General features: G+C 48.5%; 47 protein-coding genes, 3 tRNA genes, 1 rRNA gene and 1 pseudogene (1 of these 52 running past the window's edge). 34 read left to right on the top strand and 18 right to left on the bottom strand.

The annotated features are described in order from the left end of the window. Positions 1-196, bottom strand: partial view of an AraC family transcriptional regulator gene (locus RQP52_RS34865; RefSeq protein WP_315956050.1) — the 5' end (the start) only. The gene continues 674 nt to the left of window position 1, outside the view; 196 of the gene's 870 nt are visible here — the first part of the coding sequence; it begins with the start codon at positions 194-196; its stop codon lies beyond the left edge, outside the window. 137 nt (positions 197-333) lie between these two features. Between RQP52_RS34865 and RQP52_RS34860 the strand changes: the two genes are divergently transcribed. The 3 genes from RQP52_RS34860 (at position 334) to RQP52_RS34850 (ending at position 594) form a co-directional block, all read left to right on the top strand. Continuing rightward, positions 334-408 (top strand) — tRNA-Gly (locus tag RQP52_RS34860). A gap of 8 nt (positions 409-416) precedes the next feature. Continuing rightward, positions 417-493, top strand: a tRNA-Arg gene (locus tag RQP52_RS34855). Positions 494-520: 27 nt separating this feature from the next. After that, positions 521-594, top strand: a tRNA-Pro gene (locus RQP52_RS34850). A 69-nt stretch (positions 595-663) separates the two neighbouring features. On the opposite strand, the gene RQP52_RS34845 is transcribed toward RQP52_RS34850, so the two are convergent. After that, positions 664-1,236, bottom strand: a complete 573-nt coding sequence (locus RQP52_RS34845) for a DUF1697 domain-containing protein (protein ID WP_315956049.1) — start codon at positions 1,234-1,236, stop codon at positions 664-666. A gap of 393 nt (positions 1,237-1,629) precedes the next feature. Here RQP52_RS34845 and RQP52_RS34840 point away from each other — a divergent pair, with 393 nt between their 5' ends. The 6 genes from RQP52_RS34840 to RQP52_RS34815 all read left to right on the top strand — a co-directional run bounded on the left by RQP52_RS34840 (position 1,630) and on the right by RQP52_RS34815 (position 10,232). Beyond that, a complete protein-coding gene (locus RQP52_RS34840) occupies positions 1,630-2,640 on the top strand; it encodes an HD-GYP domain-containing protein (protein WP_315956048.1) in 1,011 nt (336 codons plus the stop codon). A 42-nt stretch (positions 2,641-2,682) separates the two neighbouring features. Then, positions 2,683-3,573: a GGDEF domain-containing response regulator gene (locus RQP52_RS34835; RefSeq protein WP_315956047.1), complete on the top strand. Its 891-nt coding sequence runs from the start codon at positions 2,683-2,685 to the stop codon at positions 3,571-3,573. A gap of 60 nt (positions 3,574-3,633) precedes the next feature. Then, positions 3,634-5,394, top strand: a complete 1,761-nt coding sequence (locus RQP52_RS34830; RefSeq protein WP_315956046.1) for a sensor histidine kinase — start codon at positions 3,634-3,636, stop codon at positions 5,392-5,394. A gap of 5 nt (positions 5,395-5,399) precedes the next feature. After that, positions 5,400-7,061 carry a thiamine pyrophosphate-binding protein gene (locus tag RQP52_RS34825; protein ID WP_315956045.1) on the top strand — a complete coding sequence of 554 codons (1,662 nt, stop codon included), beginning with the start codon at positions 5,400-5,402 and terminating at the stop codon, positions 7,059-7,061. Positions 7,062-7,199: 138 nt separating this feature from the next. After that, a complete protein-coding gene (locus RQP52_RS34820) occupies positions 7,200-8,078 on the top strand; it encodes an aldo/keto reductase (protein ID WP_315956044.1) in 879 nt (292 codons plus the stop codon). 138 nt (positions 8,079-8,216) lie between these two features. Next, positions 8,217-10,232, top strand: coding sequence for a transglycosylase domain-containing protein (locus tag RQP52_RS34815; protein WP_315956043.1), 2,016 nt, complete (start codon positions 8,217-8,219; stop codon positions 10,230-10,232). Positions 10,233-10,554: 322 nt separating this feature from the next. Here the strand turns inward: RQP52_RS34815 and RQP52_RS34810 are convergent, their stop codons facing one another. Then, complete coding sequence (locus RQP52_RS34810; protein WP_315956042.1) at positions 10,555-11,478, bottom strand: YusW family protein; 924 nt, start codon at positions 11,476-11,478, stop codon at positions 10,555-10,557. 63 nt (positions 11,479-11,541) lie between these two features. Continuing rightward, positions 11,542-12,450: an HPr(Ser) kinase/phosphatase gene (gene hprK / locus RQP52_RS34805; protein WP_181646654.1), complete on the bottom strand. Its 909-nt coding sequence runs from the start codon at positions 12,448-12,450 to the stop codon at positions 11,542-11,544. A gap of 180 nt (positions 12,451-12,630) precedes the next feature. Between hprK and RQP52_RS34800 the strand changes: the two genes are divergently transcribed. After that, positions 12,631-12,897, top strand: coding sequence for a zinc ribbon domain-containing protein (locus RQP52_RS34800; protein WP_315956041.1), 267 nt, complete (start codon positions 12,631-12,633; stop codon positions 12,895-12,897). Positions 12,898-12,975: 78 nt separating this feature from the next. Here the strand turns inward: RQP52_RS34800 and RQP52_RS34795 are convergent, their stop codons facing one another. The 4 genes from RQP52_RS34795 to RQP52_RS34780 all read right to left on the bottom strand — a co-directional run bounded on the left by RQP52_RS34795 (position 12,976) and on the right by RQP52_RS34780 (position 16,751). Further along, entirely contained in the window at positions 12,976-13,146 is a 171-nt protein-coding gene (locus RQP52_RS34795; protein ID WP_315956040.1) for a hypothetical protein, read from the bottom strand. A 148-nt stretch (positions 13,147-13,294) separates the two neighbouring features. Then, positions 13,295-14,677 (bottom strand): DUF4129 domain-containing protein, encoded by a 1,383-nt coding sequence (locus RQP52_RS34790; RefSeq protein WP_315956039.1) that lies wholly within the window; start codon positions 14,675-14,677, stop codon positions 13,295-13,297. After that, complete coding sequence (locus RQP52_RS34785; RefSeq protein WP_315956038.1) at positions 14,640-15,791, bottom strand: DUF58 domain-containing protein; 1,152 nt, start codon at positions 15,789-15,791, stop codon at positions 14,640-14,642. The genes RQP52_RS34790 and RQP52_RS34785 overlap by 38 nt, the downstream gene beginning before the upstream one ends. Before the next feature lie 3 nt (positions 15,792-15,794). Then, on the bottom strand, positions 15,795-16,751 hold the full coding sequence (locus tag RQP52_RS34780; protein WP_315956037.1) for an AAA family ATPase: 957 nt from the start codon (positions 16,749-16,751) through the stop codon (positions 15,795-15,797). Between the two features lie 226 nt (positions 16,752-16,977). Between RQP52_RS34780 and RQP52_RS34775 the strand changes: the two genes are divergently transcribed. The 7 genes from RQP52_RS34775 (at position 16,978) to RQP52_RS34745 (ending at position 27,150) form a co-directional block, all read left to right on the top strand. Further along, a complete protein-coding gene (locus tag RQP52_RS34775) occupies positions 16,978-18,636 on the top strand; it encodes a response regulator (RefSeq protein ID WP_315956036.1) in 1,659 nt (552 codons plus the stop codon). A gap of 114 nt (positions 18,637-18,750) precedes the next feature. Continuing rightward, a complete protein-coding gene (locus tag RQP52_RS34770; RefSeq protein ID WP_315956054.1) occupies positions 18,751-20,445 on the top strand; it encodes a cache domain-containing sensor histidine kinase in 1,695 nt (564 codons plus the stop codon). Between the two features lie 12 nt (positions 20,446-20,457). After that, positions 20,458-21,444: a substrate-binding domain-containing protein gene (locus tag RQP52_RS34765; RefSeq protein ID WP_315956035.1), complete on the top strand. Its 987-nt coding sequence runs from the start codon at positions 20,458-20,460 to the stop codon at positions 21,442-21,444. Positions 21,445-21,556: 112 nt separating this feature from the next. Beyond that, a complete protein-coding gene (locus RQP52_RS34760; RefSeq protein ID WP_315956034.1) occupies positions 21,557-22,639 on the top strand; it encodes a galactose ABC transporter substrate-binding protein in 1,083 nt (360 codons plus the stop codon). 137 nt (positions 22,640-22,776) lie between these two features. Beyond that, on the top strand, positions 22,777-24,294 hold the full coding sequence (locus RQP52_RS34755; protein ID WP_157325961.1) for a sugar ABC transporter ATP-binding protein: 1,518 nt from the start codon (positions 22,777-22,779) through the stop codon (positions 24,292-24,294). A gap of 18 nt (positions 24,295-24,312) precedes the next feature. Beyond that, a complete protein-coding gene (gene mglC, locus RQP52_RS34750) occupies positions 24,313-25,344 on the top strand; it encodes a galactose/methyl galactoside ABC transporter permease MglC (RefSeq protein ID WP_315956033.1) in 1,032 nt (343 codons plus the stop codon). Between the two features lie 96 nt (positions 25,345-25,440). Continuing rightward, positions 25,441-27,150, top strand: a complete 1,710-nt coding sequence (locus tag RQP52_RS34745) for a methyl-accepting chemotaxis protein (protein WP_315956032.1) — start codon at positions 25,441-25,443, stop codon at positions 27,148-27,150. Between the two features lie 322 nt (positions 27,151-27,472). Here RQP52_RS34745 and RQP52_RS34740 read toward each other — a convergent pair whose 3' ends face one another. Then, positions 27,473-27,937 carry a RidA family protein gene (locus tag RQP52_RS34740; RefSeq protein WP_127458208.1) on the bottom strand — a complete coding sequence of 155 codons (465 nt, stop codon included), beginning with the start codon at positions 27,935-27,937 and terminating at the stop codon, positions 27,473-27,475. Positions 27,938-28,007: 70 nt separating this feature from the next. Further along, positions 28,008-29,138, bottom strand: coding sequence for an alanine racemase (locus RQP52_RS34735; protein WP_315956031.1), 1,131 nt, complete (start codon positions 29,136-29,138; stop codon positions 28,008-28,010). Between the two features lie 297 nt (positions 29,139-29,435). Between RQP52_RS34735 and RQP52_RS34730 the strand changes: the two genes are divergently transcribed. The 6 genes from RQP52_RS34730 (at position 29,436) to RQP52_RS34705 (ending at position 37,228) form a co-directional block, all read left to right on the top strand. Continuing rightward, positions 29,436-31,232: a cache domain-containing sensor histidine kinase gene (locus tag RQP52_RS34730; RefSeq protein WP_315956030.1), complete on the top strand. Its 1,797-nt coding sequence runs from the start codon at positions 29,436-29,438 to the stop codon at positions 31,230-31,232. Beyond that, a complete protein-coding gene (locus RQP52_RS34725) occupies positions 31,229-32,788 on the top strand; it encodes a response regulator (protein ID WP_315956029.1) in 1,560 nt (519 codons plus the stop codon). The genes RQP52_RS34730 and RQP52_RS34725 overlap by 4 nt, the downstream gene beginning before the upstream one ends. A gap of 129 nt (positions 32,789-32,917) precedes the next feature. After that, positions 32,918-34,267, top strand: a complete 1,350-nt coding sequence (locus tag RQP52_RS34720) for an extracellular solute-binding protein (protein WP_315956028.1) — start codon at positions 32,918-32,920, stop codon at positions 34,265-34,267. 77 nt (positions 34,268-34,344) lie between these two features. Further along, on the top strand, positions 34,345-35,220 hold the full coding sequence (locus tag RQP52_RS34715; RefSeq protein WP_315956027.1) for a carbohydrate ABC transporter permease: 876 nt from the start codon (positions 34,345-34,347) through the stop codon (positions 35,218-35,220). A 42-nt stretch (positions 35,221-35,262) separates the two neighbouring features. Further along, a complete protein-coding gene (locus tag RQP52_RS34710; RefSeq protein WP_315956026.1) occupies positions 35,263-36,135 on the top strand; it encodes a carbohydrate ABC transporter permease in 873 nt (290 codons plus the stop codon). Positions 36,136-36,163: 28 nt separating this feature from the next. Further along, complete coding sequence (locus RQP52_RS34705) at positions 36,164-37,228, top strand: Gfo/Idh/MocA family protein (RefSeq protein WP_315956025.1); 1,065 nt, start codon at positions 36,164-36,166, stop codon at positions 37,226-37,228. Between the two features lie 284 nt (positions 37,229-37,512). Here the strand turns inward: RQP52_RS34705 and RQP52_RS34700 are convergent, their stop codons facing one another. The 3 genes from RQP52_RS34700 to RQP52_RS34690 form a co-directional block, all read right to left on the bottom strand. Continuing rightward, entirely contained in the window at positions 37,513-38,355 is an 843-nt protein-coding gene (locus tag RQP52_RS34700) for an SDR family oxidoreductase (protein WP_315956053.1), read from the bottom strand. Between the two features lie 96 nt (positions 38,356-38,451). After that, positions 38,452-40,071, bottom strand: coding sequence for a long-chain fatty acid--CoA ligase (locus RQP52_RS34695; RefSeq protein WP_379174466.1), 1,620 nt, complete (start codon positions 40,069-40,071; stop codon positions 38,452-38,454). Positions 40,072-40,208: 137 nt separating this feature from the next. Next, positions 40,209-41,006 carry a Cof-type HAD-IIB family hydrolase gene (locus RQP52_RS34690; protein WP_315956023.1) on the bottom strand — a complete coding sequence of 266 codons (798 nt, stop codon included), beginning with the start codon at positions 41,004-41,006 and terminating at the stop codon, positions 40,209-40,211. Between the two features lie 121 nt (positions 41,007-41,127). Here RQP52_RS34690 and RQP52_RS34685 point away from each other — a divergent pair, with 121 nt between their 5' ends. Beyond that, positions 41,128-41,829 (top strand): DNA alkylation repair protein, encoded by a 702-nt coding sequence (locus RQP52_RS34685; protein ID WP_315956022.1) that lies wholly within the window; start codon positions 41,128-41,130, stop codon positions 41,827-41,829. 30 nt (positions 41,830-41,859) lie between these two features. Here the strand turns inward: RQP52_RS34685 and RQP52_RS34680 are convergent. Beyond that, positions 41,860-42,455 (bottom strand): annotated as a pseudogene (locus RQP52_RS34680) (rhamnogalacturonan endolyase family protein); the annotation flags it as partial. Positions 42,456-42,818: 363 nt separating this feature from the next. Between RQP52_RS34680 and add the strand changes: the two are divergent. The 6 genes from add (at position 42,819) to RQP52_RS34645 (ending at position 48,845) form a co-directional block, all read left to right on the top strand. Further along, complete coding sequence (gene add / locus RQP52_RS34670) at positions 42,819-43,871, top strand: adenosine deaminase (RefSeq protein WP_315956021.1); 1,053 nt, start codon at positions 42,819-42,821, stop codon at positions 43,869-43,871. A gap of 468 nt (positions 43,872-44,339) precedes the next feature. Next, a complete protein-coding gene (locus RQP52_RS34665; protein WP_315956020.1) occupies positions 44,340-46,580 on the top strand; it encodes a heavy metal translocating P-type ATPase in 2,241 nt (746 codons plus the stop codon). A gap of 86 nt (positions 46,581-46,666) precedes the next feature. Then, positions 46,667-46,996, top strand: a complete 330-nt coding sequence (locus RQP52_RS34660; RefSeq protein WP_315956019.1) for a metal-sensitive transcriptional regulator — start codon at positions 46,667-46,669, stop codon at positions 46,994-46,996. 35 nt (positions 46,997-47,031) lie between these two features. After that, positions 47,032-47,235: a copper ion binding protein gene (locus tag RQP52_RS34655; RefSeq protein WP_315956018.1), complete on the top strand. Its 204-nt coding sequence runs from the start codon at positions 47,032-47,034 to the stop codon at positions 47,233-47,235. 5 nt (positions 47,236-47,240) lie between these two features. After that, positions 47,241-48,044, top strand: coding sequence for a hypothetical protein (locus RQP52_RS34650; protein WP_315956017.1), 804 nt, complete (start codon positions 47,241-47,243; stop codon positions 48,042-48,044). A gap of 39 nt (positions 48,045-48,083) precedes the next feature. Continuing rightward, positions 48,084-48,845: a (S)-benzoin forming benzil reductase gene (locus RQP52_RS34645; protein WP_315956016.1), complete on the top strand. Its 762-nt coding sequence runs from the start codon at positions 48,084-48,086 to the stop codon at positions 48,843-48,845. Positions 48,846-48,890: 45 nt separating this feature from the next. On the opposite strand, the gene mscL is transcribed toward RQP52_RS34645, so the two are convergent. Together mscL and hisC are read right to left on the bottom strand one after the other, a co-directional pair. Further along, positions 48,891-49,358 carry a large-conductance mechanosensitive channel protein MscL gene (mscL, locus tag RQP52_RS34640; RefSeq protein ID WP_315956015.1) on the bottom strand — a complete coding sequence of 156 codons (468 nt, stop codon included), beginning with the start codon at positions 49,356-49,358 and terminating at the stop codon, positions 48,891-48,893. Positions 49,359-49,442: 84 nt separating this feature from the next. Further along, a complete protein-coding gene (hisC, locus tag RQP52_RS34635) occupies positions 49,443-50,540 on the bottom strand; it encodes a histidinol-phosphate transaminase (RefSeq protein WP_315956052.1) in 1,098 nt (365 codons plus the stop codon). Positions 50,541-50,746: 206 nt separating this feature from the next. On the opposite strand from hisC, the gene RQP52_RS34630 reads away from it, so the two are divergent. Further along, complete coding sequence (locus RQP52_RS34630; RefSeq protein WP_315956014.1) at positions 50,747-53,452, top strand: response regulator; 2,706 nt, start codon at positions 50,747-50,749, stop codon at positions 53,450-53,452. 84 nt (positions 53,453-53,536) lie between these two features. Here RQP52_RS34630 and RQP52_RS34625 read toward each other — a convergent pair whose 3' ends face one another. Together RQP52_RS34625 and RQP52_RS34620 are read right to left on the bottom strand one after the other, a co-directional pair. After that, positions 53,537-55,684, bottom strand: coding sequence for a 5'-nucleotidase C-terminal domain-containing protein (locus RQP52_RS34625; protein ID WP_315956013.1), 2,148 nt, complete (start codon positions 55,682-55,684; stop codon positions 53,537-53,539). A 141-nt stretch (positions 55,685-55,825) separates the two neighbouring features. Then, positions 55,826-56,104 carry a hypothetical protein gene (locus tag RQP52_RS34620; protein WP_315956012.1) on the bottom strand — a complete coding sequence of 93 codons (279 nt, stop codon included), beginning with the start codon at positions 56,102-56,104 and terminating at the stop codon, positions 55,826-55,828. A 155-nt stretch (positions 56,105-56,259) separates the two neighbouring features. Between RQP52_RS34620 and RQP52_RS34615 the strand changes: the two genes are divergently transcribed. The 3 genes from RQP52_RS34615 to RQP52_RS34605 form a co-directional block, all read left to right on the top strand. Continuing rightward, positions 56,260-56,481: a hypothetical protein gene (locus RQP52_RS34615; protein ID WP_315956011.1), complete on the top strand. Its 222-nt coding sequence runs from the start codon at positions 56,260-56,262 to the stop codon at positions 56,479-56,481. A gap of 164 nt (positions 56,482-56,645) precedes the next feature. Further along, the gene (locus RQP52_RS34610; protein WP_315956010.1) at positions 56,646-57,035 is read left to right on the top strand and encodes a VOC family protein; all 390 of its coding nucleotides are present in this window, start codon (positions 56,646-56,648) and stop codon (positions 57,033-57,035) included. Between the two features lie 512 nt (positions 57,036-57,547). Next, positions 57,548-57,671, top strand: a 16S ribosomal RNA gene (locus tag RQP52_RS34605); the annotation flags it as partial.

Below are 57,671 nucleotides of genomic sequence, written 5' to 3'. Positions count from 1 at the left end.
GCAGCAAAAGGATATCGCCAGGATCGGCATAATACCACTCGTCGCCAATCGGATATTTCATTGTACTATCAAGTGCTATACTGACTTCCAGCGCGGTATGCATATGAAATTCATGCTCCGTGTATACAGCCAGCTTTTCTTCAAAGACGATACCTTGTGCGACTTTGACGTTCTGATCAAAAAACGATGCAGCCATATCTTCCCTCCTTTCGGCATTAAAAGAGACAGGTAAAAACTGGCGATAAATAATTAAACAAATTATTTGCTTTTTGTAAAGAATCCTGTTATATTACTACTTGTCGCTTTCAAAGAAGCGGCATGAAACACCTACTTGCGGAAGTGGCTCAGCGGTAGAGCATCGCCTTGCCAAGGCGAGGGTCGCGGGTTCGATCCCCGTCTTCCGCTCCATATTTTAAGCGCCCTTAGCTCAGCTGGATAGAGTATTTGACTACGAATCAAAAGGTCGGGAGTTCGAATCTCTCAGGGCGCGCCATTTTTCATCTAACATACATAGCAGTATCGGGACGTAGCTCAGCTTGGTAGAGCACCTGCTTTGGGAGCAGGGGGTCGCATGTTCAAATCGTGTCGTCCCGATCAAACAAAAGAAGTATAATCGATCAGTAGATAGACTGGGAGATTATGCTTCTTTTTATGTTTTCTAAGTTATCGTTGCGAGGAAGCAGCCATCTCATTGGCTAAGGCAACAAGCTTACTTAGCGTTTTCCAATTGCGCACGGTAGCAGGAACATCGAGCTTCGGCAGGTTATTGGCCAGCTTGGATTTTAGAACGCTGTGTCGGTACAGCAGATAGAGTTCTCTTCCTTTTGCTCGCAGCTGATCATTCTCTGTTTGGAACACTTCAAGACGAGCTAAGCTTTCTTTGGACGGTTCCTTAGGCAGGAAGGCTACGTAAAGGCTTTCGGCATCGGACATAGACTCCGCTTCGGAGATTTCGTCCGCAGTGTACGGGCAATTTGCGGCTGTGAGATTCAGTTCCTCCGCAGTTCTCAAAATCACGGCTAAAGAGATATGAAAGACGCTGTCAATCTCACTCTCGATCCGCTTGCGCAGCGATTCTTCATCCGCATCCGCTTCGAACAAAACATTTCCGCTCTGAATATAGGTCTGAACACGAAGCAGCCCTATTTGCTCCAAGGTTTTTCGAAGTTCAGCCATTTTGATAATATTTTTTCCACCTACGTTAATGCCACGCAATAACGCGATATAGATCGCCATCCCATTCACTTCTCTCTTTTAATATACATGAAATATACATCATATTAGACGTTAGCGCCATTTCCTTTATATCCATACTTTACCATAAAAAAGTGCTGTTACACACTAGATCATGGAGGGGAGTGTCATCATGTGTCGAAAGCCCCGTCCGGTTTGCGAAAAGGCCCCCTATTTACTTTGACACAAATCGACGAATGTCTCTCGTACAAACACTCATCATGTGTGAAATTATAACTATTTAAGTAAAAAAATATTAAAATTATGGAAAAAATTATTTATAATAGAGGAGATTCTCCTTAACAAGAAGAACTAGTACTAATTAAAATGTCGGGGCAGTCTACTTGAGAAGAATAAGAGGTAACATCTATGCAGAATTCATTGTTTTTCAAGAATGTGATAAATTCTGATTCCATCTTCGAATCGATCGGCCAATTGAATGATATCGCCAAAAAATCAATAGGCTGTGAACATATCTCTCTTTTTCTAATGGATGAGAAACATCAGATTACCCCAGCTTCTTATTCCGTAAATATTAGTACAGCAGTCATGGAGCAGCTAAAGTACATAGTCCTTCAAACACAATTTTTTTCCCAAATGCCAGAAGGTTCACGTTTGTCGGTTTATGAGGCAGATGGGATGCTTCGAGATCACCTTCTAAAATCCAGATACGAATGTATTTATGGATTCCACATAAAGCACGGCCCTTCGTACGGTGCCCTACTATTCTCATTTCCTTCGGATACTCAGCTGAAAGACGATCAATTGCAGTTATGCAATCTCATTAAATTACATATGGAGCAGTTGATTAAAAAGATTCAATTCCGCAAGCAAGTGCTAAAGCAGCAGGCTTACGAAAGCCTCTTTAATACATTAAGAGTGAAAGACAGTTTTACAGTTGATCATTGCTATAATGTTGCTTTCTATTCTACGCTGCTTGGTGCGAAGGCCGGCGTCAGCGAAACCGAGTTGGAAACTTTGAAGCTGGGCGCTTTGCTTCACGATGTAGGGAAATTAGCTATTCCCGATCATATTCTCATGAAGCCCGGCCGTTTAACGGACGAAGAGTTTAATGTCATACGCCAACATCCTGTGATTGGGTTTGAATTGCTGAAGGAACTGCAGGATGTAGAACATCTATTACCGATGGTAAGGTGGCATCACGAGCGGATGGATGGACGGGGCTACCCAGATCAATTGAGCGGATCGGACATCCCTTATCTGGTACGGATTGTAAGTATCGCCGATGCGTTCGATGCGATGACATCCACGAGAGTTTACCGGAACTCGCTCCACGTTCATGAGGTAAGAGAACAGCTGCTTACTCATGCGGGCAAACAATTTGACGAGAAATTAGTACGGATTTTCTTAAGCATCATCGATGAGCAAATGCAAATGAATGGTTAGTGGACTCAAAACTATTATCGTAATGAAAGATGGGATAAATGAATGAGCGGTCGTATTCTTATCATCGATGATGAACCTCATAACTTAAATATACTGCGTATATTTTTGAATTCGTTACATTATGAAATTTTTACTGTTGAAGATGGTACAGAAGCGCAGGCGATGGTCAAAGAAGTGATGCCTGATCTAATTTTGCTCGATGTGATGATGCCGGAAATTACAGGGTTTGAAATATGTAAAAGTTTGATTTCGGAACCTGAATTTGATACACCCATTATTTTCTTATCGGCCAATGCGCAGAAAGAAGACATTTTACAAGGATTGCGCCTAGGAGCGGTTGATTATTTAACAAAGCCTTTTGATCTGGATGTGCTGGAACGGAAAGTTGAGATCGCCCTCCATCAAAAAGCCAAGATTAAGAACTTGAAGAAAGACAATAAACAACTGGCCAAGTTGGTCTACGTAGACGCATTAACCGGCCTATATAATCGAGCTTATTTAGATATTACGATCCGGATGATCAGTGAGGGAACTAAGAAATTCCAGGCTGCTATGATGGTGGATATGGACTATTTTAAAGATATAAACGATAATTTCGGCCATTTGGTTGGCGATCAAGTATTGAGGGAAGTTGCTGCAATCATACAGTCTAAGGTTTCAAGCGATCACGATTTAGCGTTTCGTTATGGCGGAGATGAATATTTAGTTCTGCTCCATAATGAAGCGAATTGTGTTGAAATAGCCAATAGCATTATTAAGGATGTAGATAGTTTAAAAGTTAGCTTGGCACCTAATAAGATGAAAGAGTTTTCCGTAAGTATTGGATTAACCAATAATTTCGATCCGACCTGTTTTGAGCAAATTATTACACAAGCGGATGCCGCACTACTCGGAGCCAAAAACAGTGGAAGACATCAAATAAAGATTCGTTAGACAAAGGAGAATGAGGAAAGCATGGTCATGGAGCTTATGAGTTTTCAGAAATTGTTTCAAATGACAAAAGTTATAAATTCACAGTTTGAGCTGTCGGAAATTTTGCAGGTTTTCGTAGATGCGATCGCCGGCGAGATTACGCAAGCAGATTTGGTTGGTTTTTTCCTGAAGCAGCCCGATGGTACGTTCAAAGGATATAAAGGCAATAAATTACCTGTTGATATCACGGAATTGTTAATTGATCCGAAAGAGGATGAATTTGTAAGAGATATTTTACGAAATCAATCCAGTGACTACATTTCTGATACCAGTATAGATCTGCGTTTGGATCAGTCCAAAAGACAATTGCTGAAAATTAAATCCATCCTCGGTATTCCGGTCATCGTCGATAATGAGGTATTTGGTTTAGTCTTCGTTCATGATTTCGGTAAACCAATGAATATTACTCCAGAGCAGATGGAAGTCACAGAAGCCTTTGTTAACATGGCCAGTGTCGCCATTCGCAATATCCGGATGTTTGAGCAGCGTCAACTGCTTATGGAGAAGCAGCAGCTTCTTCTTGATGCGACGAAAGCATTGTCCGAATCGTTATCCGTCAAAGATGTACTGAACACGTTTTTCTACTATATGCGCAAAGCAAGCGGATCGAAAGATATCGGAATTCATTTATACAATGAAAAAGAACATACGATTGAGCCTTATCAGTTGTCCTCAGAGAACGTGACGATGGATGAATGGAAGGTGAAACATCGCGAGGTCAAATTAACGATCGAAAACGACCGGCTGTTGTATGAAGTCATCACGGAGAAAAAAGCGGCAGCCATCGAGGATGTTTATGCAGATCCACGGCCTAATCATAAAGCGTTCGTTTCTTTTGACATCAAAAGTATCATGGTATTCCCGCTTGTTGCCAAAGGCTCTGTGTACGGTGTCGTGGCGATACCGTCTATCGGAAAGCAGCGCAAGTATGAAGCTAGCATTCTGGAGTTCTGCCAATCCATTTCGGATGCGACGGCAACGGCGTTATCCAATGCGCAGCATACCGAAACACTGGATCATTCCGTGCACGAGCGCTCCATAGAGCTGCAGCAAGCTAACTTCAAGTTAGAGGGTCTTGTGCGGGAATTGGAGCATTTGAACGAGCTCAAAAGCGATTTCATCGCGACACTCTCTCATGAGCTGCGTACGCCGATTACAGCGGTTAAAGGATCCGTTGATATTCTTGGAAAAGGTATTCTTGGCGATCTCAACGATTCCCAGAAGGATTTGCTGGATATTGCAGCTAAATCCATCGACCGATTGCTTGATCAAGTGAATGAACTGCTCGATTTTGCCAAAATGGAAAATGGAAAGTTTGAGCTCCTCTATACCGAAGCGGATTTCAATGAAATTGTTAAGGAATCGGTCCATATCGTACAATCGCTTATTAATAAAAAGAAATTGATTCTGGTTGTTGAAACCGAAGTGGATAAGGATACCGTCGTCCGAGTTGATAAGCAACGCATTCTGCAAATTCTGCTTAATTTACTTTCCAATGCGATCAAATTTACGCCTCCACTGGGTGTAATTACGATAAAAACGAAATTCGAGGATAGCTTGCTCACGGTTGAGGTGCAGGATAACGGGATCGGGATTCCTTTTGAAAAGCAGAAAAATATCTTTACCAAGTTCTATCAGGCGAATAATCAAATCAATGGGACAGGCCTCGGTCTTGCGATTTCGAAGCAACTGATTGAGCTACACGGCGGCCGCATTTGGTTCGAAAGCAGTGAGGGCCAAGGATCGGCATTTAAATTTACATTACCTATTGGAAAGGAGTAACGAAGATGCGGGCGATTGAAGTAGGGTTGAGATTTCTTGTGCAGCAAGGAGTGAAGTATGTATTCGGTATTCCGGCGGGTTCAATCAATGCTATTTATGACGCCCTTCTGGATATCCCGGAGTTGAAGCCGATTGTAGCCAAGCATGAGAACAGCTCCGGTTATATGGCAGGTTCTTATACGAGAATTACCGGTATTCCGTCACTATGCGTAGCTTCCAGCGGTCCAGGAGCGACGAATCTGGTAACGCCGGCTGCGAATGCTTGGAAACAGAAACTGCCCGTTATTTTCATAACGGGCTCGGTTCCATCGACCAAGCTGAACAAGGGAGGCGCGCAAGAGTTGTATGCGGAGCCGATCTTTGCTTCGATCACGAAGATGAGCCGCACGGTGCTCGATCCACACGAACTGCCGGAGATTCTAGCAGAAGCTTATCATACAGCGATTAGCGGTGTGCCGGGTCCAGTTCATCTTGCGATTCCGATCGATATCCAGATGAAGGATATCGGGGAAAGAGAACTTCCGGTGCTGCCTCCCGTGGAGCAGCCCGTTATAGATTTGGCGGCTGCCCAAGCTGCTGCACAGCGAATAAAGGCTGCAGGCTCCAAGGGAGCTATTTTGCTCGGAAATGGAGCAAAAACAGCATCGGACAGCATCGTGCAATTTGCTGAAACGTTGGGTTGGGGCGTTGCGACCACACCTCGCGGTAAGGGAGCGTTCCCTGAGAATCACCCGCTGTCCCTAGGGGGATATGGCCTTTCGGCTAACTGGAAGGCAAGCGAGTATTTGAATGGCGGCAACCACGAAGTGCTGCTGATCATTGGGTCAAGCCTTGGCGAGCTGGCGACAAGCAACTGGGAGCCGCGTTTGGTTGCAGGCCGTGAGCTGATTCACATCGATTATGACGCTAATGAGCTTGGAAAAGTCTATGAGACTCATTACCCGGTGCATGGCGAAATCAAGTTGGTTATCGCGGAGCTGCTTGAACAGCTGTCCGCAGATGGACAGAAGGATGAAGCAGCTGTCAGCGATGCTTTCGCTGGTTTGGCAGAGGCTGCAGCGGCAGCCGAACCTGGCGAGGAGAAGTGGAATACACGGTCTGCCATCCGCGGACTAAGTGCTGCAGCACCGAAGCATGCCCGGTTCTTTCTGGATATCGGGGAATTCATGACATACTCGATTCAAAATGTGTTGATCGAAAGCGGCCAAGCGTTCGATATCGACATTAATTTCGGAGGCATGGGCTCCGGACTGGGCGGAGTTATCGGTGCTCAGCTAGCCGAGCCGAGCAGGCCAACGATTTGCATAACAGGTGACGGCTGCTTCTTCATGCATGGTTTAGAGGTGCTGACTGCGAAAGAGTATCAGCTTCCGATTCTTTTTGTCGTCATCAATAATGCCCGCTTGGGAATGGTCTATCATGGACACATGCTGCAGTACAAACGGTGCCTTGATGATTTCTCACAAGAGCGCGTAAGTATCGCAGGAATTGCGAGATCCCTTGGACTGCGCCATGCTGAGATTACATCACTAGATCAATTGCAGAGTGAACATATAAATGAGTGGTTATCCAATGGGGAGCCGGTTGTTGTAGAAGTGATCGTGGACGGGAACGAAATTCCTCCTATGGGAGAGAGAGTGAAGTTTCTGCAAGGAGGCACATATTAATTGGCATTGCTGATTGAAGCTCTTGGTTGCTTGCATCCGAGAGCTTTTTTGCCTATGTGAGGAAGGAGATTGTATTCTTGGTTCTGGAAATGATATGGTTATAGGGAGCAAGAACACTAAGGAAGGGGCGCTTCATCCATGTTGAAACGTACCATAGGTCGTTTGAATTACGAAAGCTCAGTCGTTATGTTTGGAGCCGCAAGTCTCGGCAATGTCAAGCAGGAGGAAGCGGATGCGTCAATTGCTTATGCCCTGCAGCATGGGGTGAACCATTTCGATACAGCCGCCAGTTATGGCGATGCTGAGTTACGCATGGGGCCTACCATCAGCCAAGTGCGCGGAGATATTTTTCTAGCTACGAAAACAGGGCAAAGATCGAAAAAGGAAGCGAAGGAAGAGATTTATCGTTCTTTGGAACGAATGAAAGTGGATTCCGTTGACTTGCTTCAGCTGCATGCCGTGGGCTCGATGGAAGAGCTGGACCGCTGCACAGAAAAGGGCGGTGCCTTGGAAGCGGCTTTGGAAGCGAAGGCCGAGGGCATCGTGAAGGAAATTGGCATTACGGGACATGGGCATGATGCGCCTAAAGTTCATTTGGAAGCGTTACATAGATTCCCCTTCGCTACGGTGCTGCTTCCGCTGAATTATTATATGTACAGCTTGCCGGAGTACCGCGAGGCTTTCGATGCATTGATGGAAGAGGCGGGCAAGCAGCAGGTGGCGGTGCGGGTCATTAAAGCCATCGCGAAGGCGCCGTGGGCTGAAGGGCAGGAGCGTCCTTATGCGACGTGGTACGAGCCGTTTGATCAGCAGCAGGTGATTGATGCATGTGTGCATTTTGTGCTATCGTTCCCTGGCATTTGCGGGTTCGCTAGCGCAGGGGACGTTCATTTGTTCCCGAAAATCGTGGACGCCGTCGAACGTTACGGTGCCATGAAGGATGAAGAGGCTGAGCGGATCCTGAGCGGGATTAGCGGGTATACCTCTGTTTTTGGAGCGCCGACCTCGATCGCATGAGTAAATAAACGCGTTTTCTCCGTAAGGGGAGGGCGCGTTTTTTTGTTACTCAAAATTGACATGAATTGGACTCACTTATGCGTCGCTAACTCTGGACAGAGGACGAATATCTATAGCGAACATAAGGGGGAAGGTAAGATGATTAAACGATTGTGGACAAGCAAAAGGTTCTGGCTAATAAGCCTAGCTACGCTGATGGTTGGCGGCGTAGCCGTATTCGCAGCTTGTTATTCATACATTCGCGGGCTCGATGTTTCGAAATTAAATCAGCCGCTGCCCGAGGCTACGCTCGTGCTTGATAAAAACGGCAAACCGGCGGCGCAGCTGTCTGCTTCAAAGATCGACCCGGTACCGATAGCGCAGATGCCCAAGGTACTCACGGATGCCGTTGTGGCTGTGGAGGATCGGAGATTTTATGAGCATACCGGCATTGATCTTCAGTCTATTTTCCGCGCAGTAGCCCGCGATGTGGTGCGAGGCAGCTATTCGGAGGGTGCAAGTACGATTACTCAGCAGCTGGCGCGGAATCTTTTTCTCAATGCCGACAAAACCCTGGGGAGAAAATTACGCGAGGCAGCGTACGCAATCAAAATTGATACGACCTACAGCAAAGACGAAATTCTGGAGATGTATTTGAACAGTATTTATTTTGGGGAAGGCAGTTGGGGCGTTCAAGGGGCGTCTAGGACCTATTTTAATAAAAATGTACAAGACTTAACGCTGCCGGAAGCAGCGGTGCTTGCCGCGCTGCCGAAGGCGCCGAGCCTGTACTCACCTTTTCAGGATGAAGCGCACGCACTTGAACGCAGGAACACGGTGCTGGTATTAATGCGCGATGAAGGCAAGATTACGCCTCAGGCGTACGAAAGTGCAAAGGCGGCACCGATCGGTGTTATGAAGTCGGATAAAAGCAATGATCTGAAAGGCAAATATCCCGCTTATGTCGATGCGGTCATTAGTGAAGCCGTTCGCCTATACGGTTTCACAGAAGAGCAACTGCTAACCGGCGGCTTACGCATTACAACAGAGCTGGATCCTACCGTGCAAAACGCTGTAACAGAAGTTTATAAGGACGACAGTCTCTTTCCCGAAAGCAAGCCGGATCAGCTTATCCAGAGCGGCGCGGTCATAGTAGACCAGCGGACTGGCGGTATCCGCGCTTTGGCAGGGGGACGGGGAGAAAGCGTCTTCCGAGGTTTCAGTCATGCTACGCAGCTGAAGCGGCAGCCGGGATCGACTTTTAAGCCAATTGTCGTTTACGGTCCTGCGCTGGAGCAAGGGTATCAGCCATATTCCACGCTATTTGATGGGCCACTCAACATTGATGGGTATCAGCCTCAAGACTGGGATCATCAATCGCGAGGGCAGGTGACGATGCAGGAGGCGGTCGTGTCTTCCTGGAACGTGCCGGCCGTGTGGCTGTTGCATGAAATCGGCATTGATCACGGACTGCAATTTGCCAAGTCGCTGGGCATCACGCTGCCCGCTCAAGACCGTCAGCTCAGCATCGCGTTGGGCGGACTGTCGGAGGGGGTCTCACCGCTCCAAATGGCACAGGGCTTCAGTGCGTTCGCCGCTAAAGGGAATTATCACGAAGCGCACACCATTACGAAAATAGAGACTAGCTCAGGTCATTTGCTCATACAAGCTGCACCACAGAGTGTACAGGTCATGAAGCCTGAGACAGCTTATGCCATGACATCGATGCTCCAAGTCGCTGTAAGGGAAGGGACAGGGAAAAATGCCGCGATGAACCGCCCTGTTGCCGGGAAATCGGGTACCACGCAGCTGCCGCAGACGAAGGAGTTCGAGGGGATAAGCAGCGGCAGCGCTAAGGACGCCTGGTTCGTGGGGTACACACCAGAGCTGACGGCGGCCATTTGGGTCGGTTATGACCGTACGGACAAAACCCATTATTTAACGACTTCCGGCGGGGCCGTGCCGGCTGTTTTATTTCGTGAGATGATGGGTCGAGCGCTGGCTCAAGCTCCTGTTGTTCTGTTTGATATGCCTGTTGTGGGGGCGGAGGAACCGGCGGATAATCCGGAGAAGGAGTCCGGCAAAGGGCCCGATAAGGGGCCGGGTAAAGGACCGGATAAGAAGCCGGATAAAGGACCGGGTAAAGAGCACGGGCATGGAAAAGGGAAGGATTAGCAGAGATGCTCGCTGCTTCGTATTAGTATCGACGGTAACGCCGGTTCCTCCCGCTATTTTTCGCGATTCATCCATTTTTGGCGGCGAAGTAACTGCAGTTTCTACCGCTAATTCCGCCAGATCTAGCAGAATAGGCCTAGCTGCTGGCGATTAGATGGAGCAACTACCGCTATTTCTTCTCCTGCCACTGAGCAGCGAAGATTAGTGGTAGTTTTTCCATCTACTCGATTCGAGACACAGCGCTCGAACGCTTCAGCTAAGCGCTACGAAGTTTCATAGCAAAAAAGCCGCCAGTTCTCATAGAGACTGGCGGCTTTCTTAATTATTCGTCGTGCTGGCTGTTGCCACGTGGCTTATCCTTATTTTTACGCTCATCTTTGTGATCGTCTTTAGCTTTTGGCCCGCCATTAGGCTCATCTTTGCGCTTGTCGTCATGATCATCGCCAGGTTTCTTCTGAACCTGCTGCGGCTGTTGAGGCTGCTGCCATTTAGTTTTCATATGGACATTCAATTTGTTTGCGTCCAAGTTATAGTGCTGGGCAAGCAGCCCTGCAATTTTCTGCTCAGCATCGGATGATTTGAGATCGATCGAAGCAAGCAGATTCTGAATCCACTGGGCAGCTTCCTCCCCTTTGAGGTGAATCATACCGGAATCTTCAGGCTTAACGCTTAGATCATACGTCGTTCCTTTATCATCCTTGGATTGCCCGATATGCAGCTTAAAATGCTTGCCGTCAACATTCAGATCAAAGCCTTGCAGGTCTGGATAATTAACTTTATCCGCCGTGGCTGGCTTCGTGCTGGACTCCGGTGTTGGAGCAGCCGACGTAGGTGTCGGTGTCTGCGTCGGAACAACCGTTGCAGCAGGACTCTGTGTCGGCACAACCGGAGCAGCAGAAGCAGCCGGGGACGGCGTGGGCTCATTTGTAACGGAAGATGATGCTTTGACATAGGCAGCCTGCTGCTTGCTATTGAGGATTAACTCGATCTGATCCCCTGTGTGTAAGTCGGCAAGCTGAGCTTTTTGATCATTTTTGAAAACCCACACAGATTTCGCTAAGGGTACCGTTTGGTCCCCAGTAGCTGTAGTGACAGTGACGGCCTCCGAACTAGCAGATTTGAATGTGCCGTTGACTGAAGTAGAAATGGCTGAGTTAGGTGAAGTTGATGCATAGGCTGTCCACCCGCAAACCAACAAAGCCACCAGCGTAATAGAAATAACAATAAATGGTAATCTTTTGCGCATAAGAAAACACCTCCACTAACACCTTTCGGCATAGGGTGGTGTTTTGGGACGGTCTTAGGGCTATTAGTCGCTTTGCAGACGCTGCATGAATTCTTCAGCTGCACTGTATCCCTGCTGACGCAAATACCAGCTGTTCGCCGCAGCCTCAACAAGTCCGGCAACGTCGCGTCCAGGCTGCAGCTGGATTTCAATATGCGGAATTCGGATGTCCATATATTCCGTGAAAGCAGGCTCAAGCTCCAAATCGTTATTGAGCGCATGCTCCTGCCACTTGGTCAGCTCGATGTCGAGTACGATCCGTGTTTCATCTTGAAACGCCTTGCGACCGTAGAGACGCGACACGTTAATAAGCCCGATGCTGCGCAGCGCAAGGAATTCCTTCGTTTTACCGTTGTGTGTGCCCAGCAAAGTCTCCGGGCTAATTTTCTTCAGCACAACGATATCATCGGCCACGAGGCGGTGTCCTCGGCGAATCAAGGTGTGGGCAGTTTCGCTTTTGCCAACACCGGATTTGCCACGAAGCAAGATGCCGATCCCCGATACGTTGACGCAGACGCCGTGAATCGCCATCTCCTGCGCCAAGGATTTGCTGAGATATAAATCAACGAGATCCTGGAATTTACTTGTCGCTGCGGCTGTACGGAGAAGGGGAATACGTTCTTCTTCGCAATATTTCGTTAAATATTTCAAGCCTTCCTGATTTCTCGTGACGACAAAACAAGGGGGATGATATTTGACAATATTACCGATATGCAGATTTCTTTCTGTTTCGGTGAGTTTGTGCAGGTAAGTAATTTCTTTCCGGCCTAAGAGCTGTACGTGCTCTTGCGGGAAGTACTCGAAATAGCCGACAAACTCAAGGCCGGGGCGATGCGCCTTCGTTTTGGTAATCGGACGGTGCAGTTCCGAGTGTCCGGCAAGTACTTCGAGCGAGAAGCGCTCGACTAAATCTTTGACTGTGACGGGCTTCACAATCTGTCCCTCCTTTATAAATTCATGCTAATCCCCTATCATTCGCTTACTTCCTGCAATATTCCTGCTATGAAAGCGCTTGAATGTGGCGTTTTCGTACAAAATGTGTCAAATTATGCGTTGCTTTCGGGAACAGCATTGGTAGGATAGAAGCAAAAAGCGAATATGGAGGTAAGTCAAATGGAGGCTTATAAAAACTGCCAAAGCTGCGGGATGCCGCTGGCACGTGATGAACAAGGCTGTGGAACAGAGAAATCGGGAGCGAAGAGTAAGGTTTATTGCAGTCATTGTTATCAAAACGGCAAGTTCACGCAGCCTGATTTAACGGTAGACCAGATGAAGGAGATCGTGAAGCAAAAGATGGTGGAGTTCGGATTTCCCCGTTTCCTAGCCGTACTTTTTACACGGAATTTCCCTAAGCTGCGTAGATGGTCCTCGAACAAATAGCGAAAAAAGACGCCCCATGCAAGAAGCGCACAGAGCGTAGGCCATGTCGGTCGTTTCGTATGTTTATGTAAAAGCAGCTTACCTGTTGTAGCCGCATTTTTTCGCAAGCGTAGGCCATGTCGAGAGAAACATACCTTCCCACCGGTCTTCAGGCAATACCATGATCCATCTTGCGATTTGATCCAAGCCCATGTCACACAAAGTTTGAACGACTTCTTCTCTTTCACAGCTCGTTTTTAATGCTAACATCTCAAAACCACCTCATCAATTGTATTCAAACAATTATGCATATGCGGCGGAGAGACGGAATGTGACGATTTTCCATAAAAAAGTAAAAGAGGCCATGCCGTTGAATGCTGCACAGCCTCTTTTTGGTTTACAAATGAGGTGGATTTGGCTATTTTAAGTGATTGCGAAGGCTAGGCTCGACCGATTGCAGCACTTGACCCAGCTTAGCGTCGGAGATGTCGTTTTCACCGTACCGAACTTGATTATAGGCCGTTGTAATGGCATGTACTGTTTCTGGAGACAGCTGCTTGCCTAAGCTTAAGTCTTTTTCCGTTTCATTAGGAGTCAGAGCTTCCTTATACTTATACCCGCCCTGAGCGGCCTGCTCGATCAAGAGGCGGTAAAGATAGCGGACGCGCTCTCGATTGTTCGGTAAAAGCGACCATTTCCTCGCCTGGCTTCTCTCCTTGTTTCTTCCTTTTCTCACTTGCTTCCACCATAGGCGTGGAAGTCCTTTCCAATCGACAAGCGCTTCTTTTTCGTCAATGAAGCCCTCGGATTCCCCATCTTGCTTGCTGCTGAGAGAACGGTTCATTAAACGCTTTAAGAAGGCGTTCACCACTGGCAGGAGCTTGGTTACAATCAAATAAACGGCAAAAACGATTAGTGCGATAACGATCAGATATCCGAAGACGATCTGGATGTAGTGAAACAAAGCGTCCAGCCAGCTCGGTTCTCTGGCTTCAGCCGGAGGCAGGAGCGGCGGCGGTGCGGACGCGCTGGGCTCCGGCGGCGCTTCCGGCGGAGGATCGGACTGCAGGAGACGTATCAGCCATGCGATCGCAGCGCGTAAACCGGCAACGATGCCTTGCCGAAGCTGCTGGAAATAGGCAACGGCGAAGATAACGGCAATTAAGACCGTTAACCAAATCCGACTCGAGCGCTTCACGGTCTCCGACAAGGAGGAGGAGGCGGCCCGCTCATCGCTGGCGAGTGTCGCTGTTAGCAAGCCTGTTCGCTGCATAGCAAAGAAAAAGATGATGAGCGAGACGAATCCTAGTCCATTCAACCAGCCCATGTAAGGTTGAAAGGAGGCTTGATGTCCCATGATTGGAACACCGATGAAGTACACGGCGCCTGCAACTGCAAACGAGGCTCCCGGGAAGATGGCAGGCCAGCCGTCTTTCGTGCAGCGAATACCTCTATAGGCGAGCAGCATGCCGATAGCGGCACAAATCCAACTGTGCCAGTTGTTCCCTTGGAACAGGAAGGCTGCTGCAAAACCGACTAGTGCACATCCCAGAAGCTCATATAGCGTGCGAGATAACCATGTTATGCGCCCCAATAAGCTGCCTGCAACGAAAACAAGCATGAACTGCACGATCAACGGCCAGAGTGATATCTCTGATACATAAAGGTGCGTAGTCACGACAAGGGGTGAGAATAGGATAAGTTCAGCCCCCGCGAACAAAAGAGAATTTCCGAAGACTCGAAGATAAGTACTCCTAGTCGGATTAACTTGCTGAGCTTGCCCCTGAAGCGGTGTTGACATCGGATGGACTCGCCTCCTTTTCATGAAGGGTTAATAGCCCATGCTGCAAGGGAACGATAAAGACGGTATGCCCCTGCGCTTCAAGTCGCTGAATGCTATCTTCAATGGCATCGGATACGAAAGCAGTCAGCAGAATAATATCCAGGGCGCTCCCTTCCTGCAAAGTGCTCTCATCCAGAAAATCACTGCAGGAGCGGGTGTAGGAAATGGACAGCTTCGCCATCGTTTCGAACAAGTATTCCAAATGCGGGTGACCGCCGGCCGGAGAGATATGCACCGGGACACCAGGCTGCTGGGCGAGAGAACCGTTATAGCCGAAGCCAACAGGAATTCCTTGGCTAATCGCATATTCGGCCAACGTGGCGGCGTACGATAAGCCTTTCTCAACCAGCTCCGGATCGCTAACAGCGTCCCACATGGTTGCGGTTATTTGGGTATTGACGATGATGAGCAGCCTCGGGTCTGCCGTGAACTCCCGATTGTAGACCTGCAGTCTCTGGCTGCGGGCCGTGGCTTTCCAATGAATGCTGTTCATCGTATCCCCGTAACGATACTCGCGCACACCCGAGACGAGGAACGGATCGGGCATAATCCAGCGCTTCACCGTAACTTCTCCTTGCCAGCGGCTGGATAGAAGCGGGATGTCGTCCCTGCTCACCAAGCGCGGATACACAAGGAGTTCCAAATCTGTGCGCTGGCTTTTCGTTGCCGCATGCATGCCGACAAGATCCCCGATGGATGCGGATACGGTTTCAAGCTTATACCAGCCACGCTGTGCGCAGTATACCTGATGGCGTCTGACGATCCGGGTATACGGCATCAGACTGAAAAGACTGCGATGATTCTGGAACATCGCGCCGCTGCTTACGGCCAGATTGCTTTGCTTGGCAAAATGAAGCCCGGCATGAATTGTGGACTCCAAGCGCAGCCAAGGAACCGGAGCGAGCTTGCGGTTCTGAATCGTTTCGATCATTTCGATGCGATCACCTGCATGGCAGTGTGCTGTATTGAATGTTCGTTTAATCGTAAGACCGCGAAAGCCCCAACGGTTGAATATGGCGTGTTGGACAAGATAGACAAGGCCGGCGATGATCAGGATCCAGGAGATACCCATCCGCTACCTCAGCTTGACTTCCGTCGGCACGGGCGTTGCTGCAAGAATGCCCGCCAGCAGCGTCTGCACCTGCTGGTCCTGCTGGCGCGACCGTGTCCGCAGCAGGATGCGGTGCGCCCAGACGGGCCCGGCTAACGCCTTGATGTCGTCCGGCAGCACGTAGTCGCGGCCGCGCAGCGCCGCGTACACCTGCGCCGCCTTCATCAAGGCGCGCACGCCGCGCGGCGAGACGCCAAGCGCGGCATCCGCATGCGTGCGCGTTGCTTCCGCGAGCTGCACGAGGTACTGTAGCAGCTCGTCACTGAAGCGCACTTGCACGAACAAGCGCTGCGCTTCAAGCAGCTCAGCGCGCCCTACAACCGGCAGCAGCTGATCAAGCGGGTCCTGCTGTTGGTAGCGCTTTAAAATCTGTACCTGCTCCGCCGCAGACGGATAACCAAGCGAGAGCTTCATCAGGAAGCGGTCGAGTTGCGCTTCCGGCAGCGGGAACGTCCCCTGATTCTCTACGGGGTTCTGCGTGGCGATTACGAGGAAAGGCGCTTCGAGCGCGCGCGTTTCCCCGTCGATGCTCACTTGGCGCTCCTCCATGCTTTCCAGCAAGGCGGATTGGGTGCGCGGCGTCGCGCGGTTAATTTCATCGGCGAGCACGATGTGAGCGAATAGCGGCCCTGGGCGGAATTCGAATTCGCCGAGTTTTTGATTGTAAAAGTTAATGCCGCTAACATCCGAAGGCAGGAGATCCGGTGTGAACTGAATGCGCTTCATCGTGCCGTCCAAGGAGCGGGCCAGCGCTTTAGCGAGCTGCGTTTTCCCGGTACCTGGCACATCCTCAAGCAGCACATGCCCGGAAGCGATGAGGGCGATAACCATCAGCTCGACCGTCTCGTCTTTTCCTACAATGACTCTACCTACATTTTCCTTGATGAGCGTAGCGATTTGTCCTATTCGTGCGAAGTCCAACGGCTGTTCCTCCCAAATCATTAATGTGGTGAACAATATGTAAATCGGGACATAAGAATTGTCTTCTTAAGTTTAACAGACACTAGGTGATTTTTACCATTACTTCCTGATCGCTTGCTAATTCTGTTGTGTATTCGATAGGCAGTGAGTACAATATGGTTAAATAGCCTAATTACTAATTACTGACAAATAAGCACTTTATATGTAAATGTTTAGGGGGACCCTGATGTACAAGCTAATTTTAGTGGATGATGAAGAGGATGTCCGTGAAGGCGTCGTTCGCGAGGTGGACTGGGAAGCCATTGGCTTCGAGGTCATTGAGAAAGCGGAGAACGGCAGAGAAGCGCTGGAAATGGTAGAGCGATTACAGCCGGATGTCGTGGTAACCGATATTCAAATGCCGTTTATGAATGGGCTGCAGCTGGCCGAAGCGATTCGGGAGCGATTTCCGACCATTAAGCTGATCATTCTCACGGGGCATGATGAGTTTGAGTATGCCCAAAGGGCGATTAAGCTGCATATCGACGAGTATGTGCTGAAGCCTTTTTCCGCGCAAGAGCTTATCAATGCTTTACTGAAGGTGAAAGGACAAATTCAGGAGGAAGTGGCACACCGGGAAAATGTGCAACTGCTCATGGAGCATTACCGGAAGAGCATGCCTGTGCTGAAAGAGAACTTTCTGGCAACGCTCATGAACCGGAAGCTTCCGCGCGAAGAAGTCTATGAGAAAGCGGCAAACTACGGAATTGAACTAAGCGGTCAAAGCTTTGTCGCTGCTGTCATGAGTATAGATGGGGTATTGATTCCTGAGGAGGAGCTGGAGAATCGGGAAGAGCTCTCCAAGTCCGTTTCCTTAAAATATTCGCCAGATCAGGCGCTGAAATATTTCGCCTTATTAAATATCACGGAAGAGATTGTTGATAAACACCGGCTTGGCCTTGTTTTCATGCATGACGATCAGGTGGTTGTGTTATCCGTGAGGGAGAGTGAGAACAGGGAAGTCGCGCTGCAAGAGACTATGAAGGTGCTGGAAGAAGTTCGGCAGAATGTGGAAAAATATTTGAAGTTCACCTTAACGGTCGGTATTGGTACTGTCATGAAGGATGTGACCAAAATCAGCTATTCCTATGAAGACGCTGTATTGGCGCTGGACTATCGACTTATTCTTGGCAATAACCGGATTATTTCCATTGATGATGTGGAGATGCGCTCCGTGGAGAAAGTTCGCTTTGACGATGTGAAAGAGCACGCTTTGACGCGTTGTATCAAGGTTGGGACAAATCAAGAGATCCGGGAGACGATGGACGAGCTTTTTCAGGGAATTGAAGGAGCTGTTTCCGTTAAGGACTATCAGATTTATTTGCTAGAAATTCTGACTTGCATCCTGAAGGCGGCCAAGGATTCGAATTTGAACGTGGACGAAGTTTTCGGCGACAACTTCATTCCTTTTACAGAGATCAATAAGTTTACGTCGTTGGAAGAAGCTAAGCACTGGCTTGCCGAGCTATGCGCCTCGATGATGAACCATATCGCTACGGACCGCCAATATACCTACAAGAACCTGGTTGAGATGGCCAAAGATTATACCAAAAATCATTATCACGAAGGCGACATTACGATTAATAAAGTGTGCAGCCATTTGCATATTAGCGCGGGGTATTTCAGCAGCATTTTCAAAAAAGAAACGAAAATGACCTTCGTCAACTATTTAAACCATATCCGCATGGAGGCGGCGAAGGAGATGCTGCGCTCCACAGATATGAAGGCTCTGGAGATCGCTGAGAAGGTCGGCTATGCTGATGCGAACTATTTCAGCTTTTCGTTCCGTAAAAATGTCGGCGTTTCCCCAAAAGAATATCGCAATAACAGCACCAAAGGGCAGTAGGGGCCAAGGAGCGGGGGGTTAGTTTTGATACGAAAAATACAAGCTTTATTCAAGGCTTTGTATGAGGTGCTGCTCGATACGATTCGGGTGAAAAGCATCCAGTTTGCGATTACGATGTCTTTTATTTTTATCACAGTGACCGTTATGCTGATCATTTCACTGGTGCTATACAATAAGTTCTCCAAGACGGCGGAGGAAAGTGCCTTTTTAAATACACAGCAGATTGTAGAACAGGTCCAGTTTAACTTGGAAAATTATATAAAAGGCATGGCGGATACGTTCGAGGTGGTCGATGCCAAGATTGCCAAAAGCCGCGGCATCCCCTCCGACAAGCTGACGGAACAGTTGGAAACGATCGCAAGCACCCGCGAGGATATTGTCTCTATTAATTTATTTGCTGCGGATGGCGAGCTGATTACGGGGCTCCAGAATGCTGGCATGCGCAAAAATACGAGACTGATTGAACAGTCCTGGTTTAAGTCCGCTTTGGACAATCCGAACCATCTTTCCTTTTCGCTGCCGCATATTCAGAACCTATTCAAAGAACCGTACCGGTGGGTTGTTTCGATGAGTAAAGGAGTCTCCATTGAACATGGCGGGAAGTGGGAGGATGCGGTGCTTCTGGTGGACGTGAATTTTAAAACGCTGGATGACGTGTTCCGTACGGTTTCCTTAGGCAAAAAAGGTTACGTGTACATCATTGACGATTCGGCCGGCAACATTGTGTACCATCCTCAGCAGCAGCTTATTTATATTGGCTTAAAGTATGAGAATGTAGAGCAGGCGCTTAAGTTCTCCTACGGCAAGTATATGGATGTCAGCGAGGGGGAGCCCCGGCTTAATGTCGTTAGGACCGTTAATAATATCGGTTGGAAAATTATCGGGGTCTCGTATATGGATGAAATGATCACGACTCGCAAGGAAATCAGCACGTTTATGATTTGGCTGTTGGTCATTGTTCTTATTTTTATTTTGCTCATCTCCTCCTTCATGTCAGCGCGCATTTCCAAGCCGATCAAACGGCTTAAGAAATCAATGGAAATGGTTGAGAAGGGGCATTTTGACACGTACATACATGTTCGTGGCGCAGATGAAGTGGAGCAGCTTTCACGAAGGTTCAATCTCATGGTTTCCAGGGTGCGCGAGCTGATGGATCAAAATATTCATGAGCAAGAGATCAAGAGAAAGAACGAGCTTGAGGTGCTGCAGTCGCAGATTAATCCGCATTTTTTGTATAATACGCTCAATTCCGTGGTTCGGATGGTCGGGAACGGGAAAAACGAAGAGGTTGTCACGACGATTACCTCCTTGTCCAAGTTTTTTCGGATTTCGCTCAGCAAAGGGAAGAATATCATTACGATTGCAGATGAGATCGAGCATATTCGGAACTATTTAATCATCCAAAAGATGAGGTATAAGGACAAGTTCGATTATGACATTGAAGTGGATGAAGAAGTGCTGCCTTATAAAACGCTAAAGTTAATTTTGCAGCCGTTTGTAGAAAATTCGCTCTATCATGGCATCGAGTATATGGTGGACGAAGGTCATATTCACATATCAGCCAGAAAAATTGGCGATAAAATACAGCTCCAGGTTCAGGACAACGGTGTAGGGATGTCGGAAGAAACACTTAAGAACATTATGATTGGTTCGGTGAAAAGCGATAAAGGCTCAGGTGTTGGTCTGCGTAATGTAAATGAGCGGATTCAGCTGTATTTTGGAGCGGATTATGGCGTTAAGGTGGAAAGCGAGCTTGAAGAAGGAACAGTCGTGAAAATCTGGATTCCAGCCATATTGGAAGATGAATAGGGAGGATCAGCGATGGATAAAACAATGAAACTTGGCCCCCTTATATTCGCCATATTGGCCGCTGCGTTCTCCATGTCCTCCTGTATGCGCAATACGGAGACGGAGACTGCACCCACCGAGAAAAAGAAGCATTTGGAAGTAGTGCTTAGAAGCCAGAACGGGGATTATTGGAAAACGGTTAAAATGGGAGCGGAAGTCGCCGCGAAGGAATTTAATGTGACTTTGGATTTCAGGGCGCCGGACGATGAAGGGGATGTTAAGGGGCAGATCGCCTTAATGGAGCAATCCGTTAATAGCGGTCCTGACGCCATTGTGCTCGCAGCTAACGACTATAAGGAATTGTCGGGAGTTGTAGACGATGCCGAGGGGCGAGGCATTCCTGTTGTCGCGATCGACTCGGAAGTGGAGTCCCGCAAAGCAAGAAGCTTCATAGGCGCCAACAATTACGAAGCCGGGCAAATGGCAGGCCAGCAATTAGTCAAGCTTGCCGGACCCAAAGGAAATATCGCGATTGTCAGCTTTAAACAAGGAGAGCGCAATACGGAGCTTCGGGAGCAAGGGCTCTTGGATGAAATATCGAAATATCCGACCATAAAGGTCATCGCCAAGGTATACAGTATGACCGACCGGGGGACGGCGGATCAGCTTACACAAGGCATCATTGAGAAGTATCCGCATTTGGACGGGATTGTTGCCCTGAATGAAATCTCCTCCATTGGCGTTGCCGACGCGATTCAGCGAATGAATCTGCAAGATAAAGTGAAAATCATCACATTTGACAGCACATCGGAAGAGTTGGAGCTATTGCAGGAAGGCGTCATCCAAGCGACGATCATTCAAAATCCGTTCAGCATCGGCTATTTAGGCGTCAAAAATGCGGTTGAAGCCTCGCGTGGGAAGAAGATTCCGAGCCGTGTAGATACAGGGATTAAGGCCATCGACCTTAACAATATGTTTTGGTCGGATAATCAAAAATTGCTATTTCCGTTTATAAAGTGATGAGAATTTCGATAGAAGATATGAGGATATTGCATTTGTTTCGTAGTCCGCATGCCGTATATTTAGAAATGTAAATAAACAAACAAAACAACCTTTTAGGGAGGGTCTTACCTTGAAAAAATTGATTACCCTTGCAGTAGCGAGTGCTTTGGTTGCAACCGTAACAGGATGTGGCGCTAAAACAGAAAAACCTGCAGCATCTCAAGCTCCGGCAGCAAGCGCTGGCGCAGCGGCAACAGCAGCTCCTGCTAAAACAGACGGCAAAAAACCAACAATCGGTGTAGCTATTTATAAATTTGACGATACATTCATGTCCGGTGTTCGCGCGGCGATCGCTGATGCAGCGAAAGACAAAGCAACTGTGGATATCGTAGACAGCCAAAACTCACAACCAACACAAAATGATAAAGTTGACCTTTTCATCACGAAAAAAGTAAACGCTCTTGCGATCAACGCGGTTGACCGTACAGCAGCAGGCGTTATCATCGATAAAGCAAAAACAGCTAACGTACCGGTTGTCTTCTTGAACCGTGAGCCCCTGGCTGACGATATGAAGAAATGGGATAAAGTTTACTACGTAGGCGCGAAAGCTGAGCAATCCGGAACAATGGAAGGCCAATTGCTTGTTGACTACTTCAAAGCTCACCCGGAAGCGGACAAAAACAAAGACGGCAAAATTCAATACGTTATGCTGAAAGGCGAACCAGGACACCAAGATGCTGAGCTTCGCACGAAGTTCTCCATCCAAGCGATCACAGATGCTGGTCTTGGCGTAGAGAAAGTAGCAGAAGATACAGCGATGTGGGATCGTGTAAAAGGTCAAGAAAAAATGGCAGCTTTCCTAGCTTCCAGTGAAAACAAAATTGAAGCTGTTCTTGCGAACAACGACGATATGGCTCTTGGCGCTATCGAAGCTTTGAAAGCAAAAGGTTACTTCAAAGACAATAAATTCTTGCCGGTTGTAGGCGTTGACGCTACGGCTCCTGCGCTTCAAGCACTTAGCGATGGCACATTGCTCGGAACTGTTCTGAACGATGCGAAAAACCAAGGTGCTGCAACAACGAACGTAGCAACTGCTCTTGCTAACGGTCAAACACCAAGCAAAGAAACGACTGGCTACGATGTAACAGACGGTAAATATGTTTGGATTTCCTACAAAAAGATTACTAAAGCGAACATGAACGAAGCGAAGTAATCCGAATAGAAGCGGGCAAGAGCAGTTATCCGCTCTTGCCTTCTTATTTGGAAACCCGTGCAAAGAGACAGAGAAACAGGATTAGAACAATGGCTTCACTTTGTGGGGATTATCGTGAGCTGGTAGGGGGAGTTACCATGACATTACATGAGTATTTACTGGAAATGAATCAAATCTCCAAAGAGTTCCCCGGCGTCAAGGCGCTGGATAACGTTACCCTGAAAGTTCGCCCAGGAAGCGTGCATGCTTTGATGGGAGAAAACGGGGCTGGTAAATCGACGTTGATGAAATGCTTATTCGGCATCTACAAGCCGGATGGCGGAGAGATCAAACTGAACGGCGAGACCGTGTCCATCCTTAATTCCAAGGATGCGTTAGCAAACGGCATTTCCATGATTCATCAAGAGCTGCACCCGGTTCCTCATCGCAACGTGATGGAGAACATTTGGTTGGGCCGCTTCCCGGAAAAAGGGATCGGGCCATTGAAATTAGTGGATCACAAGAAGATGCGCAGAGATACAGAAAAGTTGTTTGAACAGCTCCAAATGGATATTAAACCGGACACACTCGTTGGCACCTTGTCGGTTTCAAAAGTGCAGTCCATTGAAATTGCCAAAGCCGTTTCTTTCAATTCGAAAGTCATTGTTATGGATGAGCCGACTTCGTCATTAACAGGAAATGAAGTTGAACAGCTATTTCGCATCATTCGCGACCTGAAAAGTCGTGGCGTCTCGATCATCTATATTTCACATAAAATGGAAGAAATTCTTGAAATCTCGGATGAAGTAACGATTATGCGTGACGGAACTAAGATTGGGACGTGGCCATCTTCAGAGCTGACAACCGATATGATCATCTCTAAAATGGTTGGTCGTGATCTCAAAGAGCGTTTCCCTGAACGAAGCAATGTACCGAACGGTGTATTAATGAGTGTTGAGGGACTGACTTCGGTCATTCCAAGATCTTTTAAAAATGTTTCTTTCGACCTTCGAAAGGGAGAAATTCTTGGCGTGGGCGGTTTGGTTGGCGCACAGCGGACGGAACTGATGGAAGCTTTGTTCGGACTACGCGGTGTTGCATCCGGCCAAATTTCGATTCATGGCAAGCAAGTAAAGCTGAAATCGCCGATCGATGCCATTAAGCACAAAATCGCGCTGCTTACGGAAGAGCGCCGCGTGACAGGGATTTTCCCGGTGTTGTCCGTGCTTGAGAATACGGTCATTGCGAATTTAGGCCGATACATGAACCCACTCGGATTCATTCAAGAGGCGAAACGGAAAGTCGAAGTAGAGAAAAGCATTGAGATGCTTCGGGTGAAAACGCCGAACATGCATGCGTTGATCAAAAACCTTTCTGGTGGTAACCAGCAAAAGGTGCTCTTGGCCAGATGGCTGCTTACAGAGCCGGACGTGCTCCTGCTGGATGAGCCGACACGCGGAATTGACGTAGGAGCGAAGTTTGAGATTTATTCCATCATTGCTGACCTTGCGAAGCAGGGGAAAAGTATTATCATGATCTCTTCTGAAATGCCCGAGCTGCTGGGGATGTCAGACCGAATCATGGTCATGTGTGAAGGACGCCTTACGGGGATCGTAGAAGGAAATAAAGCAACAGAAGAAGAGATCATGCGCCTTGCTGCACAGCATATGGCATAAATGGGGGGCCAAGAAACCATGAGTACAAAAACAGAAACATTAAAATCTAGAGACATTAGTGGGTTCGTGACCAAATACGCAATCTACATCGTATTGGTCGTGCTCGTTATTGGGATCGCAATTTATGATCCGCGCTTTTTATCCGTTAGTATTCTACGTGACATTTTGCTGCAGTCATCCACACGTGTCATTATTGCTTTGGGTGCTGCGTTCATCTTGATCACGGGAGGCACCGACTTATCGACTGGACGGATTGTCGGTTTGACGGCCGTTATCTCGGCATCCATGCTGCAAACGCAGGATTATGGCCGCAGATTTTTCCCGGATCTACCGCACTTGCCACTGCTTGTTCCAATTATCATTGCGATTGTAGCTGGTCTTTTGGTTGGTCTTATTAATGGAATTATCGTCGCTAAATTGAAGGTTCCACCTTTCATCGCAACACTAGGAACGATGGTTGCCGTATACGGTGCCAACTCCTTATACTTCGATATGAAACCGAATCAGTCCCAGCCTATCGGTGGCTTGAGACCCGATTTTAGTAAACTAGGAACAGGTTCTATTGGCTCTGATGCCACGTACTCATTACCTTATATTGTTATTATTGCTATCGCTGTAGCGATTATCGTTTGGATCGTGTTCAACAAAACCAAGCTGGGTAAATACATGTACGCAATCGGCGGCAACATTCATGCTGCAGTTGTTTCGGGGATTAACGTTAACCGTTACCTGATTTACATTTACTCCATCGCGGGTGCTTTGTACGGATTGGCTGGGGTGCTGGAAGCGGCAAGAACCGGCGGTGCAACGAACAACTACGGAAACATGTACGAGCTTGATGCGATTGCAGCTTGCGTAGTCGGCGGCGTATCGACATCCGGTGGTATCGGAACGGTTCCCGGCGTACTTGCAGGGGTATTGATTTTCAGCGTAATCAACTACGGTTTGACGTTTATCGGAATCAGCCCTTACTGGCAGCTAATCATTAAAGGTGTTATCATCGTGGCTGCGGTAGCGTTCGATATGCGCAAATACATGAACTCTAAATAAGAAAGCAAAAGGATAGCAGGCTGTCGCGTAAAGGGGCAGCCTGTTATTTTACGAAGACAATTGAAAGCGGTTGCTACATAAAAAGGGGGCCCATGTATGCAGGAAAAAAAGAGGTTTTCAATTTCTTTGAGAGGCAAAATTGTAGGGACCTTCGTTATTGTTTCATTACTTGTTGCCGTGACTAGCAGCTTGTCCTACACCTATTTGAATAAAGTGGATCGTTCTTATTCTAAGCTTTTGAACGATCATGTAACGATTCTTCAGCATGTTGCAGAGATTAAAGAGAAGACGCAACTACAGAACAGCCTGCTGCTAGGTTATGTGCTTAATCCGACGAAAGAGAAAGAGAAGTTTTTAACGGACACGAATGCAGGGCTATCTGATATTATTGGACAAATGAATGAGTTTGCCAAAAATGAGGACGAGCAGGGCGCGATCCAGTCCATGGCGGATTCTAACCAAACGTTTATGCGTCTAGTTAATAAAGTGGCGGAATATGCGGATAAAGGGAATGTCGATTTGGCCAAAGCTGAAGCGATGCAGTGGGCGATTCCCACGACAGAAACGTTAACGCAGTCTGCAGCGAAGATCGAAGAGTTGGAAAAAGCCGTTCAGGAAGTGGACACGGCACGCAATCATGACGTCGTGCAATCGACTGTGCGAACGTTGATTTGGGTTAGTGTAGCTGCATTCTTATTTGCGCTGGCGATTGGCCTCTTATTATCGCGGACGATTGTGAATCCAATACGTTCTATGGTGAGAGCTGCAGAAAGGATTGCGGACTGCGATTTATCGACCGGCAGCATCTACGTGAGCAATAGAGACGAATTAAGGGATTTGGCTATGGCCTTTAATGGGATGAAAGCTAATCTTCACAGTTTAATCAGCCAGGTGGGGAGCAGTGCTCAGCATGTAGCCGCTGCTTCTGATGCGCTGAGCAATAATGCGGAGCAGGTTAGTGAGTCTTCGGAGCGGATTACTTATACGATTCAAGAGATTTCGACGGGGACGGATGCGCAGGTACGAAGTGTGCAGCAAGGCGTTTCCATCATGGAAGAAATGTCGGCAGCGGTTATTCAAATCGTGGGCGTCACACAATCGGCCAACCAGCAGTCTTTACTAGCATTGGAGGCCGCTGGCGCAGGTAACACAGCCGTTGAGACGGCGATTACCCAAATGCAAGCTATCTCTCAGAAGATGAAGGTGCTTGTTGAATCTGTTCAGCGACTTGGGGAGCGTTCTGAGCAAATCGTGCAGGCGAACGCGATTATTGCCGGTATTGCGAGACAAACCAACATGCTCGCACTGAATGCTTCCATTGAAGCTGCGCGAGCAGGGGCAGCTGGCAAAGGCTTTGCGGTCGTCGCCGACGAAGTCCGCAAACTGGCTCTTCAGACGGGAGCGGCGGCTGAAGAAGTTACTCAGCTTGTTTCGAGTATACAAGAAGAAACAAGCGTGGTTATGAACTCCACCCAGGCGGGAAGCCAAGAGGTGGAGACGGGTCTTGAGGTTGTCGGCGTAGCACAGGCAACGTTCCTGCGCATCAGCGATGCGATGGACGATGTCGCTCGCCAGATTGCGGAAGTGGCCGCCAGCTCGGCCGCTATCTCCACGAAAACGAGCGCAGCCGTTGACGTGATTCGCGGTATTGACGAAGTCGCGGGACAGACCGCTTCCGGTGCGCGCAACGTCTCCTCCAATATCGAGGGACAGTATGCGAGTATGGAGGAGATTGTCTCCTCGGCCTCCGTGCTGAGCAGCATGGCCGGGGACTTGCAGGGCTTGATTGCTCGATTCCGTGTATGAGAGCAGCGGAATAGGCCTGAGGGTATTTCCTCAGGCCTGTTTTTGTTTTTGTGTTTGTTACACGGCGTGTAGAGTGGAATAGATGGAATTAATGCCGTTAATCTGTACCGTTTCTGCCGGGTGGGGGAAATAGCTGGGCAAATTCCATCTAAATCACTGGGTGCAGTGTAGAAACTGTTAGATATGGCAAAATTAGCGCCAGAAATTCCACTTGAGTGGAAAAAAGTGGGCCAAACGCGGAAAATAGATGGAGCATTCGGCATTAACCTTAACGGCGGATTTTCTAGTCGCCTATTTGAGCTCACCTGGCTGGTCTATCTGTTTAATCCCGCACTTCAACGATCAGCTCGATCTCCACCGGTGTGTGAAACGGCAGATCGCTTGTGCCGATGGCGGAGCGGGCATGCTTGCCCTTTTCGCCGAACACAGCGACTAATAAATCGGACGCGCCGTTGATGACATAAGGCTGGTCTCCGAAACCCGGTGCGCTGTTGACGAAAGCGAGCATCTTCACGATTTTAACGACACGGTCCAAATCACCGAGATATCCCTTCATTACCGCTAGGCAGTTAATGATGGTTTGGCGTGCTGCCGCTTGTCCTTGCTCAATCGTCACTTCGCGGCCAAGCTTGCCCTCATACATCAATTCTCCGTTAATTCGGCAGTCTTGACCGGACAAATAGATGAGATTCCCAGTTTGATTGCAAGGAATGTATGTAAACCGCGGTTCAGGGGATGGAGGGAGCGTAATCCCTAGTTCTTGCAGGCGTTGTTCAATGTTCGACATGCGATTGACCTCCTGTTTCTATGTGTTTCTGTTTTACGGGTCGGTGGTTTAACTTCACGCGAGGCAGAACTTATTCCAGCATTCCTCGAGCAAGTACAAGTGTACGTGTGTAAGTATTCCCACGCTGCATCACCACATGATTGTGCAAGTTGACGGTGCTGCAAATATGATTTGGAATAATACGCAGCTTATCGCCTATTTGCAGGTTGGCTGCTTGGGCTAGCGGCCCTAGCTCAATCATGCCATGTTCCTCTGTTAAGCGGGCAAGCGTCGCATCCGCAAGCCCCAGGATGTGCCCGAAGCCCTTCAGCTGCAGGGGCTCAGTGCCCGGCTGAATGTCGGTGGCGAAGGTTTTGCTGCCGCCGTCGACGATCGCGAGGTCAGCCGAGGGACGGCTGACGACGGTGACGAGCACGCTGCCCGCGCAGTCTTCCAAGCTGCAGACACCTAGCCGTGCCTGCATCCTGTCGTGGAACACGTAGGTGCCCGGGCGCACCTCGGTCACGCCTTCAACCGCCGCGGCATAGGCCGCGGTTGGCGTTGAGCCCACGCTGACATCCGTGATCGCGATGCCCTGCGTTCTGAGGCGCTCTGCGAGCTGCACCATCAAAGTGCCCTCTTCTTTACCGGCCGCGGCAACGTCAAGCGTCGGCTTGCCGGCAAGCAGGGAGCCGCGGAAGGTGTAGATGCCGGTCAGCCGCAAGTGCGGCATACCGGTAATTTCAGCCGCTAGAGCAGCGGCCTGTTCGTATAAAACGCCAGTGCGGCGCAGGCCTGTGTCGATTTCCAGCCGAACTTGCAAGCAGTGCCCATGGCGGCTGGCGATGCGCTCCAATTGCTGAGCGCCTGCCAAGCTATCGACACCAACAATGAGCTCGATTTGCTCGCTCAGACGAATGGCGCGTTCGATTTTGCTGGCGGTCACAAGCGGGTAGGCGACAAAAATACTGCGAATGCCATGCGCGGCCATGACTTCTGCTTCCGCTATTTTCGCCACCGTGATGCCGACAGCCCCTGCTTCGATCTGTTTCTGCGCGATAGCAGGGATCTTATGCGTCTTCGCATGAGGACGCAGGTTCACTCCATGATTGCGGGCCACATCAGCCATAGCCTCAATGTTGCGATCCATCCGAACAGCATCGATGAGGAGACTTGGGGTCTCTAATGGTTCAAAACCTTCTAATTTTTCCAATGCTTTCATTGTTTCCGATGATTCCATCAAACATCACGCCCTTTCGCTGCACTTTTACTTTCATCCAAGTAGCTGTAGAGGGTATACTTTGAAATATTCAGATAGGCGCAAATCGTTTCGCAACCTTTTTGGTATACGTCGAGCCAGGTTTGTGCCAATTCGTTCGTTTTGCTTTCTCATCTTGAGCAAAATGGTAACATAAATTTTTCTAATATCAAACAAAAAGTTTGGTTACCTAAAGAAAAGTATGATTTCCAAACACTGCACATGCTACTATGTAAAAGTAAAAAGGAAGGGGGATCGCCCATGAGACGCTGGTTTGCCAAGTCCCTGAAACGCAAACTGTCATTAATCATTTTACTTGCAGTCGTATTACCGCTGCTTTCCATGGGGATCGTTTCCTATCGCATTGCGACTTCAGTGACGGAAGATAAAGCGAAGCAGGCCGGCATGAACACCCTGAAACAAATAACGGACAAGCTGGATTTCGTTATTCAAGACGTAGAGAATATGTCGATTTTTCTTATTGGCCAAAAAGATATTCAAACCTACTTAAGCAACACAGAAGGGGATGTAAACAGTTATTCGCTAATCGTCGGAACCTTATGGAACTTATCCTATTCCAAAAAATACATTTCCAACATTACGATCACCCCGAAAAACGGCAATCCGGTACTATATACAACGACGATTACGAATTCGGGACTCAATCCGCTTTTACAACAGTATGAATCCGTTTACAAATCCACTTCCAAATGGTGGTCGCCGCTTTATGTGAACCAAACAACGGACGGCCCCAAGAGGGTGATTACCCTCGTCAGACCGATTCGGGATGTCAGCACGTTCCGGACGATCGGAACGCTCGCTTTTTCGCTCGATCAAGCGGAGATTGAGCATTATTTGACGGATGCCGGTTGGGAAAGCAGCGGTTTTGTCATGCTGACAGACCAATACAATCAAATTATTGCTGGAGGCGAACCAGGCTGGTTGGCTCGGAAGGTCGGAGATGTGTTTCCGAACTTAGACAAGCTGGGGGAAACCAATGGTGTGCTTAACGTGCCGAGAGGGGAATTGCCGCACACGGTTTTGTATAACTCAATGCCTCGTTTAGGCTGGAAACTAGTCGGGTTCATTCCGACAGAAATCTACCAAAAACAAAATGGTTACGTGCTTACCGTTACCGCGGTGACGATTGTTATTGCGCTCATGCTTGCAATGGGATTAGTGCTTTATTTCTTGCAATGGGTGACTAATCCGCTAACCAAGTTGACCAAATCGTTGAAAGATTTGAACCCCGATGAGGCGATCCCGACCTATGAGGTGAAAAGCGCCGACGAAGTCGGGCTGCTGGTCCACAGCTACAATAAGCTGAGCGAGCGGATCGGCAGACTGAAGGATCAAGTGCAGCAAAATGAAGCGAAGAAGAAGGAAGCGGACATTATGGCCCTTCAGGCGCAGATTAATCCCCATTTTTTGTACAATACCCTCTCTTCGATCCACTGGATTGCCCTTATGAACAAGGATCGTCAAATTGCAGAGATGATTGGAGCGCTTAGTGATTTCTTGCGTTTTAGCCTAAATAAAGGCGAAGAGTTCTGCTCGGTTCAGCAGGAAATTTCACATGCCCAGAATTATGCCTATATCCAGGCCATGCGGTTTCCGGATCAGTTCGAGATAGAGTTTTTTATTGTTCCGGAAATGCTGCAAAAGACGATGCTGAAGCTGCTGCTGCAGCCGTTGATTGAGAACAGTCTCATTCATGGTATTCAGAAAAAGAAAGCCAAAGGCCATGTCTACGTCCATGGGGAACTGCGCGATAATCAGATGAAATTTGTCGTGGAAGATACGGGAATCGGCATGGACGAAGCGAAGCTGCGCGACATTCACGGACAGCTGGTTGCGGCTAACCAACAATTGGGAATGCTAACCGAAGTTGCGAAAGAAGCGAAGCTGCCGGTGACCTCTTATGGACTTATTAATGTGCACAGACGATTGCTGCTGCATTATGGCCTTGGGTCAGGCCTTGTTGTGGAAAGTACGTTAGGTATGGGAACTCGGATATCATTTTCAATTCCGCTTGGGACGGGGGAGCTGGCGACATGAGAATTTTGATTGTAGACGATGAAGTGATAATAAGAACCGGTCTTTGTACCGTGATCGATTGGAAAGAGCTCGGGCTTGAGTTGCTGCCCGCAGCATCTTCGGGGGAAGAAGCGTTAGAGCGGATTGCGGAAGAAAAGCCTCACATCGTGCTGACGGATATCCGTATGCCGGGGATCGATGGGATCGAGCTTGCCCGTGAAGTGAAAGCGCTGCTTCCGGACACGGAGATCGTCATCCTGACGGGGTATGATGATTTCTCCTATGCCCAACAAGCGCTCCGTGAAGGGGTGACCGATTATTTGCTGAAGACAAGCCGCCCGGAAGAGATTATTAAAGCTGCGCTGAAAGCAAAGCAGAACGTGATGGATAAATGGGAAACGATGAAGCAGGAGAATCTCCAGCAAGCGGCGCTGCGCAACCAGTTGTTAGACCGAGCGTTAAAGCGGGGCTTGCACGATGATGCGGAAGCAAGAGAACAGCTGCGTGTCTGGTTCCACAGAAACGGCGTAGACGTTCATCCGGAATCCGGGGCGGCCGCGGCGATGCAAGTGATGCTCGTTTCCGTATCGGGATGGGAAGCGGGGCTTACGGAGCTGCTGCAAGGCGCAGCGCAGAATATCCTCTTCGAGCTGCTTCCGTGTGTGACGCTGATGAACAAGGAGCATTTGCTGCTTGTTGTCCGATATGAAGAAGGCGGCACGGATCAAGCAGGGCTGAAGAGTGCGCTGAAGCGGGTAACCGAAACGTTGAAATGCACGGCATTTGCAGCGCTTGGAACCGTTGCTCGGGATTACGAAAGCCTGAGGGATTCCTACCTGGCTGCTAAAGAGGTTTTTGCCTACCAAGGGCTGCTTGGCTCGCAGGGTCTTTATACGCTGGCGGATATTCAGGAGCGAAGCGGGGGCCGTACCGTACTTACCGAGAAGGAGGAAGCTGAGCTTGCGGCCATTCTGATGAGCGGCAATGCGACTGACCTGCGGCATTGGGTGAACCAGCGGGTACGCGCGCTGATGGAAGATGCCTTTGCAACGCCGATGACGGTGCAGGGTTATCTGCAATCGATGATTATCGCAGGCCACCGCTGGCTGGAGCGGGCGAATTCATCGGAAGTTTCGCTTAGCAAACTCCCTTCCTATGAAGGGGAGGGACGTCCGGAGGAGGAGATTTTTAAGATCCTCACGGCGGTTATGAACCTTTTCCACCAAGGATTGGATCAGAATAAGTATGCATATGTGTACAAGTCAATCGCTTATATTCGCGACAATTTGCATCAGCCGATTTCATTGCAGCAGGTTGCGGGTTTTGTTCATATCAATCCGAATCATTTCAGCGAAGTATTTAAACGGGAGACCGGATGCACCTATATTGAATTCGTCACACAGGAGAGGATGAAGCGCGCGGTAGATCTGCTGCAAAGTACACAAACCAAAGTCAGTGATATTGCCAGAAGAGTGGGATACGAGGATATCAAGTACTTTACGCAGCAGTTTAAAAAGCATACCGGGCAAACACCGTCTGAATATCGACAGGGTTCGACTGGAGTCGACAAAATATAAAGACTGAAAAATGTCCCCCCTTGCGCCGAAATCTCTCCCGTACCGTCTCCTACAGATGTCCCCTATACTAAAGTTGTAACAAGAGAGCTATAGATTAAGTTTTTACGAAACTTTTAGGGGGTCCAACGAATGAAGAAGTCATTTATCGTTACATTGGCGGCCACAATGTCATTAGCGCTGTTAGCTGGTTGCGGTGCGAGTGGCACAACGGATGTAGCCAAAGATAGCACAGCACCTAAGTCGACAGAAGCAGCAGCTAAACCTGGTGAGAAAGTTAAACTATCGATTTGGCACAACTATACAGGTGAAGATCTTCGCGCCAAATTGATGCGTGAATATATGGAAAAGTTCAAGAAAGACCACCCGAACGTGGAGCTGGATATTCAGGGGATTCCACCCGATGGCTACCGTCCGCGTCTTAAAACGGTTGCTGCAGCAAATGAAATGCCGGATCTATTCGTTATGTGGCCCGGTGTTATGACGAAAGAATTCGTCGGTGGTGACTTGATTCAGCCGATCAACGAGCTGCTTGATAGCAAAACCGAGTGGAAAAACGGCTTCATGCCAGGATCATTCGATGATTTCACAATCAGCGGCAAAACGTATGCTGCGCCAATGGCCTTGTCCCCAACGTCGATCCTTTACTACAACAAAGAAATCTTTAATAAATATAATGTTCAGCCGCCAAAAACTTGGGATGATCTGATGAAGCTGGTAGATACGTTCAAAAAGAACAACGTAACGCCAATCGCACTCGGTAACAAAGCGGCATGGGTAGCACAATCCAGTATTCTTAGCTCGCTGGCTGACCGCGTGACAGGAACGGAATGGTTCTTGAAAGCTGTAGATCAGAATGGAGCGAAGTTCACGGATCCAGAATTCGTGCAATCGCTAACGTATCTCCAGCAGCTTGGTAAAGCAGGCGCGTTCCAAGATGGTTTCAACTCCATCGATAATACACAAATGGAACAAATGTTTGCACAAGGTAAAGCCGCTATGATGATCGACGGCGGTTGGGCGCTTCCGAACCTGGCAGCGAATACGTCCAAAGAAGCTTTGGCTAACATGGCTGTAACGGTTCTGCCATCTGTTCCTAACGGCAAAGGGGATCCAAACTCACTTTCCGGTGTAGTAGGTACAGGTCTTGGAATGAGCAAAAAAGTTACTGGCGCACAAAAAGCAGCAGCTTATGAGTTGATCTACGCGTTGTCTGGTCCGGAAGCACAGAAAGCTATCTTGGAAAGCAATCAGCTTGTGTCCTACAAAGTAGATCTGGATACAACAAAAGTATCTTCCTTGTTCGCAGAAGTATACAAAATGATGAATACGGTTAAGAAAACTCCTGTATACGATGGCAAGCTTAGCTCCGCTAGCGCTGATGTCGTGAACAATGGTCTTCAAGAGCTCCTCATGGGCGGCAAGCCGGAGGATATCGCCAAGAAAATTCAAGACGCGCAAGCGAAAGCCGTCGGCAAATAACGTATGGCCATAGGACTCCAGCCAGGTTCGGCTGGAGCCCTTTTTTCAAAAAAGTTAGCAAGGGGGGAAGTTAAGTCATGACCGTATCCGCAAGAATCAGAGGATTCATTACTATAGGGCTTCTTCCAGCCTTAGTGCTCTATCTGTTTTTTGTCATCGTACCGATTTTCTGGTCTGCTTACTATGGCTTTTTCGACTGGAAAGGGATCGGAGCGGCCAAATTTATCGGATTAGACAACTATGTAGAAGTGTTCCAAGATCCAATTTTCTGGAAGTCGTTCAAAAACAATATGCTTATCGTTGCAGCGTCCGTGTTCGGTCAAGTGCCGATTGCTTTAATTTTAGCGCTTTTGCTTATGAAGAGTACGTTCTTCCAACGTGTCATTCGTGCTTCCGTTTTTATGCCTATGGTGCTCTCCTCGGTTGTTGTCGGGATCATCTGGGGTTACATTTATCATCCGCAAATCGGTATCTTGAACTTCTTGCTCGATGGCGTCGGCCTGGACGGCTGGAAGAAAGCTTGGCTTTCCGATCCGAAAGTATCGATGTACGCACTCATGGTGCCGATCATCTGGAATTATATTGGACCTTATATGATTATGTTTATTGCCGCTTTACAAAATATTTCGCCAGAAATCGAAGATGCTGCGCAGCTTGATGGCGTGGGACCGATTCGCAAATTGTTTGCCGTCACGCTGCCAATGATCTGGGATACCGTCAAAGTTGCTGTCGTCCTATGTATCTCGGGAAGTTTGAAGGCTTTCGACCTTATCTACGTCATGACAGGCGGGGGGCCGGCGCATTCAACAGAACTACTGGCTTCTTACATGTATAACAGCACATTCAATGTGTATCGTTTCGGCTTCGGAAGCGCAATTTCCACAGCCATTATTATTCTTAGTTTGATTTTGATTGTAGGCAGCCAACGCTTGATGAAGCGGGATTATCGTTAGAATTAGGAAATTAGAAAGAGAGTTCTCTCAGGAGGGACATCTATGGAGCAGGTTGTATCGATGCAGACGGGTTTTCCCGCTGGAGGTAAGCGACGGAAAGTTTGGACGCGAGGCGTCGTTAATATTTTGCTTAGTTTGTACGCGCTAGTCACGTTGTACCCGCTCATTTGGTTGTTTATGAGTGCGTTGAAGTCCAATGAAGAGTTTTATTCGAGGCCCTTTTTACTGCCACTAACTTGGAAATGGGACAACATTGTCCGGGCCTGGAAGGTTTCCGGGATGGGGCTGTCGCTTTGGAATTCCACGGTTGTCACGATTGCTTCTCTCGTGCTGACGTTAGTGTTGGGGGCTCTGGCAGCCTTTGTATTATCGCGGTTTGAGTTCAAATTAAAGCCGTTTTTCATGGGGTTATTCCTGCTCGGGATGCTCATTCCGATTCATAGTACACTAGTTCCACTATTTATTATTATGAAAAAAGTAGGCCTTTTGAATACGTACGGCGCACTTATCCTGCCTTATGCAGCTTTTGAGCTGCCGCTTGCGATTTTCGTTGTTGCGGCTTATTTAGTCACCATTCCCAAAGAAATTGAGGAAGCCGCTTTGATCGACGGCACAGGCTATTGGGGAATTTTCTTCCGCATGATGCTGCCGCTTAGCTTACCGGCGCTCTCGACGGTTGCGATCTTAGGTTTTTTGCGGTTTTGGAATGACTTTGCGTTTGCTCTGGTGTTTATTAGCAAGCCTGCGTTGAAGACGGTTCCGCTGAGCTTGTCCGCTTTTGCTACAGGTTATATGACCGATTACGAGCTGACGATGGCCGCGCTTGCCATTGCTGTACTGCCGACAATTGTCGTGTTCCTGCTGTTCCAAGAGCAAATTATGAAGGGTATGACGGCTGGTGCTGTAAAAGGTTAATGCCATTCATCATCTTAGGGAGGACATCATGACGAAATTAAAAGTAGCGGTGATCGGTGCCGGCTCCATCTCCGATGCACATTTGACCTCATATATGGAACATCCTGAAGTAGAGCTTTACGGCATCGTTGATATGAACGAGGAGCGGGCGCGCGCGGCTGTCCAGAAATATGGTGCGAAGGTTGCTTTTACCGACTACCGCGAAATGTTGGCCGACCCGCAGGTGGAGGCTGTGAGCATCTGCACATGGAACAACACGCATGGCGCTTTGAGCATCGCCGCGTTGGAGGCAGGCAAGCACGTGTTATGCGAGAAACCGCTCTGCACGACTGTCGAAGAAGCTTTGCTCGTCGAGGAAGCGGTTCGCCGCAGCGGCAAGCTGCTGATGGTCGGCTTCGTCCGCCGTTTTGGCACGAATGCGCAGGTGCTGCGCCGATTCATTGATGCAGGCGATCTTGGCGAGGTGTACTACGCCAAGGCTTCCTACTTGCGGCGGTTAGGTAATCCCGGCGGTTGGTTCGCCGACAAGGAACGCGCCGGCGGGGGTCCGCTTTTTGACATCGGCATTCATGTCATCGACTTGTGCTGGTACTTGATGGGACGGCCGAAGGTGAAATCGGTCAGTGGGAACACCTACAAGAAGCTGGGCAATCGCTCGCACATTAAGAACTTGACCTTCTATAAGGCAGCGGATTATGATGCCTCTCAGAATACCGTGGAAGACATGGCGAACGCGCTTATCCGGTTTGAGAACGGTGCGTCGCTCATGGTCGACGTTTCATTCACCTTGCATGCGAAGATGAAGAATGAGTTCGCTGTGAAAATATTTGGCGATCGGGGCGGTGCCGAGATCGAGCCGGACTTCTGCATCGTGAGCGAGAAGCATGACACGATCATCAACGTGACGCCGCAGATCGATCATCCTTCGTTCGAGTTCATGGACGGCTTCCGCAACGAAATTGACCATTTCGTGCAAGCTTGTTTGGGGCGCCAGGAGGTGATTTCACCTGTCGGAGACGGTGTGGAATTGACCAAGATATTGTGCGCAATTTATGAGTCAAGCGAAAAGGGGATTGAAATTCAGTTCGGCTGAGCATGTCAGTTCCCGGATATCAGGTTCATTGTGGATAACTTTCAAGCCCCAGACCTTACAGGTTAGGGGCTTTTCAGTACGCTTGGAGGCAGTACATGCAAAAAGTACAGTAAATCCGCATCTGAACCAGCTATAGTAGCGGAATGATGTAAAAAGTACATCAAACTCAGTGAATCTGCTCCATTTTCGCTGGTATTGATGAAATTAACTGCACAAAATGCATGATTATCTCCGAAAATCTCGATAATCCTGGAATTTGCTGCACTATTTGCAGCAAATGTCCGCTACGATTTCCCCTTGCGCGTAATATCCGCAAGGTTAATCCACTCCTCCTCGGTCACCTCGAGCAGGTCATTGAACTGCCCGGCGCCCTGCAGCCATTCGCCGCCGTCGATCGTGACGACTTCGCCGTTGATGTACCCGGCGTAGTCCGAAATCAGATAAGCTGCGAGGTTCGCAAGCTCATCCTTTTCCCCGACCCGCCGCAGCGGCACGCGGTTCAGCAGCTTTTCCGACAGCTCGGGCGTCGGAGCCAGCCGGCTCCACGCGCCGTCGGTGGGGAACAGCCCCGGCGCGATCGCGACTTGCCGGATGCCGTGGCGCGCCCACTCGACGGCAAGCGATCGCGTCAAAGCGAGCACGCCGGCTTTGGCGGCCGCCGACGGCACAACGAAGGCCGAGCCTGTGGAGGCATAGGAGGTGACGATGTTCAGCATCGTCCCGCCGGTGCCTTGCTCGATCCATCGTTTACCCACTTCCAGCGTCGTGTAAAACGTGCCGTGAAGGACAATATTCAGCACCGCATCCACCGCGCGCGGAGATAAATTTTCAGTCGGGCTGGCAAAATTACCAGCCGCATTGTTGATGAGAACATCGATCCGGCCATAATGCTGTTCCACGGCATAGACCATCTCCGCGATTTGCTGCGGATCGCGCACATCACAGCTTTTATAGAACACATCACCATCCATCTCGGAAGCGGCCTTCGCCAATACTTCCTCACGTCGGCTAGTAATGGCAAGCCGCGCCCCCAGCTCCAGGAAACGCTCCCCCATAGCACGGCCAAGACCGGTACCCCCGCCTGTGATGAGAATGACTTTATCCTTCAATAAAGATGCATCGAACATATCCATCCTGCCCTTCATCTTGAAATTGCCGCATCGCTAATGAGCAGAAGCAGCTTCGAAATGCTCGATCTGGCTCGCCAGTTCCGCCAAAAGAATTCAGTCTCCTGTAAAATAGGTTTGATACTGTTCACGAAGCTCGCGTTTCATGAATTTCCCAACCGAGGAACGGGGGATTTCGTGTAGGAAAACCACATCATCCGGAATCCACCACTTGGCAAACTTGTCTTCGATGAACGTGAGCAGCCCCTTTTTATCCCCCGCTTGCAAAGCAGCATCTTTGAGGACGACGCAAGCGAGCGGCCGCTCACCCCACTTAGGATGTGGCACGCCGATCACACAGGCTTCATACACATTCGGGTGCGCCATCAACGCATTTTCCAAGTCGAGAGAGGAAATCCATTCTCCGCCGCTTTTGACCAAATCCTTGGCCCGATCGACCAACTTCACGAAACCTTCAGGATCAATGACCGCGATATCTCCGCTATGAAACCAGCCATCTTGGAAGCCCTCAGCAGTTCGGGCATCTTTGTAGTATTCGGTCGCTACCCATGGCCCTCGCAGCCAAATTTCACCCATCTCTTTGCCGTCCCAAGCTACCTCGCCTCGCATTCCAACGATTTTCATATCAAGTCCAGGTACCAGCAGTCCTTGCGTGGCCCGCGTGGCGTACTGTTCATCAAGCGAAGCTTCTTCTTGATAGCTCTTTAGGCGGGCGACGGTAACGACCGGACAAGTTTCCGTCATGCCGTAAGCATGATAGAACGGGACTTTCAGCCGCTGTTCGTAGCTCTCAATGAGGCTGCGCGGGGCAGCAGATCCGCCGCAGACTACGGCGCGCAAAGATGATAAATCCAGCTGCAGCGCCTCTTGCGCTTGAAGGGCAGCTGTCCAAACCGTAGGCACGCCCGCTGCGATAGTGACCTTTTCGTCCGCTATCAAGCGGAGCAGAATATCCGGCGTAGGGGTCGGTCCGGGAAGCACCTGCTTGCTGCCGAACCAGACGGAGGCGAAGGGGAGCCCCCAGGCGTTAACGTGAAACATCGGGACGATAGGCAGCACCGCATCGCGTTCCGAAAGAGCTAGCGTATCCGCCAACCCAATGGACAACGAGTGCAGGTAGATCCCGCGATGAGAGTACAAGACACCTTTGGGATTTCCCGTTGTGGCCGACGTATAGCACAACCCTGCGGGAGCGCTTTCATTTATATATTCAGGATATGTATAAAGAGGATCTCCGCTCTCTATCATGTTCTCATACCCATAGACGGGCTGTAAAGAAGTAGGTGGCAGTTCCTTTTTATCCGTCATGATGATATAGCCCTCGATGGTTGTCAGTTGATCCTGAATTTTCTCTATAATGGGCAGCAAGGTCTCATCTACGAGGAGGAAACGATCTTCCGCATGATTGAGAATGTAGGCGATATGATCGGCGGGGAGGCGAATATTAACCGTATGGAGAACCGCTTCCATGCAAGGGATGGCGAAATAGGCCTCCAAATGCCAATGATGATTCCAGGCAAAAGTAGCAATGCGATCCCCGGGCTTTACCCCTAACGCTTGCAGCGCGCTGGACAATCTCTTCGAACGTCTGCCAAAATCAGCATATGTATATCGGTGAATGCCGGTACTTGTTCGTGAAACAACCTCTTTTTTGGGGAATAAACTTTGGGAGCGTTCGAAGAGTGAGCGCAGCGTTAATGGGTAATTGTCCAAAATGGAACACCTCCGGGGATTGGCTATTTCTATAGTAAATATATAGGGAGGAGGGACAGGATATGTCCGAAAGTAAACCCTACGCAAATAAAAAAACCGACACCGCCACATGTTGTACATGCAGGGAATCGGTTTTACGTCTACGCATTCAAAATAAACTTCTCAATAACGTGTCTGACGCCGTCTTCGTTATTGCTTTTCGTCACATAATTCGCAAGCTCCTTAAGCTCCGGCAACGCATTGTCCATTGCGACGCCAAGCCCCGCAACTTCAAGCATTTCGCGATCGTTCCACGCATCACCGAGGGCAATGACCTCATCCAGCGTACAGCCGATATGGTTAGCAAGGAAAGCGATGGCGTGGCCTTTGGTACCTTCTTTGTGCATGAATTCCAAGTAGTGCGGCTTGGATTTCGTAATGTGCATCTGGTCGCCGAGCAGAGGAAGCAGCTCCTCGCGAATTTGGTCGCAAACCTCCGGTTTGTCCACAATCAGCAGCTTAGGCTGCGGAATGTCGATCCATTGGCGCAGGTCACCGATGATATAAGGCGTTTTGGACAGGCGTACATAATTTTTAATTTTATCGTTATCCTCAGCCGCATAAAGCTGATCGCCATGGTAAAGCTGAAGATGGAGATTTCTCTTTTCGCAATAATCGAGCAGGTAGCGGGCGCTCTCCACCGGGACCATACGCTCATAGAGGACTTCCTCGTCGAGGAGATTTTTGATCGAAGCGCCTTGATACGTAATGATCGGTACATTGAGCCCGATTTGGTTAGCGATTTTGGCTGCAGATGGGAAGCTTCTGCCAGTCGCAATCGTTACGGTCACACCTTGAGCGACGGCTTGATGCATCGCTTTAATCGTTTCCTCGGAAATCGTCAAATCATCACGCAAAAGCGTATCGTCCAAATCCGATGCTACTAACTTGTAAGTCATGTGTTCCTCTCCGTTCCGATAGGTAGTCTATATAAAAATTCTGCTTTAAGCATACCCGAATCAAAGCGGAATTGCTAGAATAAAGCGAGAGCTTTGCAGTTTAAAAGGAGGCGCATCAACGATGGCATCACTTTACACGGACAAGCTGGAAGCCTTGCTGAGAGCACACAGCAGCAAGGTTGATGCAGCTGCAATGTCCGCTTATATGCGCGACCAATTTCCTTTCCTCGGTATTCGCAACCCGCAGCGCGTGGCTTTGACGAAAGTATTTTGGAAGGAGCAAGGCTATCCCAAAGGGGCAGAGGGCGTGAAAGTGGCGGAGGAGCTTTGGGTATTGCCGGAGCGGGAATTCCATTACACGGCACTGCAGCTGCTCACTCAGCTTCGCAAAAATGCGGCTAAAGAGCATATTGATTTGCTCGAACACTTGGTTGTAACGAATTCCTGGTGGGACACCGTCGACCCGATTGCTGACCATTTAATTGGTGTCCACTTGCAGAAATATCCGGAACTTATCCCGGCCTATGTCGAGAAATGGCTCTCGTCAGGCAATATGTGGCTGCAGCGGACAGCGATATTGTTCCAGCTCAAGTATAAGCAGCGCACGGACGTACAGCTTCTTTTCAATTGTATTCGGCGTATGGCGGATTCGAAGGAGTTTTTTATCCGGAAGGCCATCGGCTGGGCGCTGCGTGAGTACTCGAAGACGGACGTTGCGGCTGTGCAGGCTTTTGTCGATGAGACCGAGCTTTCGCCGCTTAGCGTGCGGGAAGCATTGAAGGTCATTCAGCAGAAGGCAGAGAAAGTGCGATATACTAGTTGATATCTAGGAATTGGAGGAATCCAACTGATGTCGAGTGCCATCCAGCTTATAAGCATCGACAAACACTTCACCCGTATATCCGTCCTGTGAGTTGTCTTTGGAGTTAGAGGGGTCCCATTTTAAAACAATTTCATATTGTCCATCGCCATCCAAATCGCCGATACTCGCATCATTGGCATTGTAGGTATAATTAACACCGTCTGGGGTTGTGCCGCCTGCCAGTCTTTGAAGAGGGACATCCAAATAATTATTCGCCCACGGGGTTGCAGCCGCGGATGCTACTTGCTCGACGCCGCCTACGACCGCGCGAATCGTATAGCTTGAACTTGTTGTTCCTGTGTTGTCTTGATAGTTTGTACTAGTTGTAATGGGGGGGGGGCGTTGAGCTTCACACCGTTGCGATATACGTTAAAAGAGGTACTGGCTGCCTCGGTACCGAGAAGTCTCCAACTCACAAGTACACCGGTGGATACCTTAACGGCTACCAGTCCCCGGTCAAGTTTCTCCATTTGTCGGGCTGCTGCTGCGTGTGCTGTAGGCGTTTGGATGCCGAAGGATGATATAAGAAAAGAGCCTAGTGTGACGTAACAGGCTGTTTGTATAAGTCGCTTCACATTTTTAAACATTTCTACAACCTCCTTGGATCGTCAGTCGAATGTTATTGCAATTATGCGGATCTGTGATGAGGGAGACTTCGTTGGTATCCTCCTTTCCAATTTTGGATGCGCTTACATTAAGGATTATACCTTGTAGAGGATCGTGATTTTAATGCAGACAATGGCTAACTTTCTATACAATACTGCTTTTTAGAAAAAAGAAGTCAAGTTACAGTTGCGTTATAAAATATAACACATATATTGTTATGATAAAATTATGTTATATATATTGACATATAGGTCACATTGTTTTAAAGTTAATAAAATTCTTTGTAGCGGCATACAGCCGTGAGTGCTTGCTCTAACTCATAATCAAGAAGGGAATGATGGAAGATGGCATACAATCGGACGCATGATTGGCTAACGCGACTGCCCAAAGTTGATCTTCATTTGCACTTGGATGGGAGTGTGAAGCCGGAAACAATTCTGGAGCTCGCCCTGGATCAAGGCATTGATCTTCCCGTGTACAATAAAGAAGGCTTAATTCCACATATGCGTGTTGGCGACGAATGCGGCAGCCTCATTGAATATTTGAGTAAATTTGATTTTACTACTCGTTTCATGCAATCCGGTGAAGCTTTGGAGCGAATTGCCTACGAGGTTGCTGGGCAATCGGCAGAGCATAACTGCAAATACGTGGAGGTACGTTTTGCACCGCAATTGCATCGCAATAACGGTTTGACCGTGGAAGAAACGATTCATTATGTAGTTGAGGGGATGAAGCGCGGACAACGCGATTTTGGCGTGAGAGCCGGCGTCATTGCCATCTGCATGAGAAATCATTCCTCCGAAAGCAACTTGGAAGTGATTCGAGCGGCAGCCAAGTTTGTGGGTAAAGGCGTAGTCGCCGTCGACTTAGCTGGTGATGAGGCATCCTATCCGCCGGAATGGTTCCGGGAGGTTTTTGCGGAGTCAGGCCGACTCGGCATTCCGGTCACGATCCATGCCGGGGAAGCGGCAGGTGCGGTGAATGTGTACGAAGCAGTAACAAATCTCGGTGCGGTGCGCATTGGGCACGGTGTCAGACTGAAAGAGAACAGCGACATTCTCGAACTGGTCAAAGAGCGCCGCATCCCGCTCGAAATGTGCCCGATCAGCAACATCCAAACAAAGGCTGTTTCCGGCTGGGAAGCTTACCCGATCCGTGAATATTTGGAGCAAGGTCTCCTGGTTACCATAAATACGGATAATCCGAGTGTCTCCGGAACGGACATTACGAATGAATACCGCGTGTTGTCCGATCGTTTTGGCTTTACGGAGCCTGAACTCGTCAGGCTTGTGATGAATGGGGTGGAAGCCGCGTTTATGGACGAAAGCGATAAATTGTTGCTGCGGCGGGAGATGGAAGCTGAGATTCACAGTTTAGGGATGGGTTTGCTGAGCTGATGCGGTTCCTCATGTTTTTATCTTGCTATGGCTCATTCAGAGGGAACTATAGTACTCTATTTCCCTGAAATTACGTTTTTTTCATCTGGAGGGGAACTATGATCCGTTATTTTGCAAATTTTACGCGAACAACGTGGATTTGATGCTGAATAAGAGCCACTAGTTCCCCTCAGAAAGAAGATTGATTTTCCTGTAAATAGAGGACTCTAGTTCCTATTCGTAAAGCAATTGGGGAATATTTAGCAGTGAAAGTTGGCAGTATGCGAGTAGAGTGATGGAATATTGGAGAGTAGCCCAACACGAAAGCCTGACGGCGATGACCGTCAGGCTTTTTATTGATGAAAGACATTTTGAAACTTGCTGTAAGAAGCAATCTACCCAATTTACCCAAATCACTTGACAATATAGGGTAGGGGGGTATACTATACAAATATAAATAAATACCAATCATTGTGAGGTGACAATCCTATGAGCACCGAATCTGCAGGGCAGCAGCAAACTACCGGAGCAACTGCAACGGTTGATTTCGATATTACAGGAATGACCTGCGCCGCGTGCGCAACCAGAATTGAAAAAGGGCTGAGCAAGATGCCCGGTGTCGCACAAGCATCCGTCAACCTGGCTATGGAAACAGCCCGGATTTCCTATCAGCCTTCGGAGGTAACACCGGAGGATATGCAAGCGCGAGTAGCCAAGTTAGGATACGAAGCAGCGCGCAAAACAGAACAGGCTGAAACCGGCGAACATCGCGCCAAAGAGATACAGAAGCATAAGCGTAAGCTGTGGATTTCAGCCATACTATCTTTCCCTTTGTTATGGGCGATGGTTGGTCATTTCTCCTTCACTTCGTGGATTTGGGTGCCGGAGCTGTTCATGAATCCGTGGGTGCAGCTGGTACTCGCAACACCGGTCCAGTTTCTCATCGGACGCCAATTCTACATTGGCGCCTACAAAGCGCTCAGCAACAAGAGTGCGAACATGGATGTGCTCGTCTCGCTGGGAACATCAGCCGCGTATTTTTACAGCTTGTATCTGACGTTCCAGTGGGCAGGGCAAAGCGAGCATCACCATGCGCCTGAGCTGTATTACGAAACAAGCGCCATCCTCATCACACTCGTCATTCTCGGAAAATGGTTCGAAGTTCTCGCCAAAGGGCGCACCTCGGAGGCCATTAAATCCCTGATGGGTTTGCAGGCTAAGAGAGCATGGGTCATCCGTGACGGGCAGGAAATCAGCATCCCGCTGGAAGAGGTAGTTACAGGGGATGTCGTCATCGTGAAACCGGGTGAGAAGATTCCGGTGGATGGTACCGTTATGCAAGGCCATTCCTCGGTTGATGAGTCGATGCTGACAGGTGAAAGCCTGCCGGTTGAGAAGCGCGTAGGCGATACAGTGATCGGTGCAACGCTGAATAAGAATGGCGTTCTCCGGGTGCAGGCGACTAAGGTTGGCCGTGACACGGTGCTGTCTCAAATCATCAAAGTCGTTGAAGAAGCGCAGGGATCGAAAGCTCCGATTCAGCGTGTGGCGGACGTTATTTCGGGGATTTTTGTCCCGATTGTCGTGGGGATTGCGCTTATCGCTTTTGTTCTGTGGTACTGGTTGGATCCAGCTGACTTCGCAGGCGCACTCGAAAAAACGATCGCGATCCTCGTCATCGCTTGCCCTTGCGCATTAGGTTTGGCAACGCCGACTTCGATTATGGCGGGGTCTGGACGCGCAGCGGAATTAGGCATCTTGTTCAAAGGCGGAGAGCATTTGGAAGCGGCTCATCACCTGGATGTTGTAGTTTTGGATAAGACGGGTACAGTAACCAAAGGGAAACCACAACTTACAGATATTCAAACGCATGTGGACCAAACCACCTTCCTCCGTTTCGTCGGAGCGGCGGAGCGCAGCTCGGAACATCCGTTAGCTGAGGCGATTGTCCAAGGCATACTACCTTCCATGCCATCCTTGCCGGAAGCCACAAGCTTTAAAGCCATCCCCGGTTTTGGACTGGAAGCTCAAGTGGAAGGCAGCCAGGTCCTCATCGGTACAAGAAGACTGCTAACCGAGAAGGGGGTTGATATTGGCGAAGCGCTGCTCAAGGATATGGAACGTTTAGAGCAAGATGGCAAAACCGTTATGCTGGCAGCCTTTGACGGCGCGTACGCCGGATTCGTTGCTGTGGCGGATACAATAAAGGAAACATCGCAGGAAGCCGTATCCCGTTTGGAAGCGATGGGCATTAGGGTCATCATGATCACAGGCGACAATGCGCGTACCGCAAAAGCCATAGCCGAGCAAGCCGGCATCAAGCAGGTTCTAGCTGAGATTTTGCCGGAAGGGAAAGCAGCGGAAGTGAAAAAGCTGCAAGATCAGGGTTTCCGCGTCGCGATGGTCGGCGATGGCATCAACGATGCGCCAGCCTTAGCAATGGCCGATATCGGCATGGCGATGGGTACGGGAAGTGATGTAGCTATGGAAGCGGCGGATGTCACCTTAATGCGCGGCGATTTGAACTCCATTGCAGATGCCATTGAAATGAGCAGGCGGACGATGCGCAATATTAAGCAAAATCTGTTCTGGGCCCTCGGTTACAACACGATTGGTATCCCAATCGCCGCTTTTGGCTTGCTAGAGCCTTGGGTGGCAGGGGCAGCTATGGCGTTAAGTTCTGTTTCTGTTGTGCTGAATGCTCTTCGTCTGCAGAGAGTCAAACTTTAAGCGAACGAGGGACGTTCCAAAAGGATTGACAATATACGGGATGGGGGTATGATATGTAGTAAACAACCTTCAAAGGAGTGAGCCCAATGAACAAAGAAATGGACACGGAAGTAGAACACTGCGGCTTGGACGGACACGAGCGGAAAAGTCATCATTCCGATAAACTCAAAGCGGATTTAACGAAGCGCTTGAACCGCATTGAAGGTCAAGTTCGTGGGGTCAAAGGTTTGATCGAGAAAGATACGTATTGCGATGACGTTCTGCATCAAATTGCCGCGATTCAATCGGCGCTTAATGGTGTAGGGAAGCTGCTGCTAGCCGGCCACCTCAAAAGTTGTGTCGTCGAGCGTATTCAAGAAGGCGACATGGATGTTGTCGATGAGCTGCTCAAAACCATGAATACCCTCATGAAATAATCATGAAAATTAAACCCAATGAAGGAGTGAATGCGATGTCCAGCATTATTTTAAAAGTAGAAGGTATGTCTTGTAATCACTGTGTGAATACCGTTGAGAAAGCCATGAAAGAGCTTGGGGCTGAAGGCAAAGTAAACTTGGCGGGTAAATTAGTGGAAGTGGTATACGACGAGAGCAAGCTGACTGTGGAAGCGATCAAAGAAGCAATTGAAGAGCAAGGTTATGATGTAGTGCAATGAGAATAATGAGTCTAATCGTGTTGTCATTAGCCCTTGTTCTAAGCGGGTGCGGGAAGTCGCAGACTACGGATCATTCGGTACACAGCGGCGGTCATGAAGCAGGGAGTTCAGCGGAGCAGATTCAGGCAATATTTCAAGCAGCTTCTCCGCAGACGAAGGCGAAAGCGAAAGAAGATACTACGTTGACGATTGAGATTCAAGATAGTGGCGGTAACCCGATAAATGATTTTGATCTGAATCATGAGAAAAAGATGCATCTTATCGCGGTGAGCAAGGATCTTTCTTATTACAAGCATCTGCATCCGGAGTACAAAGGAAAGGGTCTTTTTACGGTATCGACGCAGTTCCCCTCGGGCGGTGATTATAGGCTTTTTGCTGATTTTCTGCCTACCGGCAAAGAGAAAACCGTCAAAAGCTACACCTTGACTGTACTAGGGGAGCCCGCACCACCAGTGGCCATTGAACCGGAGAATGCATGGACGAAGACCATAGATGGCAATGAAGTTACTCTAAAAATCGATCATCTTATGGCAGGAATGGAGCTTAATCTAACCTATACCTTTAAGGATGCAGCTTCCAAAGCACCTATTAAGGATTTGCAGCCGTACCTAGGGGCTGTGGGTCACGTTGTTATTCTGGATGCGAATGCGGATCAATACCTGCATGTTCATCCGACGGATGAGAAATCAACAGGTCCGGAAGCCCAGTTTATGACGACATTCCCCAAAAGCGGCGTTTACAAAGTATGGGGAGAATTTCAACGTGGTGGCAAGGTGTTCACGGTCCCATTTGTTGTTAAAGTCCCTTAACTTACCCTCTATATTTATATAAAAAAGGAGCCGGTCACCATGCCTGCCTATATCATCACGGGAGGTTCCAAAGGCCTCGGAGCTGAGCTTGCGAGGCAGCTCCTGCACCAAGGCACCGCGGTCCACTGCGTGTCGCGCGGCGAAAGCCCAAGCCTCCGCCAAGAGGCGCTAAGCATGAAAGGTGACTACACCTTTCATGCTTACGACTTGGCGCAAACAGACGGCCTGGATTCGCTGATGGAGCGAATCCTTGGCCTGGTTGATCGAGCGGATGCTATCACGCTCATCAACAACGCGGGTCAGCTCGAGCCGATGACGTTCATCGGCCGAGCTGACCAAGGTGACCTGCAGATGAGCCTGCAGGTCAATCTCGTCGCGCCTACGCTGCTGACGAACAGCTTCATTCGGCAGACGCAAGCGCTGCCGATTAAGAAGCGGGTCGTCCACATCTCCTCGGGCGCGGGGAAGAAGCCCTACCCCGGCTGGGGGGCTTATTGCACCGCCAAGGCCGGGCTCGATATGCTGACGCGCTGCATTGGCGTCGAGCAGATGGAACAGCCCTACCCGGTGGAGGTGATCTCCGTCGCACCGGGGGTGGTGGATACGGGTATGCAGCGGGAGATTCGCGCTGCATCTGAAGAGGACTTCCCGCAGCTAAGGCGATTCGTGAAGCTGCATGCGGACGGCGAGCTGCAATCGCCTGAAGCAACGGCGGCGCAGCTTCTGGAGCTGCTGCAGCGAGATGCTTTCACGCAGGGCGAGATCGCCGATCTGCGCACAAAAAAGGAGTTAAGCAGCTGAGAAGCGCTTAACTCCTTTTATTATTTATGCACGAATGCCTAATGCCTACTGAATGCTTCCTGACACAGATGGCCCGGATGACAGCTCAGAGGTGCAATATTTGCAGCGGGTTGCTTGCGCTGGAATATCCGATAAGCAATGCGGGCAAGATTTTGTCGCAGGAGCTTTTTCTTTCGGCTCTTCTTTCTTGCGGAACTTGGACAATTGTTTAACAACGATAAATATGACGGCAGCAACAATTAAAAAGTCTAAGAACGTAGAAATAAATGCTCCGTATTTCAGAACTGGTGCTTTATCAGCAGCAGAATCGGCAAGGTTATTGTAGTGTTTGCCATTCAAAGATATGAAAAGTTCATTAAAGTTCACTCTGCCCAGCAGTAACCCGATAGGCGGCATGATCACATCGTTGACGATGGATGTAATGACTTTCCCGAATGCTCCCCCGATAATAACCCCCACCGCTAGATCGACCATATTTCCTTTAAAAGCAAAATCTTTAAATTCCTTTAGCATAGTGAACCTCCAACAAACTGCATTTTTTGCATTGTAGCATATTTTGTCGTTGTCAAACAATGAGTTGGATGTTCGTGTAATCGTTTAATCCTTTTGAGCAGCTAAGAGTGGCTGTTCCCTGGACTCCTGCAACACCTCGCGCAGGGCGCTGATGAACGTTTCATGATCTTCAGGAGTTCCTATTGAAATCCTCACATGATTAGGCAGATTCCACGCGCCTGCATAGCGGAGGATAACGCCTTTTCGCATCAATTGATCATAGATGGATTTCGCGTCAGGGCCAAGTTCTACAAGTACGAAATTACTCATGCTGCGCGTGAAATTGAATCCCAACTCCTGCAGGCTGGCATAAAGCTGCTCTCTGCCAAGTTTATTCATTTCCCGCGTCGCTTCAAGATGAGCATCATCCTGAATGGCGGCGGCAGCACCGACTTGTGCTAAGGCGTTTACGTTAAAAGGCTCTTTAACCTGACGAATATTGCGCAGGATGCTTGCTGAAGCGATACCATACCCGACACGGATACCGGCTAAGCCATAAATTTTGGAAAAGGTTTGTGTGACGATGATGGGATATCCCTGACGCACCAGCTCAAGCCCGTCACAATAATCATCTGCGGTTACAAAGTGACTGTAAGCCCCATCGAAAATAACCAGCACATGAGGAGGGAGCTTATCCATTAGCGCATGCAAGTCCTGTTTTTTCATATAGGTGCCAGTTGGATTATTTGGAGAGCAAATATATAACAGCTTCGTTTTCTCGGTTACCGCAGCCAAAAGATCCGAGATTTCATAACGGTAATCCTCACGGAGCGGCACCTGTACGACGGATGCGCCCATCAGATTTGCGCCGAATTCATACTCGCTGAAGGTTGGAGAGGGCACGATGACCTCGTCGCCTTCCTCCAAGAACGTTTCGGATAGGAGTGTAATGAGCTCGTCGGCGCCATTGGTGACAAGCACTTGCTCGGGCAGAACCTCCAATTTGCCGGCAATAGCGCTGCAGAGATCAATCGTGTCCGCATCGGGATAGCGATGAATATCAGTCAGATAGGATTGAATGGCTTGGACGGCGAGAGGTGATGGACCAATCGGATTTTCATTGGAAGCAAGCTTGGTCACCTTGTCGATACCTAATTCCCGCTGGACTTCCCAAATGGGTTTGCCGGGAGAATAGGGTTTCATGCGAGAAAGGACGCCGCGTGGACGGATATGGTCAGTTGTACGATTGCTCAAAAGTATCACTCCTTGATTCAAATTTACTTTAGTTAAATAATACATTAACTTGGTAAAGTAGTAAAGTATAAAAAAACCCATATCCCAACTTTTAGGAGAGTAGTATAATACGTAAAGATGCGTAATTCGACGTTTAAGGAGAGGACACTGCGCGGATGGGGAAAAAGAAGAGGTTTGGTATCCGATCCAAAATCATGCTTGGCTACATATTCATTTTCGCTTGTATAAGTGTTGTATTTACGCTAGTGATTAATCAAGTGACCTCGATGCAAACGGATAGAAATTATATCATTGAGCATGATTTTGCCGTCCATAGTGAAATCAACAACATCGAAAAATATGTGATGGACATGGAAAGCGGGCAGCGGGGATATCTGATAACCGGAGATTCTACCTACCTGGAACCCTACCACAACGCAGAGAATAACTGGCGGCAATCCTACATGAAGCTAAGTCAGCTTACACGTGAAAATGAGGTCCAGGAACAAAGTTTACAATCGATCAAAAAGGCCATAGAACACTGGATCATGCAGCTTGATGGGACACCGGGTCCAATCATGAAAAGGGATCAAGGTGCAGGTACATATTCCATCAACCCTTATGATTTTTATTTGGGCAAGCAAAATGTGGAGGATATCCGCGCTCAGCTTGATCGTTTCCGGAATATTGAGATAGCGCTTACGAAAGATAGGGCCAAGCTGTTGGACAATCAGAACAGGATGTTCACGAGATCCTTGTTTGTTATGCTGACCCTGCTGCTTATTTTCTCGTTAACAGCCGCACTTTTGATATCGCAGTCGATTGTTGGGACGATCAAGCAAGTTACCAAAAGTATTTTGAAATTAAGCTCATTCAAGAGAGACTATTCACAGCGCATCCATGTCACAATGAATGATGAGGTAAAGGATCTCGCTGATGCAACGAATATGCTTCTAGAGAATCAAGAGGAGATCGAATGGCAGCAGCGCAAGCTTGCGGAAGTAGTTCATATGCTTCAAGGCATATCGGACATGGAAACGCTAGGTTCTTCCTTTATTAGTAAAGCTGCTGAGCTTTTTGGTGCGTCATTCGGACTGTTTTACCTCCGATCCACCCACAAGGGCAAGGTTACGATGGAGAAAATAGCGGCCTATGCCATGATGATGGATAACGAGGATGACGTAGGGATTCAGCGGTTCCATCTGGGGGAAGGGCTCGTTGGTCAATGTGCACTGGAGAAGCGGATGTTTCATTTTATGAATGTACCCGATCATTATCTCAAAATAACGTCCGGACTTGGCGCTGTAAAAGCCCAAAGCGTACTGATTGTGCCGATTTTACATCATCATGAAGTTATTGCCGTTATGGAATTAGCCAGTTTAAATAAGTTTACCCATCAACAGATGGAGCTTCTCGAAGATATTCTCGACGTTCTCGGAACCATCGTGCACAGTGTGCAATCGCGTGTTGAAGTGGAGCGGCTGCTTCGGGAATATCAACTTATGACGGAAGAGCTGCAGATTCAAACGGAAGAGCTCCAAAGTCAGCAGGAAGAGCTGCACATGACGAATGAACAGTTAGAGGAGCATAACCGATGTGCGGATGAAAGGTCCAAGGAACTTGAACGCATCAAGGTGGCTCTCGAAGAACATGCGGTTCAGCTGCAGCTAAGCTCTCGATACAAATCGGAGTTTCTGGCCAATATGTCGCATGAGTTTCGTACACCGCTTAACAGCGTGCTTATTTTATCCCAAATGCTGCAAGAAAATAAGATGGGGAACTTAAGTAGCGATGAGCAGGAATATGCCCGAGTGATCCATTCCTCTGGGACCGATCTACTGCTGCTTATTGACGATATTCTCGATTTATCCAAAGTGGAAGCCGGCAAGTTGGATATCCATATCGGGGCGTTAAATGTGACAGAGCTTCCTAAGCTCATTCGAAGTCAATTTGCCAAGGTGGCTGAACAGAGGAATCTGACTTTGAACATTGAGTTGGAACTCCCGGTGCCGGAGCACTTTTATACGGACGAGCAGCGTCTTAGTCAAATTTTGAAAAACCTGCTGTCGAACGCATTTAAGTTTACGCATGAGGGCGGTGTTCATGTGAACATCAAGCGGTGTGCTGCAGATCAAGTCACCCAAGTGCTGCCTTCTGCTGACCCTAATCAAGTCCTGGCCATTTCGGTTAAGGATACGGGGATCGGCATTCCTCTTGACAAGCAGTCACTTATTTTCGAACCCTTCCGGCAAGCTGACGGCACGACCAATCGGAAATACGGGGGAACGGGCCTTGGCCTCTCCATTTCTCGCGAACTGGCGGGACTGCTTGGCGGGGACATCGGCATGTGCAGCGAAGAGGGGGTTGGAAGCACTTTCACGGTCTACCTTCCATCCTTGGAGCCGGGGATCAGTGAGTTTCAACCGGCATGGGAGGAAGCCGCAGCAACTTATGACGCCACTCCGGCGAAACTGGAAGAGCCTTCTCTCCCTTTGGCTGAACCCAACTTTCTACGAGGGAAGGTTGTGCTTGTCGTTGACGATGACGTGCGAAATGTGTTCGTGCTAAGCAACGCTTTTGAAAACGAAGGGATGACCGTCATCATTGCGCACGATGGGCAGGAATGCTTGGCTATTTTGCAGAAGGAGCCGCAGATTGATATCATCCTAATGGATATGATGATGCCCGTGATGGATGGCTATGAGGCCATGCGTACGATTAGAAAAGACGAGCGTAACGAGCATCTGCCTATTATTGCAATAACGGCGAAGGCGATGAAGCAGGACCGTGATATTTGCCTGCAAGCAGGCGCCTCCGACTACATCAGCAAACCGCTGAATTTAAACCAGCTGCTGTCTCTTATGCGAGTTTGGCTGGCATAATAAAAAGGTCTTTGATTTCTCCAGTGAGGGATCAAAGACCTTTCTTTTATTCGTTAATGGGATTAATAAATGGATAAGTGCTTATTATTTAAGATCCAGACGTATGTCGCGCCCGTCATCCTGAACGGATAGCTCTTTACCCGCTGCTTTCAAGGAGTTCGCGTAACTGACCCAAGCATCGAGCATGATGGCGCCATCTTTCCAATCCTTCACTTCACCGAAAACCGTAAAGCCATCGCCGCTGCCTGTTGCCATGAAATCATTCGTCGTTACTTTAAATGTGCGGTCTGTGTTGAACTTACCGTCCACATAGATCGGCGTACCATCTACTAGCGTAATCTTGGAATATTTCTCGCCAAGAGGTTTTGTGCTGTCCCACTCGACTTTCAGACCGGAGAATTGAATAGCCGGAAGATTCGTATACTTGTCCGTTACTTCCAAGGCTTTTTTGATTTGCTCAGCCGTCATTGTGCCTGTCACATTGTAGTTGCCGAAAGGGAATACTTCAAACATTTCGCCATAAGTTAGATCGCCTTTATCTACATCGGCACGGATACCGCCAATATTCGTGAAGGCGATGTCGGATTTCTCAGCAGCGCGCATAGCGTCCGTGATGCTGTTGCCCAGCTGCGAAGCGCCATCGCGATCTACGCCGCCATTTTTATCGAAACGGAATGATTTACGTCCAAGCGGCTCAGCGACAACGACTTCAACTTCACTGGATTTCGTTGAAATTTTCGCCTTATAGTCCTCTACCGTTTGGTGAATTTTCTCGTCAGCCGTTGTCAGGTTCGTGTAGGTTTCCAGTAAGCTGGCGTTCGAAGAAACGACCTGTTTAGTCGTTTTATCTACAAATAATTGAATATGACCAACCGCATACAACCAGCTTTGCGCTTCTACAACAGGGATGCCGTTCACAATTCCGGAAACGCGCATATGGGAGTGTCCACCGACGATTGCATCCAGTGTGCCGTTGCCTGTGCCTTTGGCCAAATCTGCAAGCTCGCTGATGATTTCAGCGGATTTTTGGTTTTGCTCACCAGGCAGGTGGGAAGTGACCATAATGATGTCAACGCCTTTGGCGCGCAGTTCAGCCGACAATTCTTTGGCCAAAGGAACTGGATCCACGAAGGAAAGTCCTTCGATGTTCGTTGATTTGGTCGTTGACGTTGTTTGCGGAGTCGCGAAGCCGATGATACCGATTTTTAGGCCATCTTTTTCAATGATGACGTAAGGTTGTGTCCAATCCACACGCTTGCCTGTTTTCGTGTCGATAATATTAGCGCCTAGAATAGGGAACTTCGCATTCTTAATGTTATTAATTAAAACGTCACGGCCAAAATCGAACTCATGGTTTCCGATAGCTGCCGCATCGTATTTCACTTGAGCCATGGTATCCATGACGGACTGACCATTGGTTGTATTCGAAATAAGCGTGCCCTGCCAAGCGTCTCCGCCGTCTACCACAACAGTGCCTTCCGGATTCACCGTACGGAAATCGGTGACGATTCCGCCTACGGTTTCAATACCACCTTGACCTTGGTTGCGTTTTTTATCGAAACCAACTTCAATTTTACCGTGAATATCATTTGTAGTTAAAATATCAACGACCTTAAATAAAATCGGCTTAAGCGCCTTAGCGACTTCATCACGCGTAACGGCTGCCGTCGGATTGAAGTTTCCATCCAGTGTCGGGCTGAAAATACCGCTGATGACGGCATACGCGACATAAGGGCGGGACTCTTTTGCAATAGAATCGGAGTCTTTGAAGTAGTTCAAAACGTTCTCATTTACGTTTGGCAGCTTACCGCCCGTTACCACTTTCACGATCAACTCGGCAAGCTCTTGGCGAGTGACTTGCGCATCCGGGTGGAACGTTCCGTCAGCAAATCCGCTGATCAGCTTCGCTGCGACCGCATTGGCAACAGCTTGTTTCTGCCAATTTGCGAGGTCAGTAAAAGTGACAGAAGCGGGATCTGCGCTTTTCAATTTCGCTGCACGGTTGATCATTGTTGCAACTTCAGCACGTGTCGCCGGGTTTGCACCGCGGTAGTCGGTATCTCCGTAGCCTTCGATTGCGCCGTTATCAATGGCAAGACGCATATCTGACTTCATCGTAGTAGTAGATGCGGGTACTGCATTGTCGGCAAAAGCTATACTGCCGGTAAAAGTGCTTGTAAGAGCGGTTACAAGAGCGAGGGCTGTAAGGCGAGTTTGTAATGTTTTTTTCATGTGATAGAAAGACCTCCTTCATAATAATAGAACATAGGTTAATTAACCCGTCTATTAGTATAAAGGGGATTGGTAGTTTTTGAGAAGTAAAGAAATTATTATTATAAAAATCAACAAAAAAAGCCCATAACCCTCCAAAGGTTATGTGGCTTTGTGGTCGGTATGAACTTCAAAATGATAGATTGTATTGCGAGTAAGTACTCGAAAATCCAATCCGTCTCTATCTATGGCTTGAACTCTAGTTGTTTTGAATGGGATATATCGATGTATGCCGGATAAGATCATCGGTGACCCGACTTCAGTTGGGTTCATCTCACGAAAAGTTTGCCCCTGAATCTCATCAAAATCAAATCGTTCAGATCGATGTTTGGGCGTAATCCCATCCACCTCGTAGATTTGAAGAAGCTTTAGCAATCTCATGTTGTTACCCTCCCATCTAACCTTCCTAGCAACAGTATACAACGACTAAGGTATCTAAGCGAAATTTTAAACCTAACACTTAACTAATAATGTCCTCACACTTTCCTTATTTCCAAAATATACAATTGAAACATTGGAATTGGGGGTGACCTTGTATGATACATACGAGAGTGCGTGTCGAGGAAAAAGAAGTTCTTATGTTCTATGAATCCAAGCATCAGGATCATTTGCCTATTGCCGTTGAAACGATTCTCAAGCATTTATCTAATGAGAAAATCCGCAAAGTGTTCGATGACCTTGGCTTGGTCAATATTACGAATGAGGAAGTTACGCTCTTTTCGCTTAATGGCGAAATTGAAACACTTTGCATAACGTAGGATGCCTTTCGCTAATCTATTCATATGCGGTTCAAATTATGACTGATTTAGGCTTAACGATATAGAGTTGCTGCTTAAAAATAACGAGTAGGATGTTCTAGCCTTCATCTGCTATTTTCGTTACAATAATAGAAAGTAGGAGTTTAATAGGGAGGTTATGAACAATGGCCGTTTTGAAAATGGAGCACGTCGGTGTGATGGTGGCAAACTTGGAAGCGTCGATTCGTTTCTATGAGGAAGTGATTGGTCTTAAGCACAAAGGGACTTTGCTTCACACGAATGGCGTCATCCGCCTTGCTTTTCTGGGCTTTGAAGCGTTGAACGAAACTGAAGTTGAACTCATTGAAGGTTATAACGCGAGTTTGCCGCAAGAAGGGAAAGTTCATCATCTGGCTTTTACCGTTGATGACGTTGAAGCGGAGTTTACGCGGATTCAAGGACTGGACGTCCAGCAGGTAGATGAAGAAATTACGACGCTGCCTAATGGCTCCAGATATTTCTTCTTTAATGGGTTAGATGGGGAGCGTATTGAGTTTTTCCAAACGACTCGTTAATTTAAACGTACATCTAATAACATACGCAATGGAGACGGGTGCATCTGATGCATCCATTTTTATTTATGAATAGAACAAAACATTCAAAAGAATGGCAATTGCGGAACATTTCCAAAGGGGTTGTAATTGGTTATTGAGCGTGGTATATTATCCCTCGTTGCTTTGGACGGCGAATCACTTAGAACGATGAAGTGAATTTGCATTCGAAGGGCGACATGTGGTAGTATTAATTTCCCAACAGCGAACGACAGAAATTGACAAGAAAAAAGTGCTTGCAATTGATAAACGAGCTGTGGTATATTACTTCTCGCTGCTTCGGTAACACGGCAGTGAGCGAAAGACATTGATCTTTGAAAACTGAACAACGAGTGAGTAAGCACAGTCGAGCAATCGACTATAAATGAGATGAATAATCTCGCTAGCAAGTCAATTGAGCTATTCAGCTTAAAATATGGGCCCCGGAAAAGTAATCGGAATTCTCTTCGGAGGTTAACGTCACTTTTTTGGGTAACTTTATGGAGAGTTTGATCCTGGCTCAGGACGAACGCTGGCGGCGTGCCTAATACATGCAAGTCGAGCGGAGCACTTCGGTGCTTAGCGGCGGACGGGTGAGTAACACGTAGGCAACCTGCCTAT

The organism is Paenibacillus violae (assembly GCF_032461945.1).
Taxonomy (GTDB): domain Bacteria; phylum Bacillota; class Bacilli; order Paenibacillales; family NBRC-103111; genus Paenibacillus_E; species Paenibacillus_E violae.
Note: the sequence above shows the minus strand (reverse complement) of the source record. Positions and strands in the feature narration are given on the sequence as shown.

Coding starts and splice junctions, on each gene's coding strand:
- RQP52_RS34845 (WP_315956049.1), bottom strand. CDS start 1,236: ATGGCGATCTATATCGCGTTATTGCGTGGCATTAACGTAGGTGGAAAA.
- RQP52_RS34835 (WP_315956047.1), top strand. CDS start 2,683: ATGAGCGGTCGTATTCTTATCATCGATGATGAACCTCATAACTTAAAT.
- RQP52_RS34830 (WP_315956046.1), top strand. CDS start 3,634: ATGACAAAAGTTATAAATTCACAGTTTGAGCTGTCGGAAATTTTGCAG.
- RQP52_RS34825 (WP_315956045.1), top strand. CDS start 5,400: ATGCGGGCGATTGAAGTAGGGTTGAGATTTCTTGTGCAGCAAGGAGTG.
- RQP52_RS34820 (WP_315956044.1), top strand. CDS start 7,200: ATGTTGAAACGTACCATAGGTCGTTTGAATTACGAAAGCTCAGTCGTT.
- RQP52_RS34815 (WP_315956043.1), top strand. CDS start 8,217: ATGATTAAACGATTGTGGACAAGCAAAAGGTTCTGGCTAATAAGCCTA.
- RQP52_RS34810 (WP_315956042.1), bottom strand. CDS start 11,478: ATGCGCAAAAGATTACCATTTATTGTTATTTCTATTACGCTGGTGGCT.
- RQP52_RS34800 (WP_315956041.1), top strand. CDS start 12,631: ATGGAGGCTTATAAAAACTGCCAAAGCTGCGGGATGCCGCTGGCACGT.
- RQP52_RS34795 (WP_315956040.1), bottom strand. CDS start 13,146: ATGTTAGCATTAAAAACGAGCTGTGAAAGAGAAGAAGTCGTTCAAACT.
- RQP52_RS34790 (WP_315956039.1), bottom strand. CDS start 14,677: ATGTCAACACCGCTTCAGGGGCAAGCTCAGCAAGTTAATCCGACTAGG.
- RQP52_RS34785 (WP_315956038.1), bottom strand. CDS start 15,791: ATGGGTATCTCCTGGATCCTGATCATCGCCGGCCTTGTCTATCTTGTC.
- RQP52_RS34775 (WP_315956036.1), top strand. CDS start 16,978: ATGTACAAGCTAATTTTAGTGGATGATGAAGAGGATGTCCGTGAAGGC.
- RQP52_RS34770 (WP_315956054.1), top strand. CDS start 18,751: ATGTCTTTTATTTTTATCACAGTGACCGTTATGCTGATCATTTCACTG.
- RQP52_RS34765 (WP_315956035.1), top strand. CDS start 20,458: ATGGATAAAACAATGAAACTTGGCCCCCTTATATTCGCCATATTGGCC.
- RQP52_RS34755 (WP_157325961.1), top strand. CDS start 22,777: ATGACATTACATGAGTATTTACTGGAAATGAATCAAATCTCCAAAGAG.
- mglC (WP_315956033.1), top strand. CDS start 24,313: ATGAGTACAAAAACAGAAACATTAAAATCTAGAGACATTAGTGGGTTC.
- RQP52_RS34745 (WP_315956032.1), top strand. CDS start 25,441: ATGCAGGAAAAAAAGAGGTTTTCAATTTCTTTGAGAGGCAAAATTGTA.
- RQP52_RS34740 (WP_127458208.1), bottom strand. CDS start 27,937: ATGTCGAACATTGAACAACGCCTGCAAGAACTAGGGATTACGCTCCCT.
- RQP52_RS34735 (WP_315956031.1), bottom strand. CDS start 29,138: ATGAAAGCATTGGAAAAATTAGAAGGTTTTGAACCATTAGAGACCCCA.
- RQP52_RS34730 (WP_315956030.1), top strand. CDS start 29,436: ATGAGACGCTGGTTTGCCAAGTCCCTGAAACGCAAACTGTCATTAATC.
- RQP52_RS34725 (WP_315956029.1), top strand. CDS start 31,229: ATGAGAATTTTGATTGTAGACGATGAAGTGATAATAAGAACCGGTCTT.
- RQP52_RS34720 (WP_315956028.1), top strand. CDS start 32,918: ATGAAGAAGTCATTTATCGTTACATTGGCGGCCACAATGTCATTAGCG.
- RQP52_RS34715 (WP_315956027.1), top strand. CDS start 34,345: ATGACCGTATCCGCAAGAATCAGAGGATTCATTACTATAGGGCTTCTT.
- RQP52_RS34710 (WP_315956026.1), top strand. CDS start 35,263: ATGGAGCAGGTTGTATCGATGCAGACGGGTTTTCCCGCTGGAGGTAAG.
- RQP52_RS34705 (WP_315956025.1), top strand. CDS start 36,164: ATGACGAAATTAAAAGTAGCGGTGATCGGTGCCGGCTCCATCTCCGAT.
- RQP52_RS34700 (WP_315956053.1), bottom strand. CDS start 38,355: ATGTTCGATGCATCTTTATTGAAGGATAAAGTCATTCTCATCACAGGC.
- RQP52_RS34690 (WP_315956023.1), bottom strand. CDS start 41,006: ATGACTTACAAGTTAGTAGCATCGGATTTGGACGATACGCTTTTGCGT.
- RQP52_RS34685 (WP_315956022.1), top strand. CDS start 41,128: ATGGCATCACTTTACACGGACAAGCTGGAAGCCTTGCTGAGAGCACAC.
- add (WP_315956021.1), top strand. CDS start 42,819: ATGGCATACAATCGGACGCATGATTGGCTAACGCGACTGCCCAAAGTT.
- RQP52_RS34665 (WP_315956020.1), top strand. CDS start 44,340: ATGAGCACCGAATCTGCAGGGCAGCAGCAAACTACCGGAGCAACTGCA.
- RQP52_RS34660 (WP_315956019.1), top strand. CDS start 46,667: ATGAACAAAGAAATGGACACGGAAGTAGAACACTGCGGCTTGGACGGA.
- RQP52_RS34655 (WP_315956018.1), top strand. CDS start 47,032: ATGTCCAGCATTATTTTAAAAGTAGAAGGTATGTCTTGTAATCACTGT.
- RQP52_RS34650 (WP_315956017.1), top strand. CDS start 47,241: ATGAGTCTAATCGTGTTGTCATTAGCCCTTGTTCTAAGCGGGTGCGGG.
- RQP52_RS34645 (WP_315956016.1), top strand. CDS start 48,084: ATGCCTGCCTATATCATCACGGGAGGTTCCAAAGGCCTCGGAGCTGAG.
- mscL (WP_315956015.1), bottom strand. CDS start 49,358: ATGCTAAAGGAATTTAAAGATTTTGCTTTTAAAGGAAATATGGTCGAT.
- hisC (WP_315956052.1), bottom strand. CDS start 50,540: ATGAAACCCTATTCTCCCGGCAAACCCATTTGGGAAGTCCAGCGGGAA.
- RQP52_RS34630 (WP_315956014.1), top strand. CDS start 50,747: ATGGGGAAAAAGAAGAGGTTTGGTATCCGATCCAAAATCATGCTTGGC.
- RQP52_RS34625 (WP_315956013.1), bottom strand. CDS start 55,684: ATGAAAAAAACATTACAAACTCGCCTTACAGCCCTCGCTCTTGTAACC.
- RQP52_RS34620 (WP_315956012.1), bottom strand. CDS start 56,104: ATGAGATTGCTAAAGCTTCTTCAAATCTACGAGGTGGATGGGATTACG.
- RQP52_RS34615 (WP_315956011.1), top strand. CDS start 56,260: ATGATACATACGAGAGTGCGTGTCGAGGAAAAAGAAGTTCTTATGTTC.
- RQP52_RS34610 (WP_315956010.1), top strand. CDS start 56,646: ATGGCCGTTTTGAAAATGGAGCACGTCGGTGTGATGGTGGCAAACTTG.